Origin of the sequence: Bacillus sp. HMSC036E02 (assembly GCF_001836235.1) — a bacterium.
Taxonomy (GTDB): domain Bacteria; phylum Bacillota; class Bacilli; order Bacillales; family Bacillaceae_G; genus Bacillus_A; species Bacillus_A cereus.
This window is the reverse complement of record NZ_KV827857.1, coordinates 305,287-362,957: the sequence shown is the minus strand read 5'-3', so window position 1 is coordinate 362,957 and position 57,671 is coordinate 305,287. Positions and strand designations below refer to the sequence as shown.

Sequence of the window (57,671 nt, the reverse complement as noted above, 5' to 3'; positions counted from 1 at the left end):
ATGGAAAGAATGTACTATCTGAAGTACCAGTTTTGTCTGATGTATACACAATTAATGAGGTATTACGTCATTTAAATGCTGAAGTCGTATTTGAAAATAATCAAGTAACAATCGATTCTTCTAAAGAACTAAACATTGAAGCACCATTTGAATATGTACGTAAAATGCGTGCATCTGTTCAAGTAATGGGACCATTATTAGCACGTAACGGTCGTGCTCGTATTGCACTTCCTGGTGGATGTGCAATTGGTTCACGTCCAATTGACCAACATTTAAAAGGCTTCGAAGCAATGGGAGCGAAAGTACAGGTTGGTAACGGTTTTGTTGAGGCATATGTTGAGGGAGAACTAAAAGGAGCTAAAATCTACTTAGACTTCCCAAGCGTAGGCGCGACAGAAAACATTATGTCTGCAGCTACATTAGCAAAAGGGACAACAATTCTTGAAAACGCAGCGAAAGAACCAGAAATCGTTGACTTAGCTAACTTCTTAAATGCGATGGGCGCGAAAGTACGCGGAGCTGGAACTGGAACGATTCGTATCGAAGGCGTTGATAAATTATATGGTGCAAACCACTCTATTATTCCTGACCGTATTGAAGCGGGAACATTCATGGTTGCAGCAGCAATTACTGGTGGAGACATCTTAATTGAAAATGCTGTACCTGAACATTTACGCTCAATTACAGCGAAAATGGAAGAAATGGGTGTTAAAATTATTGAGGAAAACGAAGGTGTACGTGTTATCGGCCCAGATAAGTTAAAAGCGGTTGACATTAAAACTATGCCTCACCCAGGTTTCCCAACAGACATGCAATCACAAATGATGGCATTATTACTACAAGCTGATGGAACAAGCATGATTACAGAAACGGTATTCGAAAACCGCTTTATGCACGTTGAAGAATTCCGTCGTATGAATGCTGATATTAAAATTGAAGGTCGTTCTGTTATTATGAACGGTCCAAACAGCTTACAAGGTGCTGAAGTAGCAGCAACTGACTTACGTGCTGCAGCTGCATTAATCTTAGCTGGTTTAGTATCAGAAGGTTATACTCGTGTAACTGAGTTAAAACATCTTGACCGTGGCTATGTAAACTTCCATAAGAAATTAGCTGCATTAGGTGCAACTATTGAACGTGTAAACGAAAAAGTAGAAGAAGTGAAAGAACAAGAAGTTTCTGATCTTCACGCTTAATTGAAATAGTCTCTATGTCTTTTGACATAGGGGCTATTTTTTTTGGTTATTACTGTTATAGTCAATAAATTCTATACTTATGCACGTACCAGTAAAAATATTTAGAAAATTTCTGTTTTATACTCTTCCCCTTAAGTATGTTCTAAAAGAAAGAGTTGTTCCATAAGAATGAATGGAGTAAAGCTTTTATATTGGGGGAAAATAGGATGAAATTTTCAAAGCCACTTTTTATTACAGTAGCGCTCTTAATAGCGCTCGTTATCATTGTACCTGCAGCCCTTGTTATTCCATTTGCGAAAGCAAAAGTAGGGGAAGAAACGGCCTCTAAAACTCCTCCAGCGATAGAAAGCATACCAGCTCCAGGAAAAGTAGATACAGCTGTTCAAGTTGCTGTATATCGCGAAAAACAGAAGAAGGTAGAAACATTACCAGTGGAGGAGTATGTGACAGGTGTAGTAGCTTCTGAGATGAATGCCAGTTTTGAAATAGAGGCACTAAAGGCGCAGGCATTAGCAGCGAGAACATTTGTAGTACAACGTATGCTAAGCGGAGGAAAGAAAAATAATGCGGACGTGACAGATACGGTGAAAGATCAAGTGTACAAAAGCAAAGATGAATTGAAGAAGCAATGGGGTAATAACTACGAAAATAATTTGAAGAAAATCGAAGAAGCCGTTTCGAAAACAGCAGGACAAGTTTTAACGTATGATGGAAAACCAATTTCAGCATCCTTCTTTTCAACGAGTAATGGCCGAACAGAAAATGCAGCTGACTATTGGGGAAATGATTATCCGTACTTGAAAAGTGTAGATAGTCCGTGGGATCAAGCCTCTCCAAAGTTTACGAGCGAGCAAACATTTACAGTAGCTGATTTTCAAAAACGTCTCGGTGTGAAAGTGCTAGCAGACGGGAAGGTTGGAAATATTAAAGACCTTACGGAAGGAAAGCGCGTAAAGGATGTAGCTTTTCAAGGGAAAACATTAACAGGAAAAGAAGTTCGTGAAAAGTTAGATTTACGTTCTTCTGATTTCACGTGGAAACAACAAGGAGATAAAATCATCGTTACAACGAAAGGCTTCGGTCACGGCGTTGGTATGAGTCAATACGGGGCGAACGGCATGGCAGCGGAAGGAAAGAAATATACAGATATCGTCGCTCATTACTATAAAGGCGTTGAAATAAAGACGATGAATGATTATGAAGGAAAACTGATGGTGAAGAAATAGGTGCAGAACTCTGGCACCTATTTTTTTCTGTTTAAAATATCATAATTTTCCATTAACTGTTTGATATAATAGGATAAAAAGGCATTTGGGGGAGATGAAATGGCGTTACTAGAGTTGAAACAGTTAGGGAAGACGAACCAGTTACCGGAAATTGAGCTAAAGGTTGAAAAAGGACAATGTATTGTTTTGCAATGCAATAATCATACAGCTAAAGTGTTACACCGCATTATTATTGGTGAAGAAGAAGCTTCAACTGGCAACGTACTGTTTGAAGGGGAAGCAATTGGAAAGAAAAATTATTCTCGCATCGGTTTTTGTTTTTTGAAAGATGAAGCATATGATCGTTTGAAGGTGAAGGAATACTTTAAGTTTCTATTAGGACTTTATGAATCAAAGGTAAGTATAGAAGAAGTCGTACAGTATGTTGGTCTCCTAGATAAACTAAACGTTAAAATAGAAAAATTGTCATTTTCAGAGAAGCGCCGTCTTCATATAGGACGAATTATGATTCATCATCCAGATTTAGTCATTTTGGAAGAGCCAGAGCAAAATGTAGATATAGAGAGTACGATTATTATTCGAAAAGCAATTATGAAAATGAAAGAGCAAGGAAAGGCAATCTTTATTACGTCATCTTTCCTATCGGATGCCCTTTCGTTAACAGAGGATGTATACATATTAAACAACGATGGTGTGAAAAAAGTAGAAATTGAACAAGAGGAAGCAGAAGAAGTCGATGAAGAGAAGGTCGTTCAAATAATTCCTCAAATGAAGTTAGAAAGAATACCTGCGAAAGTGAACGATAAAATCATTTTACTTGATCCGATGGAAATCCATTTCATTGAAACACAAAACGGAGTAACACATATTCACGTTCGTGAAGGAGATTTCGTATGCGCTTTAACATTAGGTGAACTAGAAGCAAGGTTAACAGGTTTTGGTTTCTTTAGATGTCATCGCTCGTACCTTGTGAATTTACAAAGAGTGCGAGAAGTGATTACTTGGACTCGTAACAGTTTTAGCTTAATTTTAGACGACGAAAGAAAAAGTTCAATCCCGCTTTCAAAAGGACGAATGGATGAATTAAAAGGTGTTATTGGACTATAAAAGTGCTCCAATAAGCTCAACATGCGATTCATTCACCGGTAAAAATACTCCTTTTACCGGTATTTTAATGCGCCTACCCTTTGTTTTTCATATGATTGAGTCAAGAAAAGCGAAACAAACGAACGAAAAGCGCTAAAGCGACTTTCATCTATAAAGAAGAAAAACAAAGGGGATGAAGAAATGACATTGGCAATTGAAATGAAAGATGTAATGAAAAGTTTCAGTGGAAAAACGGCACTTCGAAATGTAAATATTGAGGTGAAGCAAGGAGAGATATTCGGATTCCTTGGACCGAGTGGATCTGGTAAGACGACAACAGTAAAAATTTTAACTTCTCAATTGCTTCATAGTGTTGGAACGGTAAGAGTATTAGGGAAAGATATTACAGGACCAAGTAGCATCGATTACAAACGAATTGGTATTTTAACAGATAACAGCGGCTTATATGAAAGACTTAGCATTTATGATAACTTACTATTATTTTGTGACTTATACGATTGCAAAAAAGAACGAATCGATGAAGTACTAGCACAAGTGAATTTATTAGATGATAAAAAAACACCAGTAAAAAAATTATCAAAGGGAATGAAGCAACGCGTCACACTAGCAAGAGCAATCCTTCATAAACCAGATATCCTCTTCTTAGACGAACCAACATCTGCACTTGATCCAGTAAACGTACAAAACATTCATAAAATCTTAAAAGACTTAAATAAAGAAGGAACGACGATTTTCTTAACGACTCACAACATGGACGAAGCAGAAACGCTTTGTAACCGCATTGCCTTCCTGTGTGGCGGAGAGATTGTAGCACTTGATACACCGGAGAACCTTCGCTTACAATACGCGAAAGATCAAATACAAGTCGTGTTAAAGGATAAGAAGAAAGAAACGGTACAAAAAGATGAATTAGGTGCAAAACGTATTTCAGAATGGATGAACAAAGGAGAATTACTATCCATTCATTCACACGAACCAACTTTAGGCGATATTTTTATTGAAGTTACTGGGAGGGGATTATAATGACATTTTCAATGAGACGTGTATCAGCTATTTTTAGAAAAGAAGTACAAGATTTTAAGACAAATTCACAAGTGTTGTTAATGGCATTTTTACCAATTATACTTTCATTTTTGTTTAGCAGATTTGGAGCGGGAAAGGAAATGTTAGGCATTACTACTATAACGGCCTTCCTATTTGTCGCAGGCTTTGTTCAATCTATGGTAATTGCAGAAGAAAAAGAAAAACATACATTGCGTGTATTAATGCTATCACCGGCATCTTCGGTTGAAGTTCTACTTGGAAAAAGTATATTAACAGCATGTTTGACATTGGGCATTTGTATTGTGAACTTATTTATTTTGGATCAATTCAGTGGAAATCTATTATTGCTAGGATTTATTTTCTTATGTGGAACAATTCTATTTATTGTGATTGGAACAATGATTGGATTGTTAGCTGCATCTGTACCACAAACATCAATAATTGGAATGCCGATATTAATGACGATGTATTTGGCTGTACAGTTTGAGCCAATGGTTGAAAATAAAGTAATTAAGACGATGATTGGATATCTTCCAACATCTCATATTGTGAAAGCACTTAACAGCTTAGTAGGTGGGGCGGGATTTAGTAGTATTAGTGGGCATGTATTAAATGTTGCAGTTTGGCTTATTATATCGCTCTTTGTATGTTTAATCGTATATAAAAAGAAACAATTAGACTAAAAACTGAGCCAAAAGTGCTCAGTTTTTTCTTTTTTCTATCATTTCCTCGGAAATTTTGCAATTCTCATACATATTTTTACAGATTTTGTCGAAAAGTAATTAGTTATACGTTGTATAGGATACGTGAATATTGTTCAAAATGATTGCTGAGGTGATGATGGAATGCGAGGAAGAAATAATAAAAAGTCGCAAAAGGTAGTACATTTATTTCAAAAAAGATGGGTGTTTCCGGCACTATACATTGCTTGTGCAGCGGTAATCTTAATGGTTGCGCTATGGTTCCAAGGAGCTAATCCGAAGAAGACTCCAAACCACGATCAAGCAACACCGTATACACAATCGGAAGATCCAGCAGTACCAGTAACAAAATCTTCAGAAGTAGTGAAAATGCCAGCTGCCGCGAATGCGGAAGTAGTCGTACAGAAGAAATTCTATGAAGATGCAGCAACTGAGGCGGAACAAGAAAAAGCACTTGTCTTTTATAACAACACATATTCCCCGAACAAAGGAATTGACATTGCTGCGAAGAATGGAAAAGAATTCAATGTTGCTGCTGCTTTAAGTGGTACAGTAACGAAAGCTGAAAAAGATTCACTTCTTGGTTATGTTGTAACAGTTGATAGTGGAAATGGTGTAGCGGTATCTTATCAAAGCTTAGGCAGTGTGAAAGTAGAAAAAGGTGCAAGAGTTGCACAAGGTGAAGTATTAGGAACATCCGGTCTAAGTGCAATGAATAAAGAGGCAGGTTCTCACGTTCACTTTGAAGTACGTAAAGACAATGTGGCTGTGAACCCTGAACGTTACTTAAATAAATCAGTAACAGAAATTAAAGCTGATGCAGGTGCTGCAAAGGCTACGAATGCTTCTGGTAAAAAAGCTGATGACAAATCTCAAAAAGAAGAGAAGTCAACGAGCACGAAACCTGAAAGTAAAACAGAAGACAAGTCTCAAAAAGAAGAGAAATCAACAAGCGGTTCAACTAGTGACAAAAAAGAAGAACCGAAGAAAGAAGAAAAATCAACAAATGGTTCTACAGAATCATCTAACGATTCTTCTTCACAAGAATAATGAAGTGAAAAAATCAGTTCCCACTAGGGGAGCTGATTTTTTTATTTTTATATAAAAATACTCAATTTCGAGAAAAAAGTTGCAATAACAAGGAAAAATGACGAGATTCTCGAATATATATTACAAAAGGGAGGGGATACTGTGTCATTTTTGTTTGTTCTGTCGACTGCTATTATTTTATTGTTTGTTTTATTCACTTTATATTATTACATTGCCGGTAAGAAAGAGGTTCCCCACCATCAATTGTTAGAAGAAGAATTGGAACGAGAAGAATGACACCTTTTATACAAGGTGTCATTTTTTTTCGCTATAATAGTCAGTTTTAACGTATTTCTCACAAAAAAACGTAATTTTTCTTAACTTAGTCCGCAAAAATAGTGAACATGTAGCATATATCAGTAGTGCGGGCAATACAATGGTATAAACCAAAGCAAAGAGAGTGTTTGAGGTGAGAAATCGTGAATCATTTCATTATAAATCCAAGAATGTTTAACGCTTACAAACAGCACTCACACTTACTTCTTAGTCGTATGCAGCGAGGCTCATTTCACCCTTCTCACATCCAAATTAGGGAGGCGAGTGGTGTGCACGATTACATCAAAGAGAGAACTATCAAGATTGGTAAGTATATCGTGGAGACAAGAAAGACAGTGCGTGTCATTGCAAAGGAATTTGGGGTATCAAAGAGTACAGTCCATAAAGATTTAACAGAACGTCTACCAGAAATTAATCCAGAGCTCGCAAATGAAGTGAAAGAAATTCTTGATTATCATAAGTCTATTCGTCATTTAAGAGGGGGAGAAGCAACAAAACAAAAGTATAGAAAAGAAGATGTAGAGAAGCCTGTACGTCAATAATGTTACAGTAGCAAACATTCCGTTCACATTCGGTAATATTTTTCAGAAGAATTCTTTTTGCGAATATTACGTTTCTGTTAAATTTATGATAAAATCAGAAATTAGGTGAAAAGAATTCGGGTGTAACCTGATTTTGAATATCGAGGAGGAAAAAACGGGAATGTTTGCGCGAGATATCGGAATTGACCTAGGTACGGCTAACGTATTAATTCATGTTAAAGGTAAGGGTATTGTATTAAATGAGCCATCTGTTGTGGCAATTGATCGTAATAGTGGTAAAGTATTAGCAGTAGGTGAAGAAGCGAGAAGTATGGTGGGACGTACGCCTGGTAATATTGTAGCAATTCGTCCACTTAAAGATGGTGTAATCGCAGACTTCGAAATTACGGAAGCAATGTTAAAGTATTTCATTAACAAATTGGACGTAAAGAGCTTCTTTTCAAAACCTCGTATTTTAATTTGTTGTCCAACAAATATTACATCAGTAGAACAAAAAGCAATTCGTGAAGCTGCTGAACGTTCAGGTGGTAAAACAGTATTTTTAGAAGAAGAACCAAAAGTAGCCGCAGTTGGTGCTGGTATGGAAATCTTCCAACCAAGCGGTAACATGGTTGTTGATATTGGTGGAGGTACAACAGATATCGCTGTACTATCTATGGGTGATATTGTTACCTCTTCCTCTATCAAAATGGCTGGCGATAAGTTTGATATGGAGATCTTAAACTATATTAAACGTAAGTATAAGCTATTAATTGGAGAACGTACTTCAGAAGATATTAAAATTAAAGTTGGTACAGTATTCCCAGGTGCACGTAGCGAAGAACTTGAAATTCGCGGACGTGACATGGTAACAGGCTTACCACGTACAATTACAGTATGCTCTGAAGAAATTACAGAAGCATTAAAAGAAAATGCAGCTGTTATTGTACAAGCTGCAAAAGGTGTATTAGAGCGCACACCACCAGAATTATCTGCAGATATCATCGACCGCGGTGTTATTCTAACAGGCGGTGGAGCTTTACTACACGGTATCGACATGCTTCTAGCAGAAGAACTAAAAGTACCAGTATTAATTGCTGAAAACCCAATGCACTGCGTTGCGGTTGGTACAGGTATTATGTTAGAGAATATCGACAGATTACCAAAGCGTGCTTTGAGATAATTTGAAAGAACTAAGGCTAATGCCTTAGTTCTTTTTTCGTTTTTATATTTTTTTATTTTGTTTTTTTGCGAAAATGGAAGGAAAATAGAGAAATATGAAGGAAACAGGTAAAATATTCATATATATGGTTAAATTTAATATTTCCTTAATTGAAAACGTTTATAATATAATGAGTCGAATACGACATTAAGGCAAATAATGTTTCAATACATATTGCCTTTCCCTAATTTGGGCATACACTCTTTTCCACCTCCGTGTCAGTTGCAAAAATGTGCAACTATTTTAATGGAATAGAGTGTGTGCATTTTTTTTAGGAAGTTGTGCTAAATATAAAATGTTACTTTGTAATGACAAACAATAAACAAAATGGGATAATAGCAATATGTCCAAGTGGTAAGACCAATATTACAAAAGGGGCGATTGTTACATGCTAAATATAGAACAAATTAAAGAAATCATTCCTCACCGCTATCCATTTTTACTTGTTGATAAAATATTAGAAGTAGATGAAGGAAAAAGAGCGGTTGGGATTAAAAATGTATCCGCAAATGAAGAATTCTTTAACGGACACTTCCCTGACTATGCAGTTATGCCTGGTGTACTTATTGTAGAAGCATTAGCACAAGTCGGAGCAGTTGCAGTATTAAAGAAAGAAGAAAACCGCGGAAGACTTGCTTTCTTTGCAGGTATCGACAATTGCCGTTTCAAAAAACAAGTACGCCCAGGTGATCAACTTCGTCTAGAAGTAGAAATGACACGCGTACGCGGCCCAATTGGAAAAGGAAAAGCAATCGCAACAGTAGATGGCGAAGTTGCATGTGAGGCAGAAATTACATTTGCGATTGGTGATAAAAAAGAATAGATAGTACTAAAAAATCTCCTTGTGAAAAGACAAGGGGATTTTTTAGTTTCTGCTATATAACGATGAAATGATAATATACAAACTAATCAGAAAATATCTTGTAAATAGATGGTAATTACCATATACTTACTTTATTATTTATCTAGAAAACAGGATAAGTGATAAAGGTAATAAAGAAATAAGGGCATTGTCATATTGTTAAGATACTTAAATAAGACAAATTAGAATGTTATTGATTATGATGAGATATGGGGAAAACAGCAAAAAATTAATTAGACGTATGAAATCGAGCATAAAAGAGAGAAAAGGGAAATGTCGCATTTCACAAAAGGAGCTTATGAATATGTTCGGGAGAAAGAAAAGAAAACCATTACGACAATTAATTACACATAAAGAGCCTAAATCGCGTATTACAGAACAATACCGTAACATTCGTACAAACATTGAGTTTACATCTGTAGATAATCATGTTCGTTCTATTATTGTTACTTCAGCCGACCCAGGTGATGGGAAAACAACAACAATCGCAAACTTAGCAGTTGTTTTCGGACAACAAGGAAAGAAAGTTTTATTAATTGGAGCTGACTTGCGTAAGCCGACGATACAAAACTTATTTGCCATTCATATTTCAAATGGGTTAACGAACTTATTATCAGGACAAGCAAAACTTATGCAATGCATTCAAAAAACAGATATAGAGAACGTATACTTAATGGCAGCAGGTCCAATCCCGCCAAACCCAGCAGAACTATTAGGGAGCCGGGCAATGGACGAGGCGTTGCTAGAAGCATATAACATGTTTGATATTATATTAATCGACACACCACCTGTCCTTGCGGTTACAGATGCACAAATACTTGCGAATAAATGTGATGGAATCGTACTCGTTGTACGAAGTGAAAAGACGGAAAAAGATAAAATCGTAAAAGCGAAACAAATATTAGATAAAGCATCAGGAAAAATACTTGGAGTCGTTTTAAACGATAAAAGAGAAGAAAAAGAGCAGTATGGTTATTACTAAAATATGAAAAAGCCAACAAAAAAATGTTGGCTTTTTTGTTTTCTGAAAATTATTTATCAAGTTATACAATGTAAAAAGCATGATATGATAAAATTTTTGGGAAATCATTGGAATGTGTTGTCATATTTAAGATTATTTTGTAAGATTAAACTTGTTTCTTGTGAACAAATATAGAACTGAATTATTAAAAATAAAAAATGTAAGATTTATATGTTATAATTTTTCCTATGTGTAAATTTTAGAAAGTTGGAGGAACTTATGGAAGAAACAATTAGTCTAAAAGATTTATTTCATATCTTAAAAAAACGTTTAGCAATGATCCTCGTAATTGCCTTTGGTGCAGCTATTGTAAGTGCTATCGTTAGCTTTTTCTTTATGACACCAATCTATCAATCTTCGACGCAAATTCTTGTTAACCAGAAGAAGCAAGAGGGTTCTTCAATTCAATTAGGGGAAATACAATCAAATATTCAATTAACGAATACATATAAGGTTATTATTAAAAGTCCAGTAATCTTAGATCAAGTAAATGAAAAATTAAATTTAAATATGACAGCGCAAGCTTTAACAGGAAAGATTAATGTTGCGAATGAAAAAGATTCACAAGTAATCTCTTTAACAGTTGAAGATAAGGATCCAAAGCTAGCCCGTGATATTGCAAATGCAACTGCAGATGTATTTAAAGGTGAAGTTGCAAAAATTATGAGCGTTGATAACGTAACAGTATTATCTAAAGCAGAAGTTGCAGAAAATCAATCTCCAATTAAACCGCGTCCAATGTTAAATGTGGCAATTGCTTTCGTTGTTGGTTTAATGGCTTCAGTTGGTCTTGCGTTCTTACTAGAATATTTAGATAACACAGTGAAAAAAGAAGAAGATGTAGAAAACTTACTTGGGTTACCAGTATTAGGGATTGTAGCTCGTATGGATGAAGAAACAATGAACGTGAAATCGCACGCTCCATCATCAAGAAAAGTGAGGGGACAAACAATTGGCTCTTAATTTATTTAAAAAGAAAAAGAATCATCGTCAACGCCGTCAATTAATTGCTCATCAACAACCGAAATCACCAATTTCAGAACAATATCGTAATATTCGAACGAATATTGAATTTGCAGCTGTTGATACGAATTTACATTCATTAATGGTCACGTCTGCAAACCCGAGTGAAGGGAAAACGACAACGACAGCGAATATGGCAGTTGTGTTTGCTCAACAAGGAAAAAAAGTATTATTAATTGATGCAGATATGCGTAAACCAGCAATGCATCAAATGTTCCAAGTAGACAACATTTTTGGACTTACGAATGTACTAACACATAGTGAACGTTTAGAAAAATGTGTACAGACGACATCTGTAGACAATCTACACTTTTTAGCTTGTGGTCCGATCCCACCAAACCCGGCCGAATTGTTAGGCTCAAAATCAATGAAAGAACTTCTTGGACAAGCATACAGTATGTACGATTTAGTTATTTTTGATATGCCGCCAATTTTAGCTGTAACGGATGCGCAAATTATGGCAAATGTATGTGATGCTTCTATTCTTGTTGTTCGTAGTGAATCAACAGAGAAAGAAACAGCGGTAAAAGCAAAAGGATTGTTAGAATCGGCTAAAGGTAAATTGTTGGGTGTTGTTCTGAATGATCGTGAACGTGAAGAAGGCTTATATTATTACTACGGTGCAAACTAATTTTAAAGTGAGATATGGTAAAAACATATCTCCTTTTTTCCCTTGAATATGAGCAATATCTCATATTCAAGGGAAAAAAGATCTTTATAGGAGAGAGGGAGGATGAAACAAATGATAGATTTACATTGTCACATTTTACCTGGTATCGATGACGGTGCACAGACAGTAACAGATAGTTTAGCAATGGCACAACAAGCCGTGTCAGAAGGAATACATACTATTGTCGCAACACCACATCATCAAAATGGTAAATATATAAATGAACGTACCTCAATTATTCATCACGTAAAACAACTAAATGATGAACTACAACAACATAATATTCCACTTACTATTTTACCTGGGCAAGAGGTCAGGTTATATGGCGATTTATTAGAAGACTATGAAGCTGATAAAATCGTTACTTTAAATGAAACAAATAAATATATATTCATTGAATTTCCATCGAATCACGTACCACGTTATGCCGAACAATTATTATACGAATTACGTGTAAAAGGAATGATTCCAATTATCGTTCATCCAGAACGTAATGCCGAGTTAATCGAGCGGCCAGATAAGTTATATAACCTTGTAAATAAAGGTGCATTAACACAAGTGACAGCAGGGAGTTTGCTTGGGAAATTCGGTAAAAAAATTAAAAAGTTTTCACTTCAACTTGTAGAACATAATTTAACGCATATGGTCGCTTCAGATGCACATAACACGACATCGAGAGGATTTCATTTAGCGGAAAGCTATGAACTAATTGAGAAAGAATTCGGAATGAATGTTATGAGTGATTTGAAAGAAAATCCGTACTTATTAATTAGCGGGAAGGCAATTTATAAAGAAGATCCAGAACAAATTCGTCGTAAAAAATTGTTTGGTATTTTTTAAATAAAGAATTGGTGATGTCTCCTAACCGTTATCAATGGGGGCACTCGGTCGTGCTGTGGGTAGAAAATTTATTTTCGAACCTACCTTAGACGCTTGTCGTCGGGAGTATGACGTGAGGATGGGTTAGATGCCCATAATTTATTTCTAATAGAAACTCTACCTATAGAGTTATAAAAATAACTTTATAGGTAGGGTTTTTGTTATTGTTACATATAGATAAAAGAATGTAAGGGGGAATATAATTGAAAAAAGTAAGAAAGGCGATAATCCCAGCTGCTGGTCTTGGGACAAGATTTTTACCAGCGACAAAAGCGATGCCGAAAGAAATGTTACCAATTGTCGATAAACCGACGATTCAATACATAGTAGAAGAAGCGATAGAATCAGGAATTGAAGATATTATTATTGTTACTGGAAAAGGTAAACGTGCCATTGAAGATCATTTTGATCATTCTTTCGAATTAGAACAAAGCCTTTTAGAAAAAGGGAAGCATGAGATGCTAGAAAAAGTACAAGCTTCTTCAAAAATTAATATTCATTACATAAGACAAAAGGAACCAAAAGGGCTGGGACACGCAGTATGGTGTGCACGTAAATTTATTGGAAATGAACCATTTGCAGTATTACTTGGTGATGATATTGTGCAAGCAAAAACACCATGTTTACGTCAATTAATGGATCAATATGAAGGTACACAGTCGTCAGTTATTGGTGTACAAACAGTGCCTGAAAACGAAACACATCGCTATGGTATTATCGATCCGATTGAACAAAGCGATCGCCGTTATCAAGTACGTCAATTTGTGGAGAAGCCAGCTCAAGGAACTGCACCATCAAATTTAGCAATTATGGGACGCTACGTATTAACACCAGAAATCTTTATGTTTCTTGAAAATCAACAAACAGGTGCTGGTGGGGAAATTCAGTTAACAGATGCGATTCAACGTTTAAATGAAATTCAGAGAGTGTTTGCTTATGATTTTGAAGGAACACGTTATGATGTGGGAGAAAAACTTGGATTTATTAAAACAACCATTGAAGTAGCATTACAGCAGACTGAATTGAAAGAAGAGTTAATAGATTATATACGTGCACTCGCAATGAAGGAAAGTGTACATGTATAAATGTGAGGTGAGAAGGATTGGATCTGGCAAAAGTCTCGAGTAGAGATGTAGCAAAAGAAAAAAATGAAGAAATTGATTTCGAAAAGGTAAATAGCCGTAAAGTATATTTAGTATCTAAGCGTTGTATGGATTTTATTGGGGCATTATGTGGATTAATAGTATTATCGCCAATTTTTATTGTTATAGCATTTTTAATTAAATATGAAGATTCAAAAGGCCCTGTGTTTTTTAAGCAAGTTCGTGTTGGCAAAAACGGAAAAGAATTTTATATGTACAAGTTTCGTTCAATGGTAACAGATGCGGAAGAAAAATTACAAGATTTATTAAAATATAATGAAGTGTCTGGTGCAATGTTTAAAATGAAGGAAGATCCTCGTGTCACAAGAATCGGTAAATTTATACGAAAAACAAGTCTTGATGAGTTACCACAACTATTAAATGTATTAAAAGGTGAAATGAGTCTAGTTGGTCCACGTCCACCACTTCCAAGAGAAGTGGAGGAATATACACAATATGATAAACAAAGATTATTTGTTACTCCTGGATGTGCAGGACTGTGGCAGGTAACTGAGAGAAATAGTGTAGGTTTTAAAGAAATGGTAGAGTTAGATTTAGAATATATTAATAAGAGAAGCCTATCCTATGATTTGAAGATTATTTTGAAAACAATTCAAATTATGATTAGGTCTAATGGTGCATCTTAGTAGTTAATGACAGAAAAGAGGTCAAAGAAAATGGATAAAAAGATATGTGTAATGGGATTGGGATATATTGGTTTACCTACTGCAAGTTTACTAGCAACAAAAGGATTTCAAGTGCATGGTGTTGATGTAAATAAAAATGCAGTTGAAATGATTAATAGTGGAAAAGTACATATTTATGAACCAGATTTAGATATTTTAGTTAAAGCAGCGGTACAAAGTGGGAAATTAAAAGCTTCATTACAGCCTGAAGAAGCAGATATTTTCATTTTGGCAGTGCCGACACCATTTAAAGATGGTCATAAACCAGATTTAGCATATGTAGAGGCCGCTGCAAAAACAATTGCTCCTGTTATAAAAAATGGAGATATTATTATTCTTGAATCCACAAGTCCAATCGGCACAACCGAAAAAGTTGCAGAATGGATTTTAGAGGAGCGTTCGGACTTAACAACTTCTGAAGAGATGCATAGTGATAAAGGAAGAGTTTATGTGGCTCATTGCCCAGAACGTGTATTACCAGGGCATATTTTAAAGGAACTAGTAGAAAACGATCGTATTATTGGTGGGTTGGATAAAGAATCTACCAAACGTACGGTTGAATTTTATAAACAATTTGTAAAAGGGAAAATTTTAGATACGAATGCTAGAACAGCAGAAATGGCGAAATTGACTGAGAATTCATTCCGTGATGTAAATATTGCTTTTGCAAACGAGCTATCCTTAATATGTGACAAGTTAAATATTAATGTTTGGGAATTAATTCGTTTAGCAAATCGTCACCCTCGTGTGAATATTTTACAGCCTGGCCCAGGTGTAGGGGGACATTGTATTGCTGTAGATCCTTGGTTTATTGTAGATGCTGCGCCGGAAGAAGCTAAACTTATACATACTGCGAGAAATGTTAATGATTATAAACCAATGTATGTAGTTGAAAAAGTAAAAGAAAAAGCAGATAGATTTAAAAATCCAGTCATTGCTTGTTTGGGATTAGCGTTTAAAGCAAATATTGATGACTTACGTGAAAGTCCAGCGTTAGAAATTGTGAAAAAATTAGCGGGGCTAAATATTGGTAAGGTAATTGCTGTTGAACCACACGTAAATGAATTACCGAAATCCTTGAAAGATGAGAATATTTCACTTCTTACAATTGAGGATGCTGTAATGCAGTCAGATATTATTTTAGTATTAGTGGATCATGAAATTTTTGGTTCAATTGACTTCGATCAATTAAAGGAAAAAGTTGTAATCGATACAAAAGGATTTATTAAATAATTTATAAACTATTTTGGAGGGCAAGAATGTCAAGGTTCTTACAGAGAGTACGCAAGTTAAGGAGAAAACCAGCCCATATAATTGCTCGCAAGATAGCTCAAAAATCGTATGAGGCTATATATTATAAAGGACGTAAATTAGTTGTTGCGAAAAATTTAATAGATGTGGAACAAGAAGCTTTTAAGAATTTCCAACCACTATGTAATTTTTTATTTGAAACAAGAGATAAATTAAATTATATGAGCAAATTAAAAAAATTGGGTGGAGAGGCAGAACTTATTGGGGATGCTGAAAAAATATATAATCATACCTTTAATTTATTAGGTTCTGGTGATGCTCAATTAGGGAAGAATATATTATGGAATAAGGACTTTAAAACAGGATTTATTTGGGATAATCAGTTTTATAAAGAAATTAAAATAATTGACTTGCAGAATAAAGCTGATGTCAAGGTACCATGGGAGTTATCAAGATTCCAGCATGTTTTTACACTAGGGAAAGCATATTGGGTAATGGAAGATGAAAAATATGCAGTTGAGTTTAAAGAACAGATAATAGATTGGATAGAGAAGAATCCTGTTGAGATGTCTGTGAATTGGACATGTACAATGGACGTAGCAATTAGGGCTGTAAATTGGATAGTTGGTTATTGTCTTTTCAGAGATTCGAGAGAAATAGATAAGGATTTTTGGGAAGTTTTCAATAAGAGTTTATATATGCACGGAAAGTTTATTTATAAAAATTTAGAGAATAAAGGTGAACATACTGGTAATCATTATTTATCTAATATAGTAGGATTAGTCTGGTTAGGGTTATATTTCAAGCAGTTTAGTCTCTCCTCAGTCTTTAATAGTAATACTCCCGAGAAGTGGTTAGCGTATGGAGTAGCTGAACTAGAAAAAGAGATGTTTGTACAAGTAAATGAAGATGGGACAAATTATGAAGCCTCTACCTCGTATCATAGATTGGTAACCGAATTATTTTTAATTACAACTATATTATGTAAGGAAAATAGTATTAACTTTTCTGAAAATTATGTTGAGCGTTTAGAAAAAATGTGTGATTTCTTAATGTATTTAAATCAACCTAATGGAAAAAGTCCGTTAATTGGGGATGCGGATGACGGAAGACTTATTATTTTTTCTAACTATGGTTCCTGGAATAAAAATGACTTTCGACATCTACTAGCAATTGCAGGTGAATTTTTCAATAGGGATGATTTTCGGTATTTTGGTTTAGACTATAGGGAGGATGCCCTATGGTGTACGGGAAGCTGGACTGATATCGAGCAGCAGTTCTTATTGGAATCTAAAGCATTTAGCAGTGGTGGATATTACATCTTACGGAATGAGGATGTATATTGCTGTATTCGATGCGGGGAATTATCGTTTAGAGGACAGGGAGCACATAGCCATAATGATCAGTTAAGCTTTACTTTAAGCGTTGCTGGCGAAGATATTTTTATTGATTCAGGCACATTTACGTATACAGCTGATTATAAAATGCGAAACTTATTTAGAAGCACGAGTGTGCATAATACGCTTGAAATCCCACCATATGAACAAAATGATTTTGAGAAATATCATTTATTTGAGATGGCAGAACAAAGTTTCTCAAAAGGTAATTATTTTAAAGATAGTAAATTTGTAGGTCAGCATAGAGGGTATTTAAAAAAATGTGGGGTAATTCATGAGAGGGCTATATATTTAGAGGGAAATAAGATAAATATCAAGGATAATGTAATAGGTGAAAAAACTTTTGACCAGTGTAAATTTAATTTCATTCTAGATCCTGAAGTTAAGGTCAAATTTGAAGGAAACAAGGTACATATTTCAAAAAAACATGTTTATGGAGTCTTACAAGTAAATAAAAATATGAAAATAGATCATGAAGCTATTTTTGTTTCTGATGGTTATGGGAGGAAAAAGGAAAGTATAAAGTTAGTGGTGAAAACTTCTGCCTCTCACCTAGAGACATCTTTAGTATTTAAAAATTATAAGGATGATTAGTTTGAAGAATACTATAAAAAAATTACCGTACCCATTTAAATTACCGCTATTATATATGGCTGCATTAATTCCTCAAAAGTTGAGAGAAAGCAAAGAGTATAAAGAGTATGTAAGATTCTTAGAATCTTCTTCTTCGTGGGATGCTACAAAGATAGCCGAATTTCAAAATACACAATTACAGTTATTAATTAAGCATGCTTATGAAAATGTTCCTTTCTATACTCAAATGTTTAATCAATATGGGATTAGTGTAAAAGATATTAGGGATGTTGGAGATTTGAAGAAAATCCCTATTATAGATAAGTCCGTGGTTAAAGAAAATAGAGAAAAATTTATAGCTAAAAATATTGATATAAGTAAAATTAAGTCTATTAATACAGGTGGCACGACTTCTAGCCCAATGCATTTCTACAATACAGATACTACAAACAATAGAGAAGCTGCATTTTTTAATCGTATATGGAAGAAGTATGGTTATGAAGGGCAATTATGCTTAGTGTTAAGAGGAGATGCAAATGATAGTGAACAATTATATAAATATAGTCCTTATAATAAAGTAATATCTATAAATACTAGAAATTTAGATGAAGAAAAAATGGAGGGGATATTAGGTGTCATTTCAAAATATGAACCCTCTTTTATACAAGCATACCCTTCATTGATTTATCTCTTATCTAAATATATTAATAGAAATGAACTGTCAGGAAAAATAGGAAAGTTTAAAGCTGTTTTTTGTTCCTCAGAAAAAATGTACGATTTTCAAAGAGAAGAAATAAAAAAGGCTTTTAATACTCAAGTAATTGATTATTATGGGCATAATGAACGTCTAGCTTTAATGGAATATTGCCCAATATGTAGCAGGTACCATGTTTTACCTGAATATGGTATTGTGGAATTTTTAGATAACAATGGATCCTCAGTCAATCAAGAAAATGAAATGGCCGAAATTGTGGGGACAGGTTTTAATAACTATGCTTTTCCACTTATTCGTTATAAAACATCAGATATTGCAACAATATCTGGAAGCGACTGTAAATGTAAATGTGGTAAACCATATGTCAGTGTAAAAGAAATTGATGGGCGATCAGGGGACTTTTTAGTGACTGAGGATGGGAAGCATTATTCACCAACTATGTTGGAATTTGCCATTCGTCATGTTGAAAACTTTAGGGATTTACAGTTAGTACAAAAAGATTATAATCAATTGGAAGTACTTATTGTACCAAACCAATATTATACAGAAGCTGAGGGGATTCGTTTTAGTAATGAACTTCAAAAAAGAATAGATACTAATATTAATATTGAAGTAAGAATAGTAAACCATATAGATAGGCCGTTAAACCAAAAACATAGATTTATTATCTCTAATATAAAGTGAGGGACTAAACATTGAAAAAAACAATTGGATTTCCTATAAGTGATAAAAAAAATGAAAAAAGAAGAGCTTTAGTGCCTGAAGATATAGTAAACATTAGTAATAAAGATATGATATATGTTGAAAAGGGATACGGAGAAATTTTAGGAATTACAGATAAACAGTATATTGATATGGGAGTTAATGTAGTTGAAAGAGATATTGTTATGTCTAGGGATGTTATATGTGATCCTAAAGCTGGTGACGCTGGATATCTAGAAGATTTAAGGGAAGGACAGCTTGTTTTTGGATGGATACATGCAGTTCAAAATAAAGATATAACAGATCAATTTATAAATAATAAACTAACTGCAATTGCTTGGGAAGATATGTTTGAAAGTGGAAGACACGTTTTTTGGCGAAATAATGAGATAGCTGGGGAAGCTGCAGTTTTACACGCTTATAATTTATATGGGAAATTACCATACGAGACAAAGGTTGCTATTTTAGGACGCGGAAACATAGGAAGAGGTGCATATAAAACGCTAGTTGCTCTTGGGGCTGATGTTGTAATGTATGATAGAAGAACAGAAGTTTTATTCCAGGAAGAACTTGGTAAATACGATGTGTTAGTAAACGCAATTCTTTGGGATGTTGATCGTACAGATCATATTATTTATAAGGAAGATTTAAAACGCATGAAAAAAGGAGCAATGATTATTGATATTAGTTGCGATGCACATAAAGCTGTAGAGACAAGTGTTCCAACTAGTATAAGTAATCCTGTCTATGAAATTGATGGAGTTTTACATTATGTAGTAGATCACACTCCAACTATGTTTTATAAAACTGTTTCTAGATCTTTAAGTTTAGAGATTTGTAAATATATAGATTTTATTGTTGAAGATATAGAAAATAAAGTATTATTAGGAGCTTTAATTATAGACAAAGGAATAATTAGAGATAAACGCATAGTAGATTTTCAAAATCGCTGTTTAGAAACAGTATAGAGAAATAACTAGCTCTTAAAAAGAACTAAAAGGAGAGCTTATATAATGAAAATTAATATAATTGGTACAGTCCCACCCCCTATAGGTGGGATTTCTGTTCATATAAAAAGGACAAAAAAGTTTTTAGATGAAAGAGAGATAGAAAGTGCAGTATACAATGAAGCAAATTGGGGAAGAGAAGAAGATGATATTTATCCTATAAAAAATTATAAATTTTTTATGTGTAGACTTCCTTTTTTAAAGGCTGATGTGTTCCACTTTCATTCCATAGATATAAAAATTCGTATTCTTTTAGGAGTATATAATTTTTTTGGAAAAAAAATTATATTAACAGTACATGGAGAAAGTCTAACTGATCAATTAAAGAGTTCTAATTTTATTACTAGATATTTATTATTAAAAAGTCTAAATAAACTTGAAAAAATTATTTGTGTAAATAATTCAATTACAAATGACCTAATTCAATTTGGAATAAAACATCAAAAAGTAATTACAGTTCCAGGATATATCCATCCGCAAGAGGATAAGAAAGATATCCTTAGCATACCAGAAACAGTTTGGGATTTCATAAAAAGAACGCCTTTCCTTATTAGTGCAAACGGATGTGTACGTTTTTATAAAAATGAGGACTTGTATGGAATTGATATGCTTATTGAATTAATGAAGAAATTAAAAGATAACAGAATAGAAACGAGTTTACTATTTGCTGTTTTAGATAAAGATAGTCAGACAGAACTTGAAAAAACGTATTATCAAGAGTTAAAAGAAAGAATAATAAGATATAAATTGGAAAATCACATTATGTTTTATGAGGTAGAAAATACAGAGTTTTATCCTATTCTCCAAAAAACAAATCTGTTTATAAGGCCTACTAATACTGACGGTTTGGGAGTATCAATTACAGAAGCAATTCATTATAAGGTACCTTCTATAGCAAGCAAAGTCTGTGAAAGACCAACAGGTACGATATTGTTTGAATCCCGGAACGTAGATGATTTATTTGAGAAAGTAATTAAGGTTATTCAAAATTATAATGAGTATGTTGATGAGATAAGTGTGATAAATAATCAAGATTATGCAGAAAACTTGCTCAGTATTTATAGAGAGGTAAGCTCTAAGTAAAAATATTAAATTAGCAAGGTTTGGAGGATAAAATGTATCAGATTAATGTATGTAGCTCATTAGAAGATGTACAAAATAAAAAAAATGAGTGGTTGAAATTTGAAAAAAAAATAAATAATCAAAATATAACCACTTCGTATTATTGGATAGAAAGCTTTCTAAAGGTATTTTTTCCAAGAGAAGATAATCAATTTGGTTATAAAAAAGAGATCATTGTAATCTTTCTGTATAAAGAAGGAGAGTTAATCGCAATAGCTCCATTAATACAAGTAGTCCATAGAAAATATGGAATTAAATTAAAAATGATAGAATTTATAGGCCAACAATGGGGTGGAACCTTTATTGATATTATTGGTAGAGGTTTAAGTAAAGAGGATGTAGATTATATTATGGGATATGTTTATAGTAATTATAAATTTGATTTATTACACTTTAAATATATTAGAAAATCTACTGAGAATTTTGATTTGAATAGTAAAGATGCAGAAGTTTTATCAGGATGTCCATATCTGGTAATTGAGGATTTCAATGAGTTCGATGAATACAAAAATCAGGTATATTCAAAAAAATTAAAGCAAAATATTAGAACAGCATTTAATAAAATGAAGAAAAAAGGATTAATTTATGATTCAGTAATTGAAAGAATAAATAATCAAAACTTTGAAGACATTGTAAGGATTTCCCGCTCAAAACTTGAGGACGGCAAAGGTAGTATTTATTTAGATGAAGATAAGAAGAAATTTGTAAAAACAATTATCGATAGTTTACCAAGCGAGGTTATATTTGGAAGGATTAACAATGATTGTGTTGCGTACAGACTGAATTTATTTTTTAATGATATAAAATTTTGCTTTGACGCAGCCTATGATAGGGAATTTAGAAATCTAGAATTAGGCACTCTATCAGTAGAAGAAAGTATTAAGGATAGCTTTAAGAAGAATATTAAATTACATTCGGAGGGTGCGGGAACAGATTTTTATAAGTTAAAATTTATGAAAGAAGTAGAGCAAATCTATACATACACTAAAAAGGGAAATACTTTGCTAAGCTTTATACATTATAAGAGGCATTTAATTAAAGTAAGAAAAGATAATGACTAGATAGAATAATGATATGATTCTAAGAAAATAATGAAAGGTAATAGATGATGAGCTTAGTAAATAAAGTTAGAAATCGGAGTATGAAAACTATAATTAAAAAAATTAAAACAAAATTTTTCACGGTTTCCAATGGATATATATTAAACTTGAATAATTATAATATGGTTCCTTATGAGGAAAAATATAATTGTTACGCATTAATGCCGATGCAAATGTATCATTTGAAAACAATGATTGAGTCATATGGTAACCAAGTAGGTAGTTACAAATATGAAATTCTAAAAAAGAGAATTGCAGAACAGGATAAACATATACCATATGTAGTAGTAGACAAGGAAGGCGATTTATATGGTTATTTCCACCTCTCCATTGGAGATACGCGAGATGGTACTATAAATATTGATGTTCAAGTTAGTAAAAATACAGTGTATTTATTTGATGATTATACTTTTTTAGAAAAACGTGGTAAAGGTGTGCATAAATTTTCGGTTTACTCGCGTTTAGAGTTGGCTAAGAAACTAGGATATTCAAAAGCTATTGTAAACATATTAAAAGGAAATTTGTATTCTGAAAAAAGCTATAAGGGGTTAGGCTTTATAAAAAATTTAGTTTATTATTATGTTCACATTTTAAACTTTAAAAAAACTTTTACTCGTGTGGTTAAGAAATAATTTTAAGTTAAGGAATAGTGGTAAGTATGAGTTTAAATAGTAATAAGTTGATATCTAGTGGGACTGTATATTTTATATTTTCAATTCTAACACAACTAATAAATATGTTACTCATCCCTTTATATACTAGTAATTTATCACAAAATGATTATGGAAAATATGAATTATTAAATACCATACAACAATTGTTAGGCCTTGCTATTACAATTGGGGTATATTCGGGATTAAAAAGATTTTTTTATGATGTAGAAAATAAAATAACATTGAAAAATACAGCATTAAACTTTTCAGTATTATGGGGGATTGTTGTTTTTTCATTTGTATATTTTATTAGTCCGTTAATAAGTGACTATGTTTTTAGTGGTGACAATGAGGTCACTCTTTATATTAGAGTTATAGTAATAACTTCTTTATTGACATGTTTGATTGCTATTTATACTAGTTATTATGAAATGGAATTTAAAGCTTTTAGGGTAGCCATAGTACAATTAAGTATCTTAATTTTAACATTTCTATTAGCCACATATTATATTTTGATTTTGGGCAATGGAATTATAGGTATATTAAAGGCTACTTTAATTTCGAATCTATTAGTTTTTATTGTATTGTTTATATTAGACTTTAAAAATTATAAAATTACTATTCATGTACCATATCTTAAAAACATACTGTATTATGGTGGAGGTTTATTGTTAGGACAAATTTCGGCATGGATATTAAATTTGATAGATCGCTTTTTTATTAAAGAATTAATCAATTATTCAGCAGTTGCGGTGTATTCAATATCCTCAAAAATTGGAATGTTAATCAATCCAGTTTTTATCACGCCATTTGCTCAAGTATTTACAGCTTATAAATTTAAGGTTTATAAAGAAGAAGGCGGTCAACAAAAAATCCAAAATATGTTTCGAATCTACAATATTGTAGGTTGTTTTTGTATTTTTGGATTAGCTATATTTGGTAAGATAGCGATTAGTATTTTAGCTACAAATGAATATTTAGAGGCTTATAAGATTATTCCATTAATTGCTATTTCCCATTTTATATGGGGAATTGGACAATTTTATTCTTTAGGTTTACATGTAGCAAATAAAATGATGTTAAATTCCCTAATTGTTGTAATTAGTGCTCTTATAAATATAGTGCTAAATATATTACTAATTCCTCATCTTGGGATAAATGGTGCAGCTTTAGCGACAATTGTATCTTATATAGTGGCTAATATTCTTTATTATTATTTTAGTGAAAAATACTATAGTTTAGGATTAGGCTTACTATATCCATATAAATATTTTACCATTTTTGTTTTATTATATGGGGTATATTGGATGCTGATTTCTCCAATTCAAAATTTATACATTGAATTTATTTGTAATGTATTTCTATGTATAGTATATGTTTTATTATTGATTGTTTTCAAATTTACTAATATTCAAGAAATTAGGGGATTTCTGTTGTCAATAGTAAAAAAGAAATAGACAATATTCAAAACTATTTAATTTTTTGAGCTAATGTATAATAAAGATTAAATGAAAAGTAATTTAAAGTATTAAATATTTTAATAAGGAGAAGATATGATGAATATTGAAATATGTAAGTGGTTTAATAATTCAGATTCTCCAGTTATGTTTATGATAGACGATTTAGCAAACGTTTGGGTAGATACAACTAAAAGTGGGGAGTTAGAATTAGGTGAAGATTGGGGTTATTGGAAAAACGAAGAAAAATCATCTTTTCGATATTTAAACGAAGTTGTTTTAAAGGAATTTCCAGAGGTTAAAGCTACATTCTTTGTTCCAGTAGGTGTTAGAGTGGGAATGATAAAAGAACCGGTAGCGCCCTCAATATCAAAAAAGATTAACCATGATGAAGCGACGAAAAAATTTTTTAGAGACATTCATCAAAACCCCAGATTTGAAATTGCATATCATGGAACTACTCATGGTAAAGTGGGAGAAACTAATTTGGATTTCAAACAAGAATGGGAACTTTTTTCGAGTTTAGAAAAAGCTGTGGATGTTGTTGAGGAAGGAAAAAGAATCTACAAAGATGCAATAGGTGTTAATCCTTTAGGTGGAAAATATTGTGGTTATACTAGTAATGAGTTTTCAGATCTTAGTATAGATAAAACAGATTTTTTATGGTGGTGTAGATATTGGAATAGAGGCATAGAGGAGGGAGAAGTAGATAAAGTTTCTGGAAGGGATAAAAATTCATTATCTAATTATGATATCAAAAAGTTTGGAGATAATAATGTTATTGACATACCATCAACAGTAAACGGTGGTTTATTGACAAGTGTATTAAATAGCAATTTTATATCTATTAAGGGGATATTAAAAAAATTATTGAAAAACTATTTAGTACAAAAAAGGTTACAACAAATTGAATATTTACTAAAGAGGAAATTAGTCATTAGTATCCAGGAGCATATTGCACCTTCTAGGGATGATGGAAGAAGACAAATGCCTAATATTTTTGATGATACTAAAAGTTTACAAACCATATTTAGATATCTTCGTAATAAGAATGTATGGTATTGTACAGGTACTGAATTGGCGAGTTATGTATATTTAAGGGATAATTTTTTAATTAAGTCTACATCTGAAGGTACTTTTTATTTCGTACAAACCAAGGATAATAATCGAGACGTAGAATTAGGGGAAGTAACCCTGTCTATTTCTGGTTGTGAAAAAAGAAAATTGTTATTACCGAATCAAACAATTAAAAAAGTAAGGAATGGCATTGTTAATGTTCCAATAATGTCAGGAACTTATCAAATTATTTAGGGACATATTGCTGATTTTAAGTAATAAGTAATTTAAATCCATGAGGTTACTACATATGAAATTAATATTTATTTTAAGTCTATTTTTATTTCTTTATTTTTCTTCTTTATGTTTAATTCTTATGAGGAAGAATAAAAAAAATACCATTATTATTTTTATGTCTATAATTCTAGTGGTCATAACTTTAAATATTTCACCGACTATGTTTGTTGTTGAATTTCAAGATATTCGAGTACAGTTATTACTATTTGTTTTAGTTATTTTGAATTGTACATTAGCAATATATAAGTTAATTCAAAAACAAACATTTTCTAGTTTTGATAGGAAAACATACAGTATTACAACGTATGCTTTATGTTTGTTGGTAATTATTTCCTGCTTCCCTTTGCAGTTTTTAACATTACAAATATTTGATATTAACTTATTTGTATTCCATCTGACTGTGTACTGTAACATTTTGTTAATGGGATTCTTCTTTAATCAAGTTAGAGGTTTTAGCTTACAATCAATGCAATTTTTTCAGGTAGTAGGCTTTTTCTCTCTATTTAATTCTATTTTATCAGTAATTCAATACATATTTAATCGGTCTTTTTTGTTATTTTCAAATGGGGCTAGTATTAATTACACAGAAGGATTAGAAGTTGTTAAAAGAGTTGTTGGAGTAATAGGGGCTAGTAATGGTGCTGGGAATTTAGGGGTTATCTTATTTCCTATTCTAGTATTCAATTTTTTGAAAAGGAAAAACTCTTTAAATCTGTTAGTTTTATTATTAAATATTGTATTTGTTATATTAACTTTAACGCGCATATCATATGTGGCTATTTTGTGCCAAGTACTAATTATTTTCTTAATTAAGAAATCTAAGAATAAGAAGGAATTTGGTTATAAAGTTTTATTTGCTAGTATGGTTCTCATAGGATGTACACTCATTATATCCTTATTTTATAGTGAAATATTCAATTTGTTATTTGTAAGTCGTGGTGGCACACAGGAACACAGGTTTATACAATTTATAAATGTTTTTCAAGTAATCAAAGAAAATTTTGCAATGGGAATAGGGGCTGGACAATATACGTATTATGCATCTTATTATCTTTTTGCAACAGATTTAGTTGTGCACTCACAAGTTTTAAATATTCTTTTAGAACAAGGAATAGTTTCATTTATGAGTTTTGTAATCTTAAATATAAGCTTACTATTATTTACACTGAGAAATATTGATGACGGTTATAAATGGCTGCCGATTTCTCTATTTATAGGGAATTTAATTACCACAAATTTCAATCCGAATCAATACTATTCTATAAATATATATATATACTTTTTTATTATGCTATCACTTACATGTTCTACAGATTTATTGTCAAAGAAAAAGTGAAGATTTAAATAGTTGCTGAGATAGTTGAATGTTCAGCTAATGGAGAAGAGGAAATAAAATGAATATACTGATGTGTGAATATCTTCAATATGATACCGTATTTCAAGTGGGAAGCCATTACTACGCTAAAGAATTTCTTAAAGAAAATAATAATGTGGTTTGGGCTAATCAACCTAAACCCTTTTTTTTCGGTAAAGAAAAAAATAATAAGGTGCCCACTACAAACTTAGAAATTTACAATCCTAATGTCTTACTACCTTTTTGTAAATATCCTGGGCTTAATACAAAATTTTGGGCAGAATATCATATAAAATATCCTTTTTCAAAAGTTAGTAGTGATTTAAAGAAAAAAGAAATAGATGTGATGTGGCTGACAAATGTAAAAATGTACGAGTTAGCAAATCAATTGAATTATAAATTTATGATTCATAGAATGGCTGATGACTTTTCTGGTTTTAAAGGAGCGTATAAGAACCTTATATATTTACAAAATCAAGTTGTACAAAAATCAAACCTAGTGGTTGTTACCGCCAAAAATTTAGTTGATGTTGCTTATAAACATAATAAAAATGTTTTATATCTTCCAAATGGTGTTAATACAAATAGGTTTAAAGGAAATGTTGGTGATATGCCCCTAGAGTATCAAAATTTAAATCGTCCTGTTGTTGTATATGTAGGGGCAGTAGAAGAATGGTTTGATTATGAATTAGTTATTAAAGCAGCTGAAAAATTAAAAGAATATGCTTTTGTTATTATAGGAAATGTAAATGATAAGATAAGAGAAACCTTTGCTTCAAATAAAAACATCCATTTGTTAGGAAAAAAATCGCATGATGAGATACCTAAGTATTTAAAGCATGCTAACGTGGGTATTATGCCGTTTGTTGATAATAAATTAACAAATAGTATTCATCCATTAAAATTATATGAATATTTTGCAGCCGGATTACCTGTTGTGTCAAGAAAGCTTCAAGAAGTAGTTGAAATGGATTCACCGGCTAAATTATATAAGACAAATGAAGAATTTATAACTTTAATAGATGAAGCAATTAAAGAGACATTAAATAAAGAAATGTTTATAGAATATGCCGAGCATAATACATGGGAAAAGAGATATGAACATTTAAAGCAGTATATAAATTATTAGGGTGAGTATATGAAAATACTATTAATTAATAAATATTACTATGTAAAGGGTGGTAGTGAGACGTATTTTTTTGGTTTAAAAAAAATGCTAGAAGATAATGGACATGAAGTTATTGTTTTTAGTATGCAAGATGAAAAAAATCAACAAAGTGAGTTTGAAGATCACTTCGTAAAAAATGTTAATTATCAAGAGGATAGTGGCATTTTAGCGAAAATGCAGGGAGCTTTGAAATTAATACATTCTAATGAAGCGTATAAGAAGTTATGCAAATTAATTGCTTGTACTAAACCAGATATTGCCCATGTTAACTTAATATATCATCAACTGACACCTTCTATTTTTCAAGCATTAAAAAAATATAACATACCAACGGTTTTTACTTCACATGATTATAAATTAGTTTGTCCAAATTATAAGCTTTTTAATAATGATGAAGTATGTACGAAATGTATACAAGGTAATTTTGTGAATTGTTTTAAAAATCGTTGTCATAAAGATTCAACAATATATAGTCTTTTATTAACTATGGAAGCATATTGGCATAAATGGTTAAAATCATATGATGTAGCTGATTTTGTAATATGTCCAAGTAAATTTATGTATAATCAATTAGCTGAAAATAGGATACCGGATACAAAGCTAGTGCACCTTCCAAATTTTTTAACAAATAATTTTCTTGAAATTGAAATGAATGAGAAAAAAGAAAAATTTATACTCTATTATGGTAGACTTTCTAAAGAAAAAGGCATAGATACTTTGCTAGATGCTCAAAGATTATTAGGTGAAAGAGTAACTTTGAAGTTAATAGGAACGGGCCCAGAGGAAGGGAGATTAAAAGCTAGAGTTGAACAAGAGAATATTCGAAACGTTGAATTTTTAGGATTTAAATCTGGAAATGATTTAGTAGCAGAAATTAAGAAGGCGAAAGCTACCATAATTCCTTCGATATGGCATGAAGTTTTTGGTTTAACGATTATTGAATCTTTAAGTGTGGGAACCCCTGTAATCGGATCTAAAGTGGGGGGGATAACAGAATTGATAAAAGAAGGAGAGAATGGATTTCTATTTGAAAGAGCGGATGAAAAAGAGCTTGCAAATAAAATAGATAGATTAATCAATTTAACAGAAGATGAGTATGCTCAAATGGAACGAAATAGCTATCAGGCTAAAAATGACTTTAAACCTGAATGGTATTATGGAGAATTGATTAGCATATATGAACAAGCTATTAATAATAAGAAGATAAGGAAGTAATTTGATAATGAAACATGTATTTATAATCGGATCTAAAGGAATTCCCGCAAAATATGGTGGATTCGAAACATTTGTAGAATACTTAACAGCTCGAAAACAAAGTGAAGATATTCAATATCACGTATCTTGTCTAGCTCATGATAATGATGAGTTTAAGCATAATAATGCAAGATGTTTTAATGTCAAAACACCTGAAATTGGTAGTGCTAAAGCAGTAGCATACGATATTTTAAGTTTAAAAGAGTGTATCCGTTATATTAAAAGAAATAGCCTTACAAATTGCATTGTTTACGTGCTTGCTTGTCGTATTGGTCCATTCTTTTCCTTCTATAAAAATAAGCTAGAAAAAATGGGTGTAAAAGTATTTGTAAATCCAGATGGGCATGAGTGGAAAAGAAGTAAATGGAGCCCTGCTATCAGAACATATTGGAAAATATCTGAGAAGTTAATGGTTAAAAATGCAGATTTGTTAGTATGTGATTCTAAAGGAATTGAGTCATATATTAAAACAGATTATAAAAAGTATAACCCTAAGACGACATTTATTGCTTATGGCGCGGATGTTACATCGTCATCTCTAAAAGACGAGGATGTAAAACTAAATGAATGGTATAAGAAACATGATATAAGCTCCAATGAATATTACTTAGTAGTTGGTCGTTTCGTTCCAGAGAACAATTATGAGTTAATGGTCCGTGAATTCATGAAATCAAATTCTAAAAAAGACTTTGTTATTATCTCTAATGTCGAACAAAATCAATTTTATCAGGATTTATTAGCAACGACGAATTTTGATAAGGATCCTCGTGTTAAGTTTGTTGGAACTGTATATGATCAAGAACTATTAAAGAAAGTTCGTGAAAATGCATTTGCATATTTCCATGGGCATGAAGTAGGTGGAACGAATCCATCATTATTGGAAGCATTGGCGTCTACAAAATTAAATATGCTTTTAGATGTGGTGTTTAATAAAGAGGTTGGGGGAGCAGGAGCTGTTTACTTCTCTAAAGAAAGTGGATCCTTAGCTAACTTAATTCATGAAGTTGAGCAATATTCACAAGAGCAAATTAATGAATTAAGTAATAAGGCGAAAGATAGAATCATCCATGAATACTCATGGGAAAAAATTGTAACTGATTATGAATCTTTATTTTTAAAGTCATAAATTAGAAAGGGGATGAATCTGGACAGATTTATTCCCTATTTCTATGATATAAAAGGAGCGCGAGCAATTTATGAAAGGTATTATTCTAGCTGGAGGTAGTGGAACACGTTTATATCCACTAACACAAGCAGTATCAAAACAATTATTACCTGTATATGATAAGCCAATGATTTACTATCCATTATCAGTATTAATGCTTGCTGGTATTCAAGAAATTTTAATTATCTCTACACCACAGGATACACCTCGTTTTAAAGAGTTATTGGGAGATGGTTCACAGTTTGGGATAAAGCTAGAATATGCTGTGCAACCTTCACCCGACGGTTTAGCTCAGGCATTTATTATCGGAGAAGAGTTTATTGGCGATGATTCTGTAGCTCTTGTTCTTGGTGATAATTTATTCTATGGACACGGTTTAACGAAACTATTACAAAACGCCGCAGAACGCCAAGAAGGGGCAACCGTCTTTGGATATTATGTAAATGATCCAGAACGTTTTGGGGTTGTAGAGTTTGATGAAGGTGGGAAGGCCATTTCTATTGAAGAGAAGCCTCAAGAGCCAAAGTCACATTATGCTGTAACAGGTTTATATTTCTATGATAATCGTGTTATAGAGATTGCGAAGAATATTAAACCATCACCCCGTGGAGAGTTAGAAATTACTGATATAAATAAGGTTTATTTACAATTACAAGAGTTGCACGTTGAAATTCTTGGCCGAGGTTTTTCTTGGTTAGACTCTGGCACGCACGAGTCATTATTAGAAGCATCTCAATTTATTGAAACAATTGAAAAACGTCAAAGTTTAAAAGTAGCTTGTTTAGAGGAAATAGCATTTAGAAAAGGATATATTACACGTGAGCAATTATTTGAATTAGCAGAGCCGATGAAAAAAAATCAATACGGTCAATACTTGATTCGATTGGCAGAACAAAGTAAACAAAAACAACCAATTTATCAATAAAGGAGTACTTATAATGAAGATTGTTGAAACTAAAATTCCTGATGTAGTTATTTTAGAGCCTAGGGTATTTGGCGATCATCGCGGATATTTTATGGAAAGTTATAATAAAGAGGTTTTTGATCAGCTTGGTTTAGATTACGAATTTATTCAGGATAATCAATCTTTATCTGTACCAGCCGGAACATTACGTGGATTACATTTTCAGTTAAATCCTAAAGCACAGACAAAGGTAGTACGCTGTATCACAGGTGCTATTTATGATGTAGCTGTTGATATTCGGAAAGGTTCACCTACATATGGACAATGGGTTGGTGTTATTTTAAGTGAACATAATAAACGCCAATTAGTCGTGCCGAAAGGATTTGCACATGGATTTTGTACATTAGTGCCAAATTCGACAGTGGCTTACAAAGTAGATGAATACTATTCTCCTAATCATGATGCTGGTATTCTATGGAATGATCCAGCCTTAGGAATCGATTGGCCGGTGAGTGAACCAATCCTTTCGGAAAAGGATACTAAACATCCATTATTAGAAGAAGCAAATATTAATTTTGTGTACGAGAAATAAGGAGGAATAACATGAAAGTATTAGTAACAGGTGGCGCAGGGTTTATTGGAAGTAACTTTGTTCGATATATGGTGAAGAAGTACCCAGAATATAATATTGTAAATTTAGATTCGTTAACATATGCAGGTAATTTAGAAAATCTAAAAGATATTGAGGAATTATCTAATTATAAATTTGTCAAAGGCGATATAGCAGATCGTCAGTTTATTAACCAATTATTTAAAGAAGAAAAGTTTGATTATGTGTTAAATTTTGCAGCAGAGTCACATGTTGATAGAAGTATTACAAATCCTGATATTTTTATTCAAACGAATATTCAAGGTACACAAGTATTACTAGATGCTGCTAAAAATGCGGAAGTAAAAAAATACTTGCAAGTTTCAACAGATGAGGTATATGGAACTTTAGGCGAAACTGGTTACTTTACGGAAGAAACACCTTTGGCATCAAATAGCCCGTATAGTTCAAGTAAAGCTGGTGCAGATCTATTAGTTCGTGCTTATCATGAAACGTTTGGTTTACCAGTAAATATTACACGTTGTTCAAATAATTACGGACCATTCCATTTCCCAGAGAAGTTAATTCCTTTAATGATTATTAATGCACTAAATGATAAACAATTACCTGTATATGGTGATGGTTTAAATGTACGTGATTGGTTACATGTTGAGGATCATTGTCAGGCAATTGATTTAGTACTTCATAAAGGTAAAAATGGTGAAGTGTACAATGTTGGTGGAAATAACGAACGTACAAATATTGAAATTGTAAAAACAATCTTAAAAGCATTGGACAAGCCTGAATCTCTGATTAAGTATGTTACAGATCGTCCAGGTCATGATCGCCGTTACGCAATTGATGCGACAAAACTCCGTGAAGAATTAGGTTGGTCACCAAAGTACAATTTTGACACAGGTATTGAGCAAACTATTAAATGGTATTTAGAAAATCAAGATTGGTGGAAAAATATTATTTCTGGAGAGTACCAAGAATACTTCAAGAATCAATATGCGAATAGATTAGAGGTATAAAACATGAAGGTGTTAGTAACAGGAGCTAAAGGTCAGTTAGGACAAGATGTAGTAAGTTTATTAAAAGAACAGACATGGGAAGTCTTTGGGTTCGGCAGAGAAGAGTTAAATATTACAGATGAAAAACAAGTAAGCGAGAAAGTATTATTAATTCAACCCGATATTATCATTCATACGGCAGCATATACACAAGTAGATCAAGCGGAAAGCGATGAAGAATCTGCTTTTAAAGTCAATGCTGAAGGAACAAAATACTTAGCTCAAGCTGCTGAAGCAGTAGGGGCAAAGTTTTGCTATGTAAGTACTGATTACGTTTTTGATGGAACAAAAGATACTCCATATAAACCGGATGATCAAACGAATCCTCAGACTGTATACGGTAAATCAAAATTAGTTGGAGAACAGTATACACAAGAGTATTGTTCAAAAAGTTATATTGTTAGAACGTCTTGGGTATTTGGTTTATATGGTAATAATTTTGTGAAGACGATGCTACGTTTGGCAGAGGAAAATAAAGAATTAGGGATTGTTCATGATCAAGTGGGTTCACCAACTTATACCACTGATTTAGCAAGATTTATTATTAGTCTTGTACAAACTGATAAATATGGAGTATATCATGGTTCTAATTCAGGGGTGTGCTCTTGGTATGAGTTTGCAAAAGAGATATTCAAGCAATCTAATATTGAAATAGTGGTCAATCCACTAAAGACCGAAGATTTTCCAAGGCCTGCTGCACGCCCTAAGTACTCAGTGCTGGATAAAGGGATGATTGAAGAAAATGGATTTGAATCGCTTCAAAATTGGAAGGAAGCTTTAAAAGATTTTCTCAAGAAGCTATAAGATAGTGGAAGAATCAGTAGTTTACAAATGATTTGTAAATCTGTATAGTTTTATGTGGAATAATAGTAAGAATAAGGTTGTTGAATTTGTTATTTGAAAGAAGGAAAAACGATGAAGAAAAAGATTCTATTTTGGATTCTAGGTATCATTGGTGTTCTTGTTATTGCTGGTGGAGTATATGCGTATACTGTTTACTCTAATGTATCTAATACATTAAATACAGTGCATAAGCCTTTGGATCGTGATAAGTCTGATAAACGAGATAAGAAAGTAGAAATTGCGGATAATAAACCTATATCTATTTTACTGATGGGCGTAGATCAAGAAGGTAATGGAACAGGTAGATCCGATTCACTTATGTTATTTACCTTAAACCAAAAAACAAAATCTATGAAAATTACAAGTATCCCACGAGACTCTTATACGGAGATTGTAGGGAAAGGGAAAAAAGATAAAATCAACCATGCCTATGCTTTTGGCGGAATTGATATGGCTGTAAAAACAGTAGAGAATTTTCTTAATGTACCAGTCGATCATTACATTGAGGTAAACATGGCTGGATTCAAAGATATTGTAGACGCTGTTGGTGGTGTTGATGTAAATAATGATTTGGAGTTTACATCAAGGGAGCAACATTTTGCTAAAGGTAACATCCATTTAAATGGTGAAACAGCATTAAAGTATACTCGTATGCGTTATGAAGATCCACGTGGTGACTTCGGTCGTCAAATGCGCCAACGTCAAGTTATTCAAGCTGTAATTAAGAAGGGTGCAAGTGTATCTTCTCTAGCAAGCTACGGTGATGTATTAAAAGCAATTGAGAAAAACGTAAAAACAAGTTTAACGCAAGATCAAATGTTTGATATTCAAAAGAATTATAAAGATTGTATGGAGAACAGTGAAGAAATTCAAATTCCAGGTGACGGACACAAAGCCGCTGATGGTATTTGGTACTACTATGTTCCAGAGGCAGCAAAACAAGATATAACGAATAAGTTAAGAGCACATCTTGAATTAACTAAGTAATATGTAATAACCCAGCTCCTTTGGAAGGAGTTGGGTTTATTTTTGCATGGATTTATATTAGTATTATATATTGTGAGATTAATAGATGAGGTGAATCGATGAATAAGAAAGCGGTACTTGTCCTTGTTATTTTTGTATTGTTTGTTGCTTCGATTGTGAGCGGTAAATTGTACTGGAATAAGAAGGTTGCGAATGCAACAGGACAAACGAGTGAAGTAACGAAAACAAAGACTGAAGTAAAAGATAGCGGAGCAAAGAAAGAAGAGAAAAAAGAAGAGAAAAAACAAGATGTGAAGTCATCTTTTAATGAAGCATACGCGAAGAATTTGCCAGATGCAGTGAAAGAGAAGTTAAAGAAAGCTGTTGAGGATAAAAAGGCAGTAAACCTTATTATTGTTGGTGATGAAGCTTCTTCATCTGAAAAAGGTGCTTGGGCAGCTAAGTTAACGTCTAATTTAGAAACTGCTTACGGTAAAGGTTTATGGAATGTGACTGTAAAGGAATATAAGGGTGAAAGCACAGAAGAGTTAATTGCGAATAAGCGTGATAAAGAGATTGCGAAAGAGAATCCAGATGTGATTTTATTTGAGCCACCATTTATTACTGATAACGGTAAAACTGGTAATGGGAACTCTGTTGCGAGTACACAGAAGTTCGTTCAAGCACTTTCTACTAGTGCAAAGGGCGCTACGATTATGATTCAACCATCAAATCCAGTGTATGGTGCGAAAAATTATCCGAAAGCGATTGAAGCATTAAAACAATTTGCGACGCAAAATAATTATACATATATTGATCATTGGGGAGCATGGCCGGATGCATCGACAAAGGCTATCCTACCATACTTAAAAGAAGAGTTTGGTTTCCCAACTGCTAAAGGTCATGAAGTTTGGGCACAATATGTAACGGATTATTTTGTAGCTAAATAATAAAAGGGGAGAGGGTATCGTCGACAAAATATGTTCGACAATACCCTCTCTTTTTTTATAGGATTTTTGCTATACTAAACTGTACTATAATACATGATGGAAGGAGGAGAATGATGAAAATACTTGTGGTTGATGATGAATCGAGTATTCGTAATTTGATTCGGATGCAGTTGGAGATGGAAGGTTATGAAGTATTGGCAGCGGCTGATGGGAGAGAAGCTTTGGAGCGATGGAATGAAGGGCCGGATGTATTGATTTTGGATGTTATGCTTCCGGATACGGATGGGTATGAGTTGCTTCGTTTGTTCCGTGAGAGGGATAGGGATATTCCGGTGCTTATGTTAACGGCAAAGAGTCAGATGAATGATAAGTTGCTTGGCTTGCAGCTTGGGGCGGATGATTATGTGACGAAGCCGTTTAATTATGCGGAGCTTATTCTTCGGATTAAGAATATGGCGCGGCGTGTAAAGAAGGCGGAGGCTGCTGTAAGTCATGAAGTAATTGAGGCTGGAGAGATAGTGGTTTGTCCTAAGGAAAGAAAGGTACATGTGAGTGGACAAGAGATTCAGTTAACGTACCGAGAGTTTAATTTATGTCAGTTATTTGTTTCAAATCCGCAGCGTGTGTTTATGAGGGATGAGTTACTTGAGAAAGTATGGGGATTTGAGTATATCGGAAATACGAGAGCAGTTGATATTATGGTGCAGAGACTTCGCAAGAAGCTTGGGACGAGCGGAGAATATATTAAGACAATTTATGGCGTTGGCTATAAACTGGATTGTTAAGTGGTGATGGTATGTCTTTAAAACGAAATATGGTGTTTGGAATAGTTGGGCTGTTAATTCCGATTTTTGTTCTTTTATATGCAGTTGTTTATATTACGTTAGAAAAGAATATGTATCATAACGCAGCAGATTCTTTAGAAAAGTTAAGTGTAGAAGCGCAAATTTATACGATGAATTATTTAGAGAAGGAAGCAGAAGTGGATACGCTTGGTCCGAATTCACTTTTAATTGCGTCGTATTTAGCGAAGCGTATGGATGTCCGTGTGCAGATGATTGGGAAGAATGGCGATGTTGTTGCAGATACACAAAAAGGAGCATTGCTTCACCGTAACATCGACATTGAGAGTTCTTTGAAGGGAAAGAAGTCTTACGTTTTTGAGGAGGCGGATCCAGCTCCTATTCTTTTGTTTTCAAGCCCGGTTTATTATGGAAACGATGTCATTGGAAGTATTCGTTTTATAAATGAGTTAACGGGTGAGAAGGAAGTTTTAACAAATGTGAGCTGGACGTTCTTAATGACATCTCTTTGTTTAGTAGCTACCGGTATTTTCTTTGCAATTCGTTTGGCGAAGTCTCTTCATAAACCAATTGATCAGTTGAGACAAATGGCACAGCGGCTCGCGAATGGTGATTATAAGAGTAAGATTGAGTTAAATGAGTACGTGGAAATCGCTCAGCTTTCCGCATCTTTTAACGCGATGGCTGATGGAATTGAACTGCATATTAAGCAATTGCAGGAGGAGAAAGAGAAGCAGAAAGATTTCCTAGACCGCATTACGCATGAGTTAAAAACACCGCTAACTGCAATTATCGGTTATGTTGATTTAATTCCGAAGTTACAATCAAAAGAAGATGTACAGGAAAGTCTTCGTTATGTGGCTGTGGAAAGTGAGCGTTTATTATCACTTGTAGAGGAACTGCTTAAGTCCTCGAAATATGGGAAGAGTACGTTTGAAGTGTCTCCTACAGTTGTGAATATAAAGGAATTGGCAGAAGAAGCAGTTTCAATTGTGAAACCTCGCCTAAATCAATTTGAAATTGAAGTGATAAATGAGTTAACGGATGTACATGTTGTTGCGGATTTTGATAAGACGAAGCAAATTTTCTTAAATGTGCTTGATAATGCAATTAAGTATAGTGATGCTTCTCACATTCGTATGAATGTAATTGTAAATGAGCATGAGGCGAAGGTTTTTGTTCATGATGATGGGATCGGTATAGATGAAGTGGTGCTTGCAGAGTGGAATGAGTCTCCGAAAGGAAAGGCACTTCCTTCTAGTTATGGGAATGGTTATGGTTTGTATATTTGTCAGGAAATTATGAATAAGCAGGGCGGAAGCATGCGGATTGAGAGTAGTGAAGAAGTAGGTACTACAATATTCATTACATTTTTGCTTCCGAGAAGGATGGAAGACATAAAAAACTTGAAAGCGGTTAAATGATACATTTATGAAACAATTATGCGGTATTTTCGAAACAACGTTTTTTTATCTTGGAGGTAGGCAGAAATGAAAAGGCTATCATTTCAAATTCTTATGTTTGTCATTTGTATGATTGTTTCTCTTGTTTTGTTTTATGTTATGGAGAAGCAAATCTATAATCGAATCAACATTGTAAATGATAAACAAGCCGTTTTACAAAGGGTGAATGAATCTCTTCCAATTGAAGTGAAAGTAAGACATGAAAAGTGGGGAGAAATTGTTGTAACGGATGAAGTTCGTTTGCATACGATTGTTTCATTCTTTGACCGAATTCGAATAGAGCCAGGGGACGTTAAGAGCCAAGAACAAGTATTTACTGGAGAAGTAACGTACTTGAATGGACATAAGCGTACTTTTGCAGTAGGTGACTTGTTCCAGTATGGGGAAAATGTATACGGAAAGAATGGCATGGATCCGATGATTTCAGCACTTCAAACGTATTTATTAAGCCTGTATTACACGCCAGAGCGTATTAGTGATTTCTTTGCTTCAGCAAAGGATGTCGTAGTACGTCAAGGCGATGTGGTACGTACTATCAATCTTACGCACATACTTGATTCTATTCGATACGCAAAGCAAATTACAGATTACGGAGAGATTCAGAAGTTATTACAATCGCAGAATGAACCGATTGCTTATATTACAGCTTATAAAACAGGTAAGCGTGTAAAGAATGATCGTGAAGATATTCTTACGATTTCTGTGTATCCATCGTACTTTGTTGTGCAATATCTCGGTGATAATAACGGGAATGTCATGTATATGAAAGGCTCTCTAGCAGAGTTATTCGTAAAGGAGAATGCGTCATGAGAAAGATAGCCTTTTTCTTCTTTTTGCTAGTAATTGGAGGAGCGATGTCTAGTTGCTCTCGAGATACAACCTCTATTAAATATAGTAAAAATGGTCTCCCTATTTTGGATGATCGTCATATTGTTGCGTATGTGGCGGCTCGTGAGGAAGTTGGTGAAGCGTTACTTTCATCATTTTGTAAACCACGTGGATGTACGTATGAATTTATTCGTCTTTCAACAGAAGAACTTCTTCGTAGAGTGGAAGAAGAAGCTGGAAATCCGAAGGCGGATATTATTATTGGCGGTACAGTAGATGCGCACCAAATGATGAAGCAAAAAAATCTTTCTATTCCTGTGATAAGCCAACATGCAAATCGTATTTCAAAAACTGTTAAAGATAAAGATGGTTATTGGTACGGTTATGAAGTGGAGAAGCTGGCAATTGCGATTAATAAAGAGCGGTGGAACGAGGAAATAGCGCCGCTCGGTCTCTCGTATCCGTTAAGATGGAAAGATTTATTGAATCCAGTATATAAAGGAAAGATTGTCATGCCCGATCCAAATGTTTCAGGTACAGCATATACGTTTTTCCAATCACTGATTGATACGTTAGGTGAAGAGGAAGCGAAGGGATATGTGAAGAATCTGGCAGAACAAGTTGGAGAAGTAACAGTGAATGGTTACATCCCAGCAGAACTTGTTGCGAGCGGTGAATATATGATAGGCATCAACTTTATGGGAGATCAGAGAATGCTTCAAAAACAAGGCTTTCCGATTTTAAGTAACGAACCTGAGCAAACAGGGTTATCTGTTAATGCGATTTCGAAACTAAAACGTGCACCGAGTGGTATTATTGCGGATTTATTTATTGATTATTGTTTATCAGAAGAAGCGGGGCATATTTTAGAAAAAGTGTCGTTTGGCGTACCAACGATGTTTGCGAAGAATGAGAAAGAAATAGAAGGACAGCCGGTTAGAAGGACGAACCAAAATATATCAAATAGCGGAATAATCGAGATATGGAATAGACAGCGTCTCTCTCTGAAGTGAGAAAAGGAGACGAAAATATATGTTTAAATGGCTCAAGCCAGCACCTGCAATTGAAAGATTGCCAGCGGATATGATCGATCGTGTATATCGATTACTACGTATTCGTGTGTTAATCGGGATTTCAGTTGGATATGCTGCTTATTATTTAGTTCGTAGTAACTTTACGTTATCAAGTACGTATTTAGTACAAGAATATGGTTTTAGTACAGCTGAAATTGGTCTACTAGGCTCAGTAATGGCAATTGTTTATGGATTTAGTAAGTTCTTTATGGGTAATTTATCAGATAAAGCTTTCGCCCAGCGCTTTATCGCAGTCGGTTTATTCTTATCAGGGCTTGTAAATATTTGTTTCGGCTTTGCATCATCATTTGGGATGATTGTTACATTACTTGTTGTTAACGGTATTGTACAAGGTATGGGAGCACCACCTTGTAGTATTGTTATGACGAAATGGTTCTCGAAGAAAGAACGTGGTACGAAAACAGGTCTTTGGAATATTTCACATAACGTTGGTGGAATGCTTGTGCCACCACTTGTCGGAATTGGTGTAGGTATTTTCGGTGAAAATCATTGGCAAGGCGGCGTGTTTATTTTCCCTGCGATTATCGCAATGGTAATTGCAGTACTTGTTTGGATCAATGCGAAGGATACACCAGAATCTGAAGGTCTTCCTCCAATTGATGAGTATCGTAATGACTATGAAAATCTTGAAAAAGCAGATAATGCTAACAAGATGTCACCAAAAGAAATTTTAATGAAGTATGTAGTGAAAAATAAATTTGTATGGTTCTTATGTATTGCGAATGCTTTTGTTTATTTAATTCGTTTCGGTGTTATTAACTGGGTTCCACTTTATTTAACGACAGTTAAAGGATTTTCAAAAGCAGAAGCGCATGCGGCATATGCAATCTTTGAAGGTATGGCAATTCCAAGTTCATTAATCGTTGGCTTTTTAAGTGATAAATTATTTAAAGGAAAACGTATGCCATTATGTATTATTAGTATGGTTGGAGTTGTTATTGGTACGTTTATATATTGGCAAGCAACTAGCGTACTTGTTGTAAGTATTGCAGTTTCTATTATCGGTTGTTTAATTTATGTACCACAGTTCTTAATCGGTTTAAGTGCGATGGAATTAGTACCGAAATTTGCAGTAGGTACGACAGTTGGTATGTGTGGTCTATTCGGTTATGTAGGCGGAAGTCTTGTAGCTAACGCAGCAATTGGTGTTATTGTTGATAGTTCTGGCTGGGATGGTTGTTTCATCTTACTATTAACAGGTGCGGTTTTATCAACAATCTTCTTATTTATTGTTCAACGTGGACATGAGAGAAAAGATCCTAAAGTAGCGTAATATTTTGTTTGAAAAAGCTATCCAATTATTATTTTGGATGGCTTTTTCTATATAATATAATCTTTCCTTAAATCTATCTTAAAAGATATAATGTCATATTTCTAATCATTGGAATTTTTGTTACAATATAAATGGATGTGTAAAACTTTGTAAAAACAATGTAATAATATGTAATCTATTTTCAGAAAGTTTTATACAATTTTTATATTAAACTATTAGGTTATAAAAAGGAGAGAGAATATGTTACCAAATACGGTTCGTACTCCAAACAAGAAGAAGAAATGGATTATTATTGGGGTTATTGCACTAATTGTTATTGTAGCGGCAATTAATATTTTTGTTATGCAAGGTAAAAAGAAGGGTGCATCAACAAATGCTGATGCTGTAAGTTTTGAGAAAGTGACAGAGCGTAAGCTGAATAATACGAAGTTAATTTCTGGTCAGGTGAAGCCTGGTAATATTGAAAGCTTCTATGCAGATCCAGCCAAAGGGAAAGTGAAAGATATTGAGGTAAAAGAAGGGCAAGAGGTAGAAAAAGGTACGAAGTTATTCTCTTATGATAATGAAGAGATTAATCTTCAAATGAAGCAAGCTGAGCTTGATCAGAAGATGGCAGATATGCGTTACGATCAAGGGAAAAAGAAGATTGATTCGTTGAAGAAAGAAATTAAGAAGGCGAAAGATAGCGGAGCTGGGAAAGAAGTAACAGATCCGATGGACGAGCAAGTAAACGAGTTAGAGATAGGGCAAAAAACAATTGACCTTGAGAAAGAAAAAGGAAAGTTGCAGAAAGAAGAGTTAAGTAAGAAGCAGAAAGAACTTACGATTTATAGTAATTTCGCTGGTGTTGTTCAAAAGTTAGATAAAGATGCGGCACAAAGCTCCTCTCAAGCGTTAGGTGGTCAAGGAAAAGCGTTTTTACAAGTAGCTTCTAAAGATCCATTCCAAGTTCAAGGTACGTTAACTGAGCTTCAGAAGTCACAAATTCAAAAAGATCAAACATTCACTGTAACGGCGAAAGCAAATAATAAGAAGAAGTGGACAGGTAAGATTACAGAGGTAAGTGAGTTCCCAACAAGTGCAGAGATGGCGCAAGCTGGCGGCATGGGTGAAGCAACTCAAAATATGTCTCAATATACATATAAAGCAAGTCTTGATAGCCAAGACGGTTTATCTCCAGGTTACCACGTTTCTCTGCAAGTAAACTTAGAGAATAAGAAGATGATTGCTGTCCCAAGTAAGAGCATTGTAGCAAAAGGCGATGATGCATTTGTTTATGTTGAGGATAAAGGTAAGCTTCGTAAACAAAATGTGAAAAAAGGTTCTACTGATGGGGACTGGACAGAGGTTGTAGAAGGCGTAACAGTGGGGCAAAAGGTGGTTAAAAATCCTTCCGACGATGTGTATGACGGAATGGAAGTGAAAGAGAAATGATTACGTTAAATAATATTGCTAAAACGTATTATCAAGGAAAGTTGGCAGTGCCGATTTTGCACGGTATTAGTTTAACGATTCAGAGCGGTGAGTTCGTTTCGATTATGGGACCGTCTGGCTCTGGTAAGTCGACGCTTATGAATATTATCGGTTGTTTAGATCGTCCAACAGAAGGCGAATATATGCTGAATGACGTGAATATCTTAACAGCAGACGAGTCAAAGCTTGCTTTAATTCGTAATGAATATATTGGCTTTGTATTCCAGCATTTTAATTTACTGCCTCGTCTTTCAGCAGTGGAAAATGTTGAGCTTCCGCTCGTATACGGTGGCGTGAAGAAAGCAGAGCGTCGCAAGCGTGCTTTGGAGGCGCTAGGTAAAGTTGGATTGGCAGATCGCGTGCATCATTTACCAAATGAGTTATCAGGTGGACAGAAGCAGCGTGTAGCGATTGCAAGAGCGATTGCAAATAATCCAACGTTTATTATGGCCGATGAACCGACTGGTGCACTTGATACGAAGTCTGGTGAGCAAGTTATGAATATTTTCACGAAGCTTAATGCAGAAGGTACGACGATTGTTATGGTTACGCATGAAGAGGAAGTGGCAGCGTATTCTTCCCGCCGCATTGTACTGCGAGACGGGAAAGTTACAGAAGATAGAAGGTGTGCGGTATGAGTTTACTAGATAGTATAAAAATTGCCTTATCTTCTATTTTAGCTCATAAACTGCGTTCAGCTCTTACGATGCTGGGTATTATTATCGGGGTAGGTTCGATTATTACTGTCGTTGCAATTGGGCAAGGCGGGGAAGCGATGTTGAAATCAAAATTCGCAGGTTCTGGTGGTAATAACCTTATGCCAATTCAATTTAAAGCAGATATTAATGATGAATTTGCTATAGGTGGATTTGAAATACCGAAGTTAACGGAAGAGGATATTTTGGAAGTAAAACAAGTGAAAGATGTTTCACACGTTATTACAACAAATTCGACAACAGAGACACTTGATGTAAATGATAAAAAAGCAAGGCTGAATGTTATTGGACTTGATAATGAATATTTTGCGGTTAATAAAGTAAAGGTTGTAAAGGGCCGCTCCTTAAATGAATCAGATATTTCTCACGCGAATAACGTTGTGATGATTAGCACAAAAACAGAGGAAACGTTATTTAAGGACGTAAACCCAGTTGGACAAATTATTGAGATGAAGGGACAGCCAATGCAAATTATTGGTGTGTATACATCAGATAATGAATTTATGGGATTTGAAATGGAAGAAGCGTTAATTCCTCTTACGTTATGGCCTGTTTTATATGGGACAGATGATATTCAAAATATCGCAATTCAAGCTAAAAATGTAGACAATTTAGAAGCAGCAGGGAAACGAGCTGTTGATGTATTAAATAGTCGTAAGCCAAGTGAAATCCCAGGTAAATATGAACTGGTGAATTTAAAAGAACTCCAAGAAAATGTTTCTAAAGTAACTAGCATCATGACGATGATTATCGGTGGTATCGCTGGTATTTCATTAGTCGTTGGTGGTATTGGTGTTATGAATATCATGCTTGTATCTGTAACGGAGCGTACACGTGAAATTGGTGTACGTAAAGCACTTGGAGCAACACGTAGTAAAATTTTATTACAGTTTTTAATTGAAGCCGTTATGTTAACACTTCTAGGTGGTTTAATCGGAATTGGTCTTGGGTATGGCGGAGCATATATCGTTTCTACATTCGCAAAATGGCCACCACTCGTTTCATGGGAAGTTGTCGTTGGAGGCGTACTGTTCTCAATGACACTCGGTATTATTTTTGGATTAATTCCAGCAAACAAAGCTGCGAAATTAGATCCAATTGAAGCATTGCGTTATGAGTAATTAATAGTGTAGTAGAACTACACATTACCGTTCTAGTGGGCGGTTCGTAGCCTCTATATGAGGAAGTGAACCGCCCGTTAGAACGGGTTATATAAATAGAAGGAGGCGTTATAATGGAAGCAAATATTAATACGCAAGATGTAGGTGCGAAGAAGCCATCATTATTAGGAATGATTACTTCTCCAGGTGAGCAATTTGAGAGAATGAAGACGAAAAGTCCAGTATGGGGGGCATTTTTCCTTTTCATTATATTAACAGCTGTAATTGCAGGGATTAGCATGTATCAAGTAATGAATCATCCTGATGTAATGAGTGAGGTGCCTGATGCTGAAACGGCTAAAGTTGTTGGTTACTTCGGAATAGGAGCAGGTATTGTTGGAGGGCTATTTGGTACTGCGATTTGGTTCTTCATTGCGGCAGCTATTTATAAAGTGATTATGATGTTTATGAGTAATGATACTTCATACATGAAATTATTATCTATTTATGTCTACACATATACGATTTCAATTTTAGGTGCAATTGTGAACTTTATTATTAGAATGATTCTTGGTGGAGATATTGAAACTTCTTATACAAGTTTAGCAACTTTATTTGAGCCAGGTACAGTTGCTCATGGTGCTGCTTCATCATTCGAAGTTTTCAATATTTGGACATTAGTTGTAATGGGATTAGGATTACATATTACGGCTGGATTAAGTAAAAAACAAGCAACGATTTTAATTGTTATTTTCTTTATTCTTTCAGTTGGATTTACTAGTTTAAGTGGTCTAGCTCCAAAATTTGGTGCATAATTTATTCTTTTAGAAAAAGGTGACTCTTCAAGAGAGTCACCTTTTTTATTTTTACCCCTATTTCAAATACCACCAACAAAATTTCAAATACTAGCTGGTGTAATTTCAAATTCCGTCGGTAGTATTTGAAATTACTCACAGTGAAATCTTTTCTTTATTTTTATATTGTGAAGGTACCGCGGAATACTAGAAAGGTATACCTTTTAGAAACGGGTACTGTGTGAAGCCAGCCACTTTTAAAGAGGCAGTTGTTTTGTATGAAGGGATGATTGTAAATCAAATAAAGAAATTAGGTATTCGTCAAGATTATGAAGAGTATTATCAATGTGGTTTAATTGGTCTTTGGCATGCGTATGAAAGATTTGATGCAAAGAAGGGGTATTTCCCTGCATATGCACTTGTAACGGTGCGTGGTTATATATTAGAAAGATTGAAGAAAGAATCTACTTTGCAAGAAAGGTGTGTATGTGTAGGAGAGTATGAGGATATCTTTCATTTTGAAGATGTTGAAATAAGAGTGAAGGATTTTATGAGTGTGTTAGACGAGAAGGAGAAGTATATTATTTTTGAACGTTTTTTTGTAGGGAAGACGATGGGAGAAATCGCTTTAGAGACGGAAATGACATATTATCAAGTAAGATGGATGTATCGGCAAGCAATCGAGAAAATGCGGGATAGTGTAAAAGGATAAAAATAGAAAATAGAATGGAAGGTAAGGAAATACTACCTTCCATTCTATTTGTTATTAAGGTGATGAATCTTGCATGTTCATTTGGGATAATACATATCCAGCTTTCCATAATTGCTGGCTTAACTTATGGGGACTAATTTGTATCGTTACGGTAGCTCCATTTGAAAAATGAATTTTAGCTTGTTTAGCTTTTTTGAAAAACTCTATTGTATGAACATGTTTGAAGAAAAGCCAAATGCAATTTGGAGAAGCAGGAGATTCTGTTGGGAAAGCACAAATATATTCTCTATGATTGATCGGAATTGGAACGTTTTGTTTGAATTTAAATTTTGTTTTTACGGCATTACGTCTCCCTTGATAAGTAGAATGAATATTTGTTAGACAAGATTTCTGTATAAGTTGGAGAGCAGTTTGACAGGAGTAAAGATGGTTCCCGCTACTGTCGATAATTTTTGTGCGGTAATAAGGGTGTTTACATGGTTCAAGCATCATTGTAGAACTAGAAATAAAAATGTTGTTTTCATTATCCATAATTCTATATCCTCCCTTATAATTTTTATTCCGAATATAATTATATATAAATTAAGTAAATTTACTGTTAATATTCTATTTCATATTGTAAATTTTGTCTATTCGTTTACAATCAATAGGTGATAGTCTTTCTAATTTGCATCGCTTGTACATATATATGAAAATAGAAAAGAGTAGGCGGTGATATAGTATGAAGAAAAAGTATATTATTATGGCTTTAGTTGTCGTTCTCCTAGTATATTTAGCAAACAGTAATCCGAGTAAGGGAGAATATACAGAATGGGCAGCGAAGCAGTTTATGAAGCGTAATGATGTGAGTAAGAAGCTAGATGAAGTTCAAAAAGAGAATGAAGAGGGTCTCCTTGGCGACTTGGCATCGGCCGGTAAAAAGTTAGCCAAAAAGTATGTTGAGCCACAAGTTGGGTTATTAATTGATCATTATACGAAGCGAAATGATTATATATTCTTCTCAACATATACGACTGAGTTTGATATAGGTGAAGAACATTATAAGTACGTATGCGTCGGTTTTTCAAAGATTTTTATCCCGATTGAAATGCCGAAGAAAAAAGACGAATCTGCAAAATGATGCAGATTCGTCTTTTTCATTTTATAGAGTAATGGGAACTTCAGATACATTTTTTTCTACAAGGCGAGCTCCCTTTTTTCTTGTATTTTCATCAATGGATGAAAATACAGATGAGGCAAGGATTGTATCCATTACTTGATTTACGACTTGTGCATCGATTGGTGTGATGGGCGTATCGATAGAAAAAACGACTGTTTTTCCATCTTCCTTCGCGAAAATCAACTCTAGTACTTGCATGTGTTATTCCCTCCTTTGTATTTATCCCGCTATTTACGGGATTTGGGTCTGCCGGTTAAATTGCGGGCTAATAATCAGCGGGGATGAATAAAATCCCCACTGATCCGAGTTTTACTTTATAGTTTAGAAAGATCTGATGTGCTTACAAGTTGTACAGCGTGAAGCGGTGATGCTTGTAAGGAAGCTAGAGCATGAGCTACATTGTGTACTTGATCTAAGCTCGCATTTGTTTTAACACGTTTAAATTGTTTGCTCTTGAAAACTGTTTTGCCGTTCTTATCTAATCCGTTGTTTAAGACAAGACGTAAAGTTAAATCCATTACGATTGTTTCAATTGCCATGTGTATCACCTCCTTTCACTTTATAAATAGGATGCAAATGTCATGTTTTGGCGTGAAATTTTTTCTTTTTTTTGGTACCCTTAAAAGATTAAGAGAGGAGAATTCTGGATAATGAATCGTAAATGGTTATTTTGGATTCCTGTATTACTATGGATGGGGCTGATTTTCTATTCTTCGGCACAACCATATAAAAAGCAGGATATGCGTTCAGATATTGAACAATATGTAAATGTTGAATTTGTGAAAGAGCATTTTTCATGGGTATCTATCGATTATGGTGGAGGAACCCCTGTTAGTATTGCGAATAAAGGTGTAGGCGGATTTATTGAGTTTTTCCTTCGTAAAGGTGCTCATTTTATGGTGTTCTTTATGCTAGGTTCATTGATTTATTACGCTTTTCATCGATCAGGTCATTCGAGGAAAAGATGTTTTATATATGCCCTTCTTTTCGTTGCGGGTTATGCAACATTTGATGAAATTCACCAATGGTATACGGGAGACCGTACACCAATGTGGCAAGATTCATTGCTTGATACGTGCGGCGGGTTAACGGGGATTATAATAAGTAATTGGTTTTGGAATAGAAAAAAGCGCTAATCTCATTTCGAGATTAGCGCTTTTTTTGCGGGTAGTAAAACTCTACGTAATTGGCCTAATTAAAGTTTCACTTTATCCCGCATTAACGGGCAGTAAGACCCCCACCTCAAAATTCAGTGAAAGTAAAAAAGTTAGGTGGGGGGCAGGCTGCCCGTAAAAGCCCGATTGGTGAGGGCTGATAATCAGTGGGAGATGAACAAAACCCCCACTAATTCAAGTTTCACTTTATACACCGAGTAATTCTTTTAGTTCGTCTGTTGATAGTTCAGTCATCCAACTATCGCTTGTGATGACTGCATTGTTTAGAGATTGTTTTCTTTCTAGCATTTCATCAATTTTTTCTTCTAATGTTCCTGTTGTAATGAGTTTGTGAACATGAACAAATCGTTTTTGACCAATGCGATATGCGCGGTCTGTTGCTTGATTTTCCACAGCTGGGTTCCACCAACGATCGTAGTGAATGACATGGTTGGCAGCGGTTAAGTTTAATCCTGTTCCGCCAGCTTTTAAGGATAAGATGAAAATGTCATACGTTCCGTTTTGGAACTCCTCAATCATCTTGTCGCGATCTTTTTTCGGTACACTACCGTTTAAGAAGAGGACACGCTGGCCGAATTTTTCTTCTAGCACACGTTTTAGCATGTTCCCCATGCCGATGTATTGAGTGAAGATGAGGCAACTTTCATTTTGATCTTTTATATTTTCGATGAGCTCCATTAACGTTTTTGTTTTCATAGAGCGTTCAACGACATTTTGTGGCTCTTCTTCTTTTAAATAAAGAGCTGGATGATTACAAATTTGTTTTAGCTTGTTCAGCATAAGTAATATAAAGCCGCGTCTTTCAATTCCACTTAATCCTTCGACATTTTGCAGTGTATCTTGAACAAGTTGTTCATATAAGGAAGCTTGTTCACCAGTAAGAGGACAGTAAGCTTTTTGTTCTTGTTTATCTGGTAAATTTAATGCGACTGTTTGATCTTTCTTCGTTCGGCGCAGTAAAAATGGTGAGATAAACCGTTGAACTTGCTGGATTTTTCCTTCATCACGATCCTTTTCAATTGGTGTGACGAAGCGGCGTTGGAATTGCCCTAAGCTTCCGAGATATCCATGATTAATAAAGTCGAAAATGGACCAAAGTTCAGCGAGGCGATTTTCCATCGGTGTACCAGTTAAAGCGATTTTGTGATTTGCTTGCAAGTTTCGTACTGCTTTCGACTGTTTCGTATGTGGGTTCTTAATATTTTGTGCTTCATCCAAAATAACAGCATCCCAGCATAATGAAGTTAGTTCTTCCTCATCGAGTTGAGCCAATGCATAAGATGTTAATACAACATCTGCTGATTGAAGGAAATCTTCAAAAGAATTGCCCTTATCTCTATTACTTCCGTAATGTAATTGAACACGTAAATTCGGTGCGAAACGCTCAAATTCTTTTTGCCAATTTCCAAGAACAGATGTCGGCGCTACGATTAATGCAGGGCCTGTTTTGAGATTGTTTTCTTTTATATATAGTAAGTAAGAGATTGTTTGAATACTTTTCCCGAGTCCCATATCGTCAGCTAGCAATGCTCCAAATCCAAGCTTTCGTAAATATAACAACCATTCAATGCCGTGTTGTTGATACGGACGAAGTGTTGCGTTTAGTGAAGTAGGGACATCTACTTTTGGAATATCTCCAATATGAAGCAGCTTTTGGAATAGTTCCTCATAATATCCATCTAGTTCAATTTCAATATCAGTAAACGGACTATCATCTTCTACAATTTCTGTTTCAGCCGTATTTGATAAATGTTGCTGCAGGACATCTTTCATCTCTAGTCCGTATTTATCGGCACGGTTCATGAGTTTCCTTACTTCTTCGATAAAGGCTGGATCTAGTCGCATCCATTGACCGTTTATATTAAATAGACGTTTGTTTTGTTCAACGAGTTCGAAAAATTCGCTTTCTGATAAATCAATGCCGTTCGTCGAAATGCGCCAATCAAAATTAACGAGCGTATTCATACCGAAGAACGATTGTGTTTGTGCTGTATTTTGCTTCAGCTGGACACGTAATTTCGGTTTTGTTGCTTTTAAATTTTGCCACCATGATGGTAGTAAAATTGTAATGCCGGCTGCAAGTAACTCGTCGCTTGCTTCTGTTAAGAAGTTCCACGCTTCTGTTTCAAAGAGTTCATTTCGGAACGTATCTCCTTCTTTTAACCACGGTATGAGCTTACTAAAACCTTCTTGTGTTTCTGTAATCCGTTCTTCGTAATCGTGCCATCTTTTCGGTAAGGAATCGATGTTTTCATATACATATATGCGATGCGCCCCGCGCTTTGGTGTCACAATTGTTTCAAGCTTCCACATTTCAAATTCTTCTTGTGGTTCTTGTAATCTTAGTCCGATTGTAAACGGAAGATCATCTTCAATATAACCAATTTTTCGAAGCCAATCTTCTTCATGTAGTGCTGTTTCCAGTTGTCTTTTCGTAAAGTCATAATGTTCATATAGTCTTTTAGCATCTTCCCAGCCGTCATTTGAGCGGTTGTCTTGTAATATGCTTTCATTTACTGCTGCTGAGAAAAGCGATGCTAATGTTTCATCTTCAATTGGTGTATTTTGAACTTTCCAAGATGGTTGTTTAGGCCAATGATTCATATCTGGTACGAAACTACCACTCGTAAAGGCATCCCATAGTTCATTTGCATCTTTCGTAAGTGCTGTAATCGTGCCATTTATTTGAATATGTGCAAAGGAATTCATCGGTTTGTTTGCAATGTATTCAAAGGCTTGTGCATTTGTTAGCAGCACACCTTGTTTTCCTTCGAAGGTTGCTTCTTTTAGAAACGTACCGTAGAAAGAAGTGGAGTGCCATGTGAATGCATTTCGTTTCCAACTTGTTACGGATAATGGAGTACCGCTGTCATCTTCTCCCCAAAGGAACCAACCTTGACTAACATGCTGGAGCCTAATTGTTACTTCAGTTTGATTGATCATCGATTAATTTTCCTTTCCGTAATTCCTCTTGTAGTGCACGCAGGCGTGAATGGAGATTGGCGATGTGAATAATGAAAGCATCCCATTCATCGGTGCGTTTTAATCGTTTATATAATGTCCGTAATTTCTTTAAGTAACGAACTGCACGTTTATATGATTTACGATTTCGTTCTTCAATCGCCTCTACAGCAGCAAGATGGTAAAGAGGAAGTGCCACTTCTGGCGCTTCTTTTTCAATATCTTTCAGTGGCTCTTTCAACAGTTCAATTGCCTCAAATCCATATAAGAGATGAAGCTCTGCCCATGTGCGATACTGTTTTTTCGCGAGTACGTACTGTTCGTAGTTTGTGAAACTATACGGTAATAGTTCTTGTAAAATCATTTCAAAACCAGCTTGTTCATTTGTATGTGTTGCGTATGTTTCATACATGATTACAAATAGCCGAACGATATCTTTTATGAAAAGCGTATTTTCGTGATCTTGGATCGTTTTCTTTACTTGTTTATACGTAAAGGAAAGCCAGTTTTTTGCACGATCCCATTGCATGGCACTTAATAGTTCTTCTAACCAATAGAAGTATAGACTCACAACAGAAGCAGGCTGTTTTTTTAGTAAGTCCATCGCTAGTAGATCTTCGTCATTCAAAAAGAGAAGATGGGAAGACGCTAACGCTTTGGATAGTGGATTGATTTTCGTATCGATTCGTTTTTCTTCTTCTTGTATTTTCTCTTTATTGTTTAAAAGTTCACTCCATATGTGACGATAAATGAAAAATCGCTCTTGCGTATAAGTGTCGGTAGAGAAGAATACTTCATGAACGAGACGAGCTGTTTCTTGCAAAATTATTTCAGACTCTGAAGGAATCGCTTCTGATTGTAAGTCCCGAACGATGGATTCCACTTTGTCTACAAATAGGCGAATGACATTAACAGGTTGGTGATAAGAATACGTTTTGTTTGCTTCGAATGCCTGAATTTCTTCTAATAATTTTTGAAAGCAGTAAATTGCTGCATGTAACCTGAATAATTCATGTATGGCGATGACGCGCGGAGCTTTCCGCTCAAGCTTCGTATAGAAATCTGTAAAGATACTCATAAGAAAATACATTTGTTTATAAGTAAGGCGAGCTTGTTCTTTTTTAAATGATTCATATTCTTTTTCAAAATATGATTCCCAACTTTTATAATCCGTTTCTTCAAAAGCTGATGATTGCAATACTTGTCTTGCAGTTCGAATAGGAGGAAGGGAAGGTCTCGTATTATTTTTAAATAAAGTTAATACATCTCCTACTTGCCCGAAACTAGACGCTGCAGATAGTAATACAGCGAGCATATGCTCACATTGTGTTGGTGCGAAGCAATCACAATAACTTTCAGCGACATTACGAATCGGAATATGAACGCTATATACGTTGCCTTCCGCATCTACAGTTCCTGATAGTGTATAACCATCAAAGTCAACGTTGTAGACAACACCACTACGATATAGGTGCCGAGCTGTAGCGACATGTTCCTGATCAGCTGTTTGCTGTGGATCTAGTCCTTGAACGAACTCATTCGCAATCATCATAATTTCATCTTTCGTAATTGAGTGTTGCAGCATAATATTCCTCCGTACACATATTTCTTTCCTTTACCATTATAAACAAAAAATGCTCAAAACAGAAAAAATGAAATTTGGATTACATAACTTGAAAATCATGGTAATATATAAAATGTTAATTTCATATATTAATATATACGTATAGGGGGAGAAATAATTTGTCAGATTTACAGACGAAGTTAGGTAGTGGGATGAATAAGTTACAAGAAGGAATAGAACAAGGGAAAATGAAGTTGCAAGTTGCACAAGAAATTGCTCAATTGAAAAAAGGAATGCAAGTGCAAATGCAGAAAAAAGCAGAGGTTCTATTAGAGGTTGGGCAGCAAGTGTATGTTCAATTAAGAGGAAGTGGAGTAAATGAAGCGAGCTTAAAAGAAATGATTGCTCCAGTTCAAGAATTTGATGTAGCTATTTATCAAGCAAGAAAGCGCATTGTTGAATTGCAAAAACAACAAGGTGAAAAAGCTACATGTGAATGTGGTGGACCTTTATCAATAAATGATAAGTTTTGTGGTTCGTGTGGAAAACCTAACCCGATGTTAGCAGTAGAAAATGAAGGTGAAACGGTAAATTGTATTTCATGTAATGAGCATATCGATAAAAACTCTACTTACTGTCCAGTTTGTGGAATTAAGCAAAGTGGGGAGTGAATTAAATGTATTGTCGCACATGTGGAAAACAACATGGTGAAGAAGTAAATTATTGCCCAAATGAAGGTAGTATGGAGATTGCAGGAGCTATAGATGCAGTAACATTAGAAAAAGATACTGCAAAATACTGCAAAGGTTGTGGCAGTGAAAATGCTCAAAAAAATTTATATTGTCAAAAGTGTGGGTATTCTTTATCTGTTGTGAAGAAAAAAGAACAATCTGTAAAATTGCCTACAATGGATGGTACTCCTAAAGTTGAATTTAAAGCAGATAAAGCCGTTTTACAAAAAGGTTTTATTGGTGGGGCTGTTGCAAGTATTCTCATGTTAATTGCTGGTTGGATTGGTAGTTTATTATTTGCTTCTATGTTAAGTGAGATGTTTAGCAAATTTGCAAAAGAATTAGAAATGTTGCCAAGTTTTTATTCGAGTGCAACTTCTACGATGTTAAGTTACCATTTACTTGGTTTTACAGCTAACGATGATAGTGGATTGATATTTTCTTTATCTTGGCATACTCCATTTACATTATTATTAATCATTCCATTTATTATTTTCGCTGGTACAGGAATTTGGTTAGGGAAACAGCATGTTGCGAAAACGATTAAAGATCAAATCTTTATGGCAGCAACAGTTGGTATTATTTATGGCGTCTTTTTATTCATTATAAGTTTTATAGCATCACAATCTTTTGCAATTCCATTCTCAGAAGCAGGTAAGATTACGGTTGGCTATTCAGCGATTAAGAGTTTATTGAGTGGTTTTGTATGTGGGACATTATTTACCTTATTAGGATTTATTGCTCATACAAGCAAAAACAATATGGCAGTAGCATTTCAAGAGTTAATGCCATATGGAGCGTCTGTGTATTACGGTGTTTCAGCTATGATAAAAGGACTTTTAGTAACAGCGGTAGCGGTTTGTATTATGGCGTTAGTAAGTAAGGAAGACGGTATTGAACCATTAAAAGAAATAACAACTTTAAAATCTGAAAGTACATTATTAGCATTAGAGTTAACACCTCAATTATGGAGTATGGCTCATTTTGCGCCGTTAGAAGTATCAAGTCCAGCACTTAGTAAAGAATTTACTAGAATGGGTAAGAAATCAAATACATATGAGAGCACACTATCGTTTTCATTTATATCAGGCGTCTCTGTAAATGGCGTAGAGCTTAGAGAGATATTGATTTCAAAAGGAGTAAATGAGGAAAGCCTTGCAGAATTTGATAAAGTGAATAACGTATTCCATTATGGTTTATTACTGCTTATTATTCCATTGTTCTTTATGTTTAGAGCGGGAAGAAAGTTAGCTAAATTACCGACTGCCAATATATATATTACATTAGCGGTATGTAGTGGTTCTTACACAATTATGATGATTGTAATGAATATGATTTCTAAGTTCCAAATTAATGTTTCAGGAACGGTAACAGGTTTATTTGGAACAAGTGGAACGGTATTATCTATGCAAAATTCATTTATATATTTAACTTTGTTTAGCTTGATTGTGACATATGTAGCGACATTTGCTGGAATGAAATTAGCTAAAAAATAGGAGGAGAGCACGTTGAAGTTTTGTGGAACATGTAAAAAGAACGTTGCAGACCATTTGAACTTTTGTCCGGAGTGTGGGAGTAAAGTAGAAGTAATCGTTGATAACACTGCTGCTTCATATACAGAATTACAAAGCGAGACAAAATCAGTGAAAAGTAAGAAAAATTTATTTTTGATCATTGGTTTTGCTGCTATTGCTGCATTATTATTTGGGGCATATAAATTTGGAGCATATAAGTTTTCAAAAGAAAAGCAAGTAAATGTAATGATTGAAGCATTCCAAAAGAAAGATATTAATGCAATTGATGAGTTTGTAAAAGCGAATGATTCAAGCTTAAAGATTAAGACAGAGGATATTAAAGCGTACATGCGTTATTTAAAAGAGAATCCTTCTTACAACAAACAATTACTGTCTTATTTACAGAAAGAGACAGTAGATCAAAAGTTAACTAAAGATAAATCTTCATTTAAGGACGGGGAAATAGTAGAAGAGGGAAAAGAGTGGTTCTTATATCCAAAGTATAAGTTTAGCATGAAATCTTATTATATGAGCATTAGTACAACTGCAAAAAATGCAGAGATATATGTGAATGACAAAAAAGAAACAGAGCTTTCTAGTGATAAAACTTCGAAAGAGTTGGGGCCATACTTCCCAGGTACATATGTTGTAAAGGCAACGGCGAAGACAGAACTGACTGAATTAGAAACAGAGAAAGAAGTAGATCTAGCGGATGAACAGAGCGAGAAGGTGAAAGTGGATTTATCGCTTGAAGGCAAGTATGTAAGCATTTCTTCTGATGAAAGTGATGCAACTGTATTTGTGAATGGGAAAAAACGTGGAAAATTAAATTATGGAAGTTATAAGCTTGGTCCTGTATCCACAGATGAAACAGTAGAAGTACATTTAGAGAAAACTACTGATTTTGGTGTGATGAAATCTGAAAGTGTTAAAATTGGAGACCAAAGCACGTATTATTTAAAATTCCCGAAAGAAACATCAAGTTCAGCAGTGGGTGAATTTGTAAGAAATCATATTTATGATAACGTACGTGCAATTTCATTAAATGATTTTAGTTTAATTGAAAAGAATTATGATAAGAGTGGGAAATCGTATAAGGAAGACCGTGATTATATACAGTATTTACACAAAAAAGGAATTACAGAAGACTTATTAACAATGGAAGTTCGTAATGTAGAGCGTCAAAGTGATACGAAATATAAAGTAACGACATATGAAGAGTATCATATTCGTTACGGTGATGGATCTGTGAAGTTCAAAAGTTTTAATAACGAACATATTGTAACTGTGAATGGAAATGGAAAGATGCTGTATCATTCTCTTGGTGCAAATAATACGTTGAAATCAGAAGATGTATCTGGTCCAACTCGTTAATATGAGAGAAGCTGTTCAATATTTGAACAGCTTCTTTTTTTGTAGCTAAATCGATATTTCGTTTTGAACCGTTGATATATCGTAAGTTATGATAGATATAATTGAAAAATCGTTGATATATTTTTTTACAATTATGAGTGCGTTTCCTTTAGTATCGCTTGTACATATGGATCATGTAATATCTGCTCTATAATTGGTAACATGTTTTGTTCAAATGGAATGTCGATAGGAAATGGCTTTTGAGAGCCTGGTTTTATTCCATATTGCACAATTTTGTAATGTGTATTGTTTTCAGACTTGAGCACAATTAACTTATAGCGGTTATCATCGCCAGCGAGTGAGAAATCAATAGACGTAGCGTTATATGTTACTTCATCTTTATATATGTACGGTTTTGGCGTACCAATCCAGTCTACTTTTGCTTGTACATTCATGGGCATAGCCTCCTTATATGTATTATAAATAAATAAAAGCCAGCTCTCAATAAAGAGAACCGGCTTGTAATTTAGCAGTCATTGGTTATTTTAAAATTTTCACTTTAACAGTTTTGCGTCCCCATTTTTGAGCAGCGCTATCTGATCCAAGTAAGATATCAATACGGTTACCTTTAATTGCACCACCAGTATCTCCAGCGATAGCTTCTCCGTAACCTTCTACCCATACTTTAGATCCTAAT

General features: G+C 34.2%; 57 protein-coding genes (1 of these 57 running past the window's edge). 50 read left to right on the top strand and 7 right to left on the bottom strand.

From position 1 onward, the window contains the following. The 45 genes from murA to HMPREF2590_RS22750 form a co-directional block, all read left to right on the top strand. Nucleotides 1-1,196 carry the 3' portion of a UDP-N-acetylglucosamine 1-carboxyvinyltransferase gene (gene murA / locus HMPREF2590_RS22970; RefSeq protein WP_000411274.1) on the top strand. 109 nt of this gene lie to the left of the window's left edge, so 1,196 of the gene's 1,305 nt are visible here — the last part of the coding sequence; the start codon falls outside the window, past its left edge; it ends in the stop codon at nt 1,194-1,196. A gap of 206 nt (nt 1,197-1,402) precedes the next feature. Further along, entirely contained in the window at nt 1,403-2,422 is a 1,020-nt protein-coding gene (gene spoIID, locus HMPREF2590_RS22965) for a stage II sporulation protein D (RefSeq protein ID WP_000672663.1), read from the top strand. A gap of 99 nt (nt 2,423-2,521) precedes the next feature. Then, nucleotides 2,522-3,529 (top strand): LytTR family transcriptional regulator DNA-binding domain-containing protein, encoded by a 1,008-nt coding sequence (locus tag HMPREF2590_RS22960; RefSeq protein ID WP_001185959.1) that lies wholly within the window; start codon nt 2,522-2,524, stop codon nt 3,527-3,529. Between the two features lie 180 nt (nt 3,530-3,709). Continuing rightward, nucleotides 3,710-4,552 carry an ABC transporter ATP-binding protein gene (locus tag HMPREF2590_RS22955; protein WP_000170864.1) on the top strand — a complete coding sequence of 281 codons (843 nt, stop codon included), beginning with the start codon at nt 3,710-3,712 and terminating at the stop codon, nt 4,550-4,552. Continuing rightward, nucleotides 4,552-5,256 carry an ABC transporter permease gene (locus tag HMPREF2590_RS22950; protein WP_000144442.1) on the top strand — a complete coding sequence of 235 codons (705 nt, stop codon included), beginning with the start codon at nt 4,552-4,554 and terminating at the stop codon, nt 5,254-5,256. Before HMPREF2590_RS22955 ends, HMPREF2590_RS22950 begins: the two co-directional genes overlap by 1 nt. Before the next feature lie 162 nt (nt 5,257-5,418). Next, nucleotides 5,419-6,324 (top strand): stage II sporulation protein SpoIIQ, encoded by a 906-nt coding sequence (gene spoIIQ / locus HMPREF2590_RS22945; RefSeq protein ID WP_001214926.1) that lies wholly within the window; start codon nt 5,419-5,421, stop codon nt 6,322-6,324. A 141-nt stretch (nt 6,325-6,465) separates the two neighbouring features. Next, on the top strand, nt 6,466-6,600 hold the full coding sequence (locus HMPREF2590_RS22940) for a hypothetical protein (protein ID WP_000008903.1): 135 nt from the start codon (nt 6,466-6,468) through the stop codon (nt 6,598-6,600). Between the two features lie 308 nt (nt 6,601-6,908). Continuing rightward, nucleotides 6,909-7,181, top strand: a complete 273-nt coding sequence (gene spoIIID, locus HMPREF2590_RS22935; RefSeq protein ID WP_000544012.1) for a sporulation transcriptional regulator SpoIIID — start codon at nt 6,909-6,911, stop codon at nt 7,179-7,181. Nucleotides 7,182-7,341: 160 nt separating this feature from the next. Then, on the top strand, nt 7,342-8,343 hold the full coding sequence (gene mreB, locus HMPREF2590_RS22930; RefSeq protein ID WP_000457978.1) for a rod shape-determining protein: 1,002 nt from the start codon (nt 7,342-7,344) through the stop codon (nt 8,341-8,343). Between the two features lie 427 nt (nt 8,344-8,770). Next, nucleotides 8,771-9,205, top strand: coding sequence for a 3-hydroxyacyl-ACP dehydratase FabZ (gene fabZ / locus HMPREF2590_RS22925; RefSeq protein WP_000931959.1), 435 nt, complete (start codon nt 8,771-8,773; stop codon nt 9,203-9,205). A gap of 343 nt (nt 9,206-9,548) precedes the next feature. Then, nucleotides 9,549-10,226 carry a CpsD/CapB family tyrosine-protein kinase gene (locus HMPREF2590_RS22920; protein WP_000467941.1) on the top strand — a complete coding sequence of 226 codons (678 nt, stop codon included), beginning with the start codon at nt 9,549-9,551 and terminating at the stop codon, nt 10,224-10,226. A 258-nt stretch (nt 10,227-10,484) separates the two neighbouring features. Then, a complete protein-coding gene (locus tag HMPREF2590_RS22915) occupies nt 10,485-11,228 on the top strand; it encodes a YveK family protein (RefSeq protein ID WP_000393110.1) in 744 nt (247 codons plus the stop codon). Beyond that, the gene (locus HMPREF2590_RS22910) at nt 11,218-11,919 is read left to right on the top strand and encodes a CpsD/CapB family tyrosine-protein kinase (RefSeq protein ID WP_001207164.1); all 702 of its coding nucleotides are present in this window, start codon (nt 11,218-11,220) and stop codon (nt 11,917-11,919) included. The genes HMPREF2590_RS22915 and HMPREF2590_RS22910 overlap by 11 nt, the downstream gene beginning before the upstream one ends. 111 nt (nt 11,920-12,030) lie before the next feature. Next, nucleotides 12,031-12,798: a tyrosine-protein phosphatase gene (locus HMPREF2590_RS22905; RefSeq protein WP_002097926.1), complete on the top strand. Its 768-nt coding sequence runs from the start codon at nt 12,031-12,033 to the stop codon at nt 12,796-12,798. A 242-nt stretch (nt 12,799-13,040) separates the two neighbouring features. Then, nucleotides 13,041-13,922, top strand: a complete 882-nt coding sequence (bpsC, locus tag HMPREF2590_RS22900; RefSeq protein WP_050822177.1) for a UTP--glucose-1-phosphate uridylyltransferase BpsC — start codon at nt 13,041-13,043, stop codon at nt 13,920-13,922. A gap of 17 nt (nt 13,923-13,939) precedes the next feature. Next, a complete protein-coding gene (locus tag HMPREF2590_RS22895; RefSeq protein ID WP_000362293.1) occupies nt 13,940-14,626 on the top strand; it encodes a sugar transferase in 687 nt (228 codons plus the stop codon). Between the two features lie 30 nt (nt 14,627-14,656). Beyond that, entirely contained in the window at nt 14,657-15,898 is a 1,242-nt protein-coding gene (gene wecC, locus HMPREF2590_RS22890; protein ID WP_000358344.1) for a UDP-N-acetyl-D-mannosamine dehydrogenase, read from the top strand. 26 nt (nt 15,899-15,924) lie between these two features. Next, nucleotides 15,925-17,907 (top strand): alginate lyase family protein, encoded by a 1,983-nt coding sequence (locus HMPREF2590_RS22885; RefSeq protein ID WP_000086027.1) that lies wholly within the window; start codon nt 15,925-15,927, stop codon nt 17,905-17,907. A gap of 55 nt (nt 17,908-17,962) precedes the next feature. Beyond that, nucleotides 17,963-19,285, top strand: coding sequence for an acyl-CoA synthetase family protein (locus HMPREF2590_RS22880; RefSeq protein WP_225989789.1), 1,323 nt, complete (start codon nt 17,963-17,965; stop codon nt 19,283-19,285). An 11-nt stretch (nt 19,286-19,296) separates the two neighbouring features. Further along, entirely contained in the window at nt 19,297-20,271 is a 975-nt protein-coding gene (locus tag HMPREF2590_RS22875; protein WP_000750924.1) for a N(5)-(carboxyethyl)ornithine synthase, read from the top strand. 45 nt (nt 20,272-20,316) lie between these two features. Beyond that, nucleotides 20,317-21,393 carry a glycosyltransferase family 4 protein gene (locus tag HMPREF2590_RS22870; RefSeq protein WP_000700166.1) on the top strand — a complete coding sequence of 359 codons (1,077 nt, stop codon included), beginning with the start codon at nt 20,317-20,319 and terminating at the stop codon, nt 21,391-21,393. 32 nt (nt 21,394-21,425) lie between these two features. Further along, nucleotides 21,426-22,493: a GNAT family N-acetyltransferase gene (locus HMPREF2590_RS22865; protein ID WP_000284357.1), complete on the top strand. Its 1,068-nt coding sequence runs from the start codon at nt 21,426-21,428 to the stop codon at nt 22,491-22,493. An 80-nt stretch (nt 22,494-22,573) separates the two neighbouring features. Further along, complete coding sequence (locus HMPREF2590_RS22860) at nt 22,574-23,164, top strand: GNAT family N-acetyltransferase (RefSeq protein ID WP_225989788.1); 591 nt, start codon at nt 22,574-22,576, stop codon at nt 23,162-23,164. A 26-nt stretch (nt 23,165-23,190) separates the two neighbouring features. After that, a complete protein-coding gene (locus HMPREF2590_RS22855; protein WP_000056218.1) occupies nt 23,191-24,642 on the top strand; it encodes an oligosaccharide flippase family protein in 1,452 nt (483 codons plus the stop codon). Between the two features lie 99 nt (nt 24,643-24,741). After that, nucleotides 24,742-25,953, top strand: coding sequence for a polysaccharide deacetylase family protein (locus tag HMPREF2590_RS22850; RefSeq protein ID WP_001019254.1), 1,212 nt, complete (start codon nt 24,742-24,744; stop codon nt 25,951-25,953). A 55-nt stretch (nt 25,954-26,008) separates the two neighbouring features. Then, entirely contained in the window at nt 26,009-27,331 is a 1,323-nt protein-coding gene (locus HMPREF2590_RS22845; protein ID WP_000766557.1) for an O-antigen ligase family protein, read from the top strand. A gap of 58 nt (nt 27,332-27,389) precedes the next feature. Continuing rightward, nucleotides 27,390-28,478, top strand: a complete 1,089-nt coding sequence (locus tag HMPREF2590_RS22840; RefSeq protein WP_001023777.1) for a glycosyltransferase — start codon at nt 27,390-27,392, stop codon at nt 28,476-28,478. A 9-nt stretch (nt 28,479-28,487) separates the two neighbouring features. After that, nucleotides 28,488-29,732, top strand: coding sequence for a glycosyltransferase family 4 protein (locus tag HMPREF2590_RS22835; RefSeq protein ID WP_000698283.1), 1,245 nt, complete (start codon nt 28,488-28,490; stop codon nt 29,730-29,732). A 7-nt stretch (nt 29,733-29,739) separates the two neighbouring features. Then, nucleotides 29,740-30,897, top strand: a complete 1,158-nt coding sequence (gene cps2T, locus HMPREF2590_RS22830; RefSeq protein WP_003313491.1) for a beta 1-4 rhamnosyltransferase Cps2T — start codon at nt 29,740-29,742, stop codon at nt 30,895-30,897. Between the two features lie 70 nt (nt 30,898-30,967). After that, nucleotides 30,968-31,861, top strand: a complete 894-nt coding sequence (gene rfbA / locus HMPREF2590_RS22825; RefSeq protein WP_000676105.1) for a glucose-1-phosphate thymidylyltransferase RfbA — start codon at nt 30,968-30,970, stop codon at nt 31,859-31,861. 13 nt (nt 31,862-31,874) lie between these two features. After that, on the top strand, nt 31,875-32,432 hold the full coding sequence (gene rfbC, locus HMPREF2590_RS22820; protein WP_000706205.1) for a dTDP-4-dehydrorhamnose 3,5-epimerase: 558 nt from the start codon (nt 31,875-31,877) through the stop codon (nt 32,430-32,432). Nucleotides 32,433-32,443: 11 nt separating this feature from the next. Next, nucleotides 32,444-33,463, top strand: a complete 1,020-nt coding sequence (rfbB, locus tag HMPREF2590_RS22815; protein WP_000866932.1) for a dTDP-glucose 4,6-dehydratase — start codon at nt 32,444-32,446, stop codon at nt 33,461-33,463. 3 nt (nt 33,464-33,466) lie between these two features. Further along, nucleotides 33,467-34,306 (top strand): dTDP-4-dehydrorhamnose reductase, encoded by an 840-nt coding sequence (gene rfbD / locus HMPREF2590_RS22810; RefSeq protein WP_000866890.1) that lies wholly within the window; start codon nt 33,467-33,469, stop codon nt 34,304-34,306. Between the two features lie 111 nt (nt 34,307-34,417). Continuing rightward, nucleotides 34,418-35,332, top strand: a complete 915-nt coding sequence (gene tagU / locus HMPREF2590_RS22805; protein WP_000727065.1) for a polyisoprenyl-teichoic acid--peptidoglycan teichoic acid transferase TagU — start codon at nt 34,418-34,420, stop codon at nt 35,330-35,332. 98 nt (nt 35,333-35,430) lie between these two features. Beyond that, nucleotides 35,431-36,261 carry an SGNH/GDSL hydrolase family protein gene (locus tag HMPREF2590_RS22800; RefSeq protein WP_001034175.1) on the top strand — a complete coding sequence of 277 codons (831 nt, stop codon included), beginning with the start codon at nt 35,431-35,433 and terminating at the stop codon, nt 36,259-36,261. A gap of 113 nt (nt 36,262-36,374) precedes the next feature. Continuing rightward, a complete protein-coding gene (locus tag HMPREF2590_RS22795; RefSeq protein ID WP_000699550.1) occupies nt 36,375-37,046 on the top strand; it encodes a response regulator transcription factor in 672 nt (223 codons plus the stop codon). An 11-nt stretch (nt 37,047-37,057) separates the two neighbouring features. Further along, the gene (locus tag HMPREF2590_RS22790) at nt 37,058-38,488 is read left to right on the top strand and encodes a HAMP domain-containing sensor histidine kinase (RefSeq protein ID WP_000054013.1); all 1,431 of its coding nucleotides are present in this window, start codon (nt 37,058-37,060) and stop codon (nt 38,486-38,488) included. Between the two features lie 66 nt (nt 38,489-38,554). Further along, on the top strand, nt 38,555-39,337 hold the full coding sequence (locus tag HMPREF2590_RS22785) for a DUF3919 family protein (RefSeq protein ID WP_000826624.1): 783 nt from the start codon (nt 38,555-38,557) through the stop codon (nt 39,335-39,337). After that, entirely contained in the window at nt 39,334-40,368 is a 1,035-nt protein-coding gene (locus HMPREF2590_RS22780; RefSeq protein WP_001225645.1) for an ABC transporter substrate-binding protein, read from the top strand. The genes HMPREF2590_RS22785 and HMPREF2590_RS22780 overlap by 4 nt, the downstream gene beginning before the upstream one ends. Before the next feature lie 19 nt (nt 40,369-40,387). Continuing rightward, complete coding sequence (pgtP, locus tag HMPREF2590_RS22775) at nt 40,388-41,722, top strand: MFS transporter (RefSeq protein ID WP_000477602.1); 1,335 nt, start codon at nt 40,388-40,390, stop codon at nt 41,720-41,722. Between the two features lie 240 nt (nt 41,723-41,962). Then, the gene (locus tag HMPREF2590_RS22770) at nt 41,963-43,156 is read left to right on the top strand and encodes an efflux RND transporter periplasmic adaptor subunit (protein ID WP_000937316.1); all 1,194 of its coding nucleotides are present in this window, start codon (nt 41,963-41,965) and stop codon (nt 43,154-43,156) included. Continuing rightward, entirely contained in the window at nt 43,153-43,833 is a 681-nt protein-coding gene (locus HMPREF2590_RS22765) for an ABC transporter ATP-binding protein (protein ID WP_000631626.1), read from the top strand. The genes HMPREF2590_RS22770 and HMPREF2590_RS22765 overlap by 4 nt, the downstream gene beginning before the upstream one ends. Next, entirely contained in the window at nt 43,830-45,032 is a 1,203-nt protein-coding gene (locus tag HMPREF2590_RS22760) for an ABC transporter permease (RefSeq protein WP_000054355.1), read from the top strand. The genes HMPREF2590_RS22765 and HMPREF2590_RS22760 overlap by 4 nt, the downstream gene beginning before the upstream one ends. 113 nt (nt 45,033-45,145) lie before the next feature. Continuing rightward, the gene (gene yknW, locus HMPREF2590_RS22755) at nt 45,146-45,826 is read left to right on the top strand and encodes a YknW family membrane protein (RefSeq protein ID WP_000387922.1); all 681 of its coding nucleotides are present in this window, start codon (nt 45,146-45,148) and stop codon (nt 45,824-45,826) included. Nucleotides 45,827-46,046: 220 nt separating this feature from the next. Beyond that, nucleotides 46,047-46,517: a sigma-70 family RNA polymerase sigma factor gene (locus HMPREF2590_RS22750; RefSeq protein ID WP_043327963.1), complete on the top strand. Its 471-nt coding sequence runs from the start codon at nt 46,047-46,049 to the stop codon at nt 46,515-46,517. 54 nt (nt 46,518-46,571) lie between these two features. Here the strand turns inward: HMPREF2590_RS22750 and HMPREF2590_RS22745 are convergent, their stop codons facing one another. Further along, the gene (locus HMPREF2590_RS22745; RefSeq protein ID WP_000368309.1) at nt 46,572-47,048 is read right to left on the bottom strand and encodes a competence protein ComK; all 477 of its coding nucleotides are present in this window, start codon (nt 47,046-47,048) and stop codon (nt 46,572-46,574) included. A gap of 190 nt (nt 47,049-47,238) precedes the next feature. Between HMPREF2590_RS22745 and HMPREF2590_RS22740 the strand changes: the two genes are divergently transcribed. Then, nucleotides 47,239-47,637 (top strand): DUF4359 domain-containing protein, encoded by a 399-nt coding sequence (locus tag HMPREF2590_RS22740; protein WP_000731405.1) that lies wholly within the window; start codon nt 47,239-47,241, stop codon nt 47,635-47,637. 21 nt (nt 47,638-47,658) lie between these two features. On the opposite strand, the gene HMPREF2590_RS22735 is transcribed toward HMPREF2590_RS22740, so the two are convergent. Beyond that, complete coding sequence (locus HMPREF2590_RS22735) at nt 47,659-47,874, bottom strand: DUF2922 domain-containing protein (RefSeq protein WP_001197593.1); 216 nt, start codon at nt 47,872-47,874, stop codon at nt 47,659-47,661. 116 nt (nt 47,875-47,990) lie between these two features. Beyond that, nucleotides 47,991-48,215, bottom strand: coding sequence for a DUF1659 domain-containing protein (locus HMPREF2590_RS22730; protein WP_000963861.1), 225 nt, complete (start codon nt 48,213-48,215; stop codon nt 47,991-47,993). A gap of 111 nt (nt 48,216-48,326) precedes the next feature. Between HMPREF2590_RS22730 and HMPREF2590_RS22725 the strand changes: the two genes are divergently transcribed. Beyond that, nucleotides 48,327-48,812: a VanZ family protein gene (locus tag HMPREF2590_RS22725; RefSeq protein ID WP_001080707.1), complete on the top strand. Its 486-nt coding sequence runs from the start codon at nt 48,327-48,329 to the stop codon at nt 48,810-48,812. A gap of 225 nt (nt 48,813-49,037) precedes the next feature. Here the strand turns inward: HMPREF2590_RS22725 and HMPREF2590_RS22720 are convergent, their stop codons facing one another. Beyond that, complete coding sequence (locus HMPREF2590_RS22720) at nt 49,038-51,794, bottom strand: DEAD/DEAH box helicase (protein WP_000610113.1); 2,757 nt, start codon at nt 51,792-51,794, stop codon at nt 49,038-49,040. Further along, nucleotides 51,778-53,397: an SWIM zinc finger family protein gene (locus tag HMPREF2590_RS22715; RefSeq protein WP_000939152.1), complete on the bottom strand. Its 1,620-nt coding sequence runs from the start codon at nt 53,395-53,397 to the stop codon at nt 51,778-51,780. The genes HMPREF2590_RS22720 and HMPREF2590_RS22715 overlap by 17 nt, the downstream gene beginning before the upstream one ends. 158 nt (nt 53,398-53,555) lie before the next feature. Between HMPREF2590_RS22715 and HMPREF2590_RS22710 the strand changes: the two genes are divergently transcribed. Genes HMPREF2590_RS22710 through HMPREF2590_RS22700 form a run of 3 tightly spaced genes read left to right on the top strand, consistent with a single transcriptional unit; the run spans nt 53,556 to nt 56,995 of the window. Further along, nucleotides 53,556-54,047, top strand: coding sequence for a zinc ribbon domain-containing protein (locus HMPREF2590_RS22710; RefSeq protein ID WP_001281753.1), 492 nt, complete (start codon nt 53,556-53,558; stop codon nt 54,045-54,047). Nucleotides 54,048-54,052: 5 nt separating this feature from the next. After that, on the top strand, nt 54,053-55,603 hold the full coding sequence (locus HMPREF2590_RS22705; protein ID WP_000271643.1) for a zinc ribbon domain-containing protein: 1,551 nt from the start codon (nt 54,053-54,055) through the stop codon (nt 55,601-55,603). Between the two features lie 12 nt (nt 55,604-55,615). Beyond that, on the top strand, nt 55,616-56,995 hold the full coding sequence (locus HMPREF2590_RS22700) for a zinc ribbon domain-containing protein (RefSeq protein ID WP_070861534.1): 1,380 nt from the start codon (nt 55,616-55,618) through the stop codon (nt 56,993-56,995). Between the two features lie 131 nt (nt 56,996-57,126). Here the strand turns inward: HMPREF2590_RS22700 and HMPREF2590_RS22695 are convergent, their stop codons facing one another. Together HMPREF2590_RS22695 and HMPREF2590_RS29475 are read right to left on the bottom strand one after the other, a co-directional pair. Further along, complete coding sequence (locus tag HMPREF2590_RS22695; RefSeq protein WP_001102539.1) at nt 57,127-57,429, bottom strand: DUF3910 family protein; 303 nt, start codon at nt 57,427-57,429, stop codon at nt 57,127-57,129. Between the two features lie 85 nt (nt 57,430-57,514). Further along, a partial coding sequence (locus HMPREF2590_RS29475; RefSeq protein WP_256325174.1) for a 3D domain-containing protein occupies nt 57,515-57,671 on the bottom strand: 157 nt, incomplete at its 5' end.

What these genes read in the sequence shown, in the direction of transcription:
- HMPREF2590_RS22855 (WP_000056218.1), top strand. Translation starts at nt 23,191, where the DNA reads ATGAGTTTAAATAGTAATAAGTTGATATCTAGTGGGACTGTATATTTT.
- HMPREF2590_RS22780 (WP_001225645.1), top strand. Translation starts at nt 39,334, where the DNA reads ATGAGAAAGATAGCCTTTTTCTTCTTTTTGCTAGTAATTGGAGGAGCG.
- rfbA (WP_000676105.1), top strand. Translation starts at nt 30,968, where the DNA reads ATGAAAGGTATTATTCTAGCTGGAGGTAGTGGAACACGTTTATATCCA.
- HMPREF2590_RS22740 (WP_000731405.1), top strand. Translation starts at nt 47,239, where the DNA reads ATGAAGAAAAAGTATATTATTATGGCTTTAGTTGTCGTTCTCCTAGTA.
- HMPREF2590_RS22880 (WP_225989789.1), top strand. Translation starts at nt 17,963, where the DNA reads ATGGCTGCATTAATTCCTCAAAAGTTGAGAGAAAGCAAAGAGTATAAA.
- HMPREF2590_RS22725 (WP_001080707.1), top strand. Translation starts at nt 48,327, where the DNA reads ATGAATCGTAAATGGTTATTTTGGATTCCTGTATTACTATGGATGGGG.
- tagU (WP_000727065.1), top strand. Translation starts at nt 34,418, where the DNA reads ATGAAGAAAAAGATTCTATTTTGGATTCTAGGTATCATTGGTGTTCTT.
- HMPREF2590_RS22845 (WP_000766557.1), top strand. Translation starts at nt 26,009, where the DNA reads ATGAAATTAATATTTATTTTAAGTCTATTTTTATTTCTTTATTTTTCT.
- HMPREF2590_RS22695 (WP_001102539.1), bottom strand. Translation starts at nt 57,429, where the DNA reads ATGAATGTACAAGCAAAAGTAGACTGGATTGGTACGCCAAAACCGTAC.
- HMPREF2590_RS22790 (WP_000054013.1), top strand. Translation starts at nt 37,058, where the DNA reads ATGTCTTTAAAACGAAATATGGTGTTTGGAATAGTTGGGCTGTTAATT.
- cps2T (WP_003313491.1), top strand. Translation starts at nt 29,740, where the DNA reads ATGAAACATGTATTTATAATCGGATCTAAAGGAATTCCCGCAAAATAT.
- HMPREF2590_RS22865 (WP_000284357.1), top strand. Translation starts at nt 21,426, where the DNA reads ATGTATCAGATTAATGTATGTAGCTCATTAGAAGATGTACAAAATAAA.
- HMPREF2590_RS22960 (WP_001185959.1), top strand. Translation starts at nt 2,522, where the DNA reads ATGGCGTTACTAGAGTTGAAACAGTTAGGGAAGACGAACCAGTTACCG.
- HMPREF2590_RS22730 (WP_000963861.1), bottom strand. Translation starts at nt 48,215, where the DNA reads ATGGCAATTGAAACAATCGTAATGGATTTAACTTTACGTCTTGTCTTA.
- yknW (WP_000387922.1), top strand. Translation starts at nt 45,146, where the DNA reads ATGGAAGCAAATATTAATACGCAAGATGTAGGTGCGAAGAAGCCATCA.
- pgtP (WP_000477602.1), top strand. Translation starts at nt 40,388, where the DNA reads ATGTTTAAATGGCTCAAGCCAGCACCTGCAATTGAAAGATTGCCAGCG.
- HMPREF2590_RS22885 (WP_000086027.1), top strand. Translation starts at nt 15,925, where the DNA reads ATGTCAAGGTTCTTACAGAGAGTACGCAAGTTAAGGAGAAAACCAGCC.
- HMPREF2590_RS22705 (WP_000271643.1), top strand. Translation starts at nt 54,053, where the DNA reads ATGTATTGTCGCACATGTGGAAAACAACATGGTGAAGAAGTAAATTAT.
- fabZ (WP_000931959.1), top strand. Translation starts at nt 8,771, where the DNA reads ATGCTAAATATAGAACAAATTAAAGAAATCATTCCTCACCGCTATCCA.
- HMPREF2590_RS22955 (WP_000170864.1), top strand. Translation starts at nt 3,710, where the DNA reads ATGACATTGGCAATTGAAATGAAAGATGTAATGAAAAGTTTCAGTGGA.
- HMPREF2590_RS22920 (WP_000467941.1), top strand. Translation starts at nt 9,549, where the DNA reads ATGTTCGGGAGAAAGAAAAGAAAACCATTACGACAATTAATTACACAT.
- HMPREF2590_RS22950 (WP_000144442.1), top strand. Translation starts at nt 4,552, where the DNA reads ATGACATTTTCAATGAGACGTGTATCAGCTATTTTTAGAAAAGAAGTA.
- HMPREF2590_RS22800 (WP_001034175.1), top strand. Translation starts at nt 35,431, where the DNA reads ATGAATAAGAAAGCGGTACTTGTCCTTGTTATTTTTGTATTGTTTGTT.
- spoIID (WP_000672663.1), top strand. Translation starts at nt 1,403, where the DNA reads ATGAAATTTTCAAAGCCACTTTTTATTACAGTAGCGCTCTTAATAGCG.
- HMPREF2590_RS22760 (WP_000054355.1), top strand. Translation starts at nt 43,830, where the DNA reads ATGAGTTTACTAGATAGTATAAAAATTGCCTTATCTTCTATTTTAGCT.
- rfbC (WP_000706205.1), top strand. Translation starts at nt 31,875, where the DNA reads ATGAAGATTGTTGAAACTAAAATTCCTGATGTAGTTATTTTAGAGCCT.
- spoIIQ (WP_001214926.1), top strand. Translation starts at nt 5,419, where the DNA reads ATGCGAGGAAGAAATAATAAAAAGTCGCAAAAGGTAGTACATTTATTT.
- HMPREF2590_RS22795 (WP_000699550.1), top strand. Translation starts at nt 36,375, where the DNA reads ATGAAAATACTTGTGGTTGATGATGAATCGAGTATTCGTAATTTGATT.
- wecC (WP_000358344.1), top strand. Translation starts at nt 14,657, where the DNA reads ATGGATAAAAAGATATGTGTAATGGGATTGGGATATATTGGTTTACCT.
- HMPREF2590_RS22765 (WP_000631626.1), top strand. Translation starts at nt 43,153, where the DNA reads ATGATTACGTTAAATAATATTGCTAAAACGTATTATCAAGGAAAGTTG.
- HMPREF2590_RS22870 (WP_000700166.1), top strand. Translation starts at nt 20,317, where the DNA reads ATGAAAATTAATATAATTGGTACAGTCCCACCCCCTATAGGTGGGATT.
- HMPREF2590_RS22905 (WP_002097926.1), top strand. Translation starts at nt 12,031, where the DNA reads ATGATAGATTTACATTGTCACATTTTACCTGGTATCGATGACGGTGCA.
- HMPREF2590_RS22770 (WP_000937316.1), top strand. Translation starts at nt 41,963, where the DNA reads ATGTTACCAAATACGGTTCGTACTCCAAACAAGAAGAAGAAATGGATT.
- mreB (WP_000457978.1), top strand. Translation starts at nt 7,342, where the DNA reads ATGTTTGCGCGAGATATCGGAATTGACCTAGGTACGGCTAACGTATTA.
- HMPREF2590_RS22860 (WP_225989788.1), top strand. Translation starts at nt 22,574, where the DNA reads ATGAAAACTATAATTAAAAAAATTAAAACAAAATTTTTCACGGTTTCC.
- HMPREF2590_RS22835 (WP_000698283.1), top strand. Translation starts at nt 28,488, where the DNA reads ATGAAAATACTATTAATTAATAAATATTACTATGTAAAGGGTGGTAGT.
- rfbD (WP_000866890.1), top strand. Translation starts at nt 33,467, where the DNA reads ATGAAGGTGTTAGTAACAGGAGCTAAAGGTCAGTTAGGACAAGATGTA.
- HMPREF2590_RS22735 (WP_001197593.1), bottom strand. Translation starts at nt 47,874, where the DNA reads ATGCAAGTACTAGAGTTGATTTTCGCGAAGGAAGATGGAAAAACAGTC.
- HMPREF2590_RS22745 (WP_000368309.1), bottom strand. Translation starts at nt 47,048, where the DNA reads ATGGATAATGAAAACAACATTTTTATTTCTAGTTCTACAATGATGCTT.
- HMPREF2590_RS22785 (WP_000826624.1), top strand. Translation starts at nt 38,555, where the DNA reads ATGAAAAGGCTATCATTTCAAATTCTTATGTTTGTCATTTGTATGATT.
- HMPREF2590_RS22840 (WP_001023777.1), top strand. Translation starts at nt 27,390, where the DNA reads ATGAATATACTGATGTGTGAATATCTTCAATATGATACCGTATTTCAA.
- HMPREF2590_RS22915 (WP_000393110.1), top strand. Translation starts at nt 10,485, where the DNA reads ATGGAAGAAACAATTAGTCTAAAAGATTTATTTCATATCTTAAAAAAA.
- HMPREF2590_RS22715 (WP_000939152.1), bottom strand. Translation starts at nt 53,397, where the DNA reads ATGCTGCAACACTCAATTACGAAAGATGAAATTATGATGATTGCGAAT.
- rfbB (WP_000866932.1), top strand. Translation starts at nt 32,444, where the DNA reads ATGAAAGTATTAGTAACAGGTGGCGCAGGGTTTATTGGAAGTAACTTT.
- HMPREF2590_RS22850 (WP_001019254.1), top strand. Translation starts at nt 24,742, where the DNA reads ATGAATATTGAAATATGTAAGTGGTTTAATAATTCAGATTCTCCAGTT.
- HMPREF2590_RS22720 (WP_000610113.1), bottom strand. Translation starts at nt 51,794, where the DNA reads ATGATCAATCAAACTGAAGTAACAATTAGGCTCCAGCATGTTAGTCAA.